General features: G+C 55.0%; 49 protein-coding genes (1 of these 49 running past the window's edge). 28 read left to right on the top strand and 21 right to left on the bottom strand.

Annotation, left to right across the window (positions count from 1 at the left end; all coding sequences use genetic code 11):
* From ilvD to dnaA, 14 genes are all read right to left on the bottom strand, one after another.
* Positions 1-344, bottom strand: the 5' end (the start) of a protein-coding gene (gene ilvD, locus ACN0VL_RS09110; protein ID WP_417616624.1) for a dihydroxy-acid dehydratase. It extends 1333 nt beyond the left edge of the window; only the first 344 of its 1677 coding nucleotides appear in the window; the start codon lies at positions 342-344; its stop codon lies off the left edge, out of view.
* A 90-nt stretch (positions 345-434) separates the two neighbouring features.
* Positions 435-3905 (bottom strand): cellulose synthase complex outer membrane protein BcsC, encoded by a 3471-nt coding sequence (gene bcsC / locus ACN0VL_RS09105; RefSeq protein ID WP_417616622.1) that lies wholly within the window; start codon positions 3903-3905, stop codon positions 435-437.
* Positions 3893-5062: a cellulose synthase complex periplasmic endoglucanase BcsZ gene (bcsZ, locus tag ACN0VL_RS09100; protein ID WP_417616620.1), complete on the bottom strand. Its 1170-nt coding sequence runs from the start codon at positions 5060-5062 to the stop codon at positions 3893-3895. Before bcsZ ends, bcsC begins: the two co-directional genes overlap by 13 nt.
* Positions 5025-7232 (bottom strand): cellulose biosynthesis cyclic di-GMP-binding regulatory protein BcsB, encoded by a 2208-nt coding sequence (bcsB, locus tag ACN0VL_RS09095; protein ID WP_417616618.1) that lies wholly within the window; start codon positions 7230-7232, stop codon positions 5025-5027. Before bcsB ends, bcsZ begins: the two co-directional genes overlap by 38 nt.
* Before the next feature lie 20 nt (positions 7233-7252).
* Entirely contained in the window at positions 7253-9856 is a 2604-nt protein-coding gene (gene bcsA / locus ACN0VL_RS09090) for a UDP-forming cellulose synthase catalytic subunit (protein ID WP_417616616.1), read from the bottom strand.
* On the bottom strand, positions 9853-10590 hold the full coding sequence (gene bcsQ, locus ACN0VL_RS09085) for a cellulose biosynthesis protein BcsQ (protein ID WP_417616614.1): 738 nt from the start codon (positions 10588-10590) through the stop codon (positions 9853-9855). Before bcsQ ends, bcsA begins: the two co-directional genes overlap by 4 nt.
* Positions 10590-10787 carry a cellulose biosynthesis protein BcsR gene (gene bcsR, locus ACN0VL_RS09080; protein ID WP_417616612.1) on the bottom strand — a complete coding sequence of 66 codons (198 nt, stop codon included), beginning with the start codon at positions 10785-10787 and terminating at the stop codon, positions 10590-10592. The genes bcsQ and bcsR overlap by 1 nt, the downstream gene beginning before the upstream one ends.
* 30 nt (positions 10788-10817) lie before the next feature.
* On the bottom strand, positions 10818-12482 hold the full coding sequence (bcsG, locus tag ACN0VL_RS09075) for a cellulose biosynthesis protein BcsG (protein WP_417616610.1): 1665 nt from the start codon (positions 12480-12482) through the stop codon (positions 10818-10820).
* On the bottom strand, positions 12475-12669 hold the full coding sequence (bcsF, locus tag ACN0VL_RS09070; RefSeq protein WP_417616608.1) for a cellulose biosynthesis protein BcsF: 195 nt from the start codon (positions 12667-12669) through the stop codon (positions 12475-12477). Before bcsF ends, bcsG begins: the two co-directional genes overlap by 8 nt.
* A gap of 2 nt (positions 12670-12671) precedes the next feature.
* A complete protein-coding gene (gene bcsE / locus ACN0VL_RS09065) occupies positions 12672-14219 on the bottom strand; it encodes a cellulose biosynthesis protein BcsE (RefSeq protein ID WP_417616606.1) in 1548 nt (515 codons plus the stop codon).
* A gap of 222 nt (positions 14220-14441) precedes the next feature.
* Entirely contained in the window at positions 14442-16859 is a 2418-nt protein-coding gene (gene gyrB / locus ACN0VL_RS09060; RefSeq protein ID WP_417616604.1) for a DNA topoisomerase (ATP-hydrolyzing) subunit B, read from the bottom strand.
* A 4-nt stretch (positions 16860-16863) separates the two neighbouring features.
* Positions 16864-17955 carry a DNA replication/repair protein RecF gene (gene recF, locus ACN0VL_RS09055; RefSeq protein ID WP_417616602.1) on the bottom strand — a complete coding sequence of 364 codons (1092 nt, stop codon included), beginning with the start codon at positions 17953-17955 and terminating at the stop codon, positions 16864-16866.
* A 2-nt stretch (positions 17956-17957) separates the two neighbouring features.
* Positions 17958-19061, bottom strand: a complete 1104-nt coding sequence (dnaN, locus tag ACN0VL_RS09050; RefSeq protein ID WP_417616600.1) for a DNA polymerase III subunit beta — start codon at positions 19059-19061, stop codon at positions 17958-17960.
* Positions 19062-19074: 13 nt separating this feature from the next.
* Positions 19075-20472 (bottom strand): chromosomal replication initiator protein DnaA, encoded by a 1398-nt coding sequence (dnaA, locus tag ACN0VL_RS09045; RefSeq protein ID WP_417616598.1) that lies wholly within the window; start codon positions 20470-20472, stop codon positions 19075-19077.
* 388 nt (positions 20473-20860) lie between these two features.
* On the opposite strand from dnaA, the gene ACN0VL_RS09040 reads away from it, so the two are divergent.
* The 22 genes from ACN0VL_RS09040 (at position 20861) to ACN0VL_RS08935 (ending at position 44419) form a co-directional block, all read left to right on the top strand.
* A complete protein-coding gene (locus ACN0VL_RS09040) occupies positions 20861-22462 on the top strand; it encodes a BCCT family transporter (protein WP_417616597.1) in 1602 nt (533 codons plus the stop codon).
* A complete protein-coding gene (locus tag ACN0VL_RS09035) occupies positions 22446-24455 on the top strand; it encodes a CocE/NonD family hydrolase (protein ID WP_417616595.1) in 2010 nt (669 codons plus the stop codon). Before ACN0VL_RS09040 ends, ACN0VL_RS09035 begins: the two co-directional genes overlap by 17 nt.
* Before the next feature lie 65 nt (positions 24456-24520).
* Positions 24521-25441: a LysR substrate-binding domain-containing protein gene (locus tag ACN0VL_RS09030; RefSeq protein WP_417616593.1), complete on the top strand. Its 921-nt coding sequence runs from the start codon at positions 24521-24523 to the stop codon at positions 25439-25441.
* Between the two features lie 348 nt (positions 25442-25789).
* The gene (azu, locus tag ACN0VL_RS09025) at positions 25790-26245 is read left to right on the top strand and encodes an azurin (protein WP_417616591.1); all 456 of its coding nucleotides are present in this window, start codon (positions 25790-25792) and stop codon (positions 26243-26245) included.
* A 264-nt stretch (positions 26246-26509) separates the two neighbouring features.
* Positions 26510-27268 (top strand): amino acid ABC transporter substrate-binding protein, encoded by a 759-nt coding sequence (locus ACN0VL_RS09020; protein ID WP_417616589.1) that lies wholly within the window; start codon positions 26510-26512, stop codon positions 27266-27268.
* Between the two features lie 2 nt (positions 27269-27270).
* Positions 27271-27936, top strand: a complete 666-nt coding sequence (locus ACN0VL_RS09015) for an amino acid ABC transporter permease (RefSeq protein ID WP_417616587.1) — start codon at positions 27271-27273, stop codon at positions 27934-27936.
* 7 nt (positions 27937-27943) lie between these two features.
* Entirely contained in the window at positions 27944-28684 is a 741-nt protein-coding gene (locus tag ACN0VL_RS09010; RefSeq protein WP_417616585.1) for an amino acid ABC transporter ATP-binding protein, read from the top strand.
* Between the two features lie 339 nt (positions 28685-29023).
* On the top strand, positions 29024-29158 hold the full coding sequence (rpmH, locus tag ACN0VL_RS09005; protein WP_188630650.1) for a 50S ribosomal protein L34: 135 nt from the start codon (positions 29024-29026) through the stop codon (positions 29156-29158).
* Positions 29158-29520 carry a ribonuclease P protein component gene (rnpA, locus tag ACN0VL_RS09000; RefSeq protein ID WP_417616583.1) on the top strand — a complete coding sequence of 121 codons (363 nt, stop codon included), beginning with the start codon at positions 29158-29160 and terminating at the stop codon, positions 29518-29520. Before rpmH ends, rnpA begins: the two co-directional genes overlap by 1 nt.
* Positions 29481-29726 (top strand): membrane protein insertion efficiency factor YidD, encoded by a 246-nt coding sequence (gene yidD, locus ACN0VL_RS08995; RefSeq protein WP_417616581.1) that lies wholly within the window; start codon positions 29481-29483, stop codon positions 29724-29726. The genes rnpA and yidD overlap by 40 nt, the downstream gene beginning before the upstream one ends.
* Before the next feature lie 3 nt (positions 29727-29729).
* A complete protein-coding gene (gene yidC, locus ACN0VL_RS08990; protein WP_417616579.1) occupies positions 29730-31400 on the top strand; it encodes a membrane protein insertase YidC in 1671 nt (556 codons plus the stop codon).
* A 183-nt stretch (positions 31401-31583) separates the two neighbouring features.
* Positions 31584-32945, top strand: a complete 1362-nt coding sequence (gene mnmE, locus ACN0VL_RS08985; RefSeq protein WP_417616577.1) for a tRNA uridine-5-carboxymethylaminomethyl(34) synthesis GTPase MnmE — start codon at positions 31584-31586, stop codon at positions 32943-32945.
* A 135-nt stretch (positions 32946-33080) separates the two neighbouring features.
* The gene (locus ACN0VL_RS08980) at positions 33081-34205 is read left to right on the top strand and encodes a Fic family protein (protein WP_417616575.1); all 1125 of its coding nucleotides are present in this window, start codon (positions 33081-33083) and stop codon (positions 34203-34205) included.
* Between the two features lie 99 nt (positions 34206-34304).
* Entirely contained in the window at positions 34305-36644 is a 2340-nt protein-coding gene (locus tag ACN0VL_RS08975; RefSeq protein WP_417616573.1) for a TOTE conflict system archaeo-eukaryotic primase domain-containing protein, read from the top strand.
* A 140-nt stretch (positions 36645-36784) separates the two neighbouring features.
* Positions 36785-37051 carry a helix-turn-helix domain-containing protein gene (locus ACN0VL_RS08970; RefSeq protein ID WP_417616571.1) on the top strand — a complete coding sequence of 89 codons (267 nt, stop codon included), beginning with the start codon at positions 36785-36787 and terminating at the stop codon, positions 37049-37051.
* Between the two features lie 662 nt (positions 37052-37713).
* Entirely contained in the window at positions 37714-38598 is an 885-nt protein-coding gene (locus ACN0VL_RS08965) for a LysR family transcriptional regulator (RefSeq protein ID WP_417616569.1), read from the top strand.
* Positions 38599-39272: 674 nt separating this feature from the next.
* Positions 39273-40178: a LysR family transcriptional regulator gene (locus ACN0VL_RS08960; protein ID WP_417616567.1), complete on the top strand. Its 906-nt coding sequence runs from the start codon at positions 39273-39275 to the stop codon at positions 40176-40178.
* 129 nt (positions 40179-40307) lie between these two features.
* Positions 40308-41336, top strand: a complete 1029-nt coding sequence (dctP, locus tag ACN0VL_RS08955) for a TRAP transporter substrate-binding protein DctP (protein ID WP_417616565.1) — start codon at positions 40308-40310, stop codon at positions 41334-41336.
* Positions 41337-41380: 44 nt separating this feature from the next.
* A complete protein-coding gene (locus ACN0VL_RS08950) occupies positions 41381-41854 on the top strand; it encodes a TRAP transporter small permease (RefSeq protein ID WP_417616563.1) in 474 nt (157 codons plus the stop codon).
* Positions 41851-43137 carry a TRAP transporter large permease gene (locus ACN0VL_RS08945; RefSeq protein ID WP_417616561.1) on the top strand — a complete coding sequence of 429 codons (1287 nt, stop codon included), beginning with the start codon at positions 41851-41853 and terminating at the stop codon, positions 43135-43137. The genes ACN0VL_RS08950 and ACN0VL_RS08945 overlap by 4 nt, the downstream gene beginning before the upstream one ends.
* Positions 43134-43886, top strand: a complete 753-nt coding sequence (locus ACN0VL_RS08940; RefSeq protein ID WP_417616560.1) for a M15 family metallopeptidase — start codon at positions 43134-43136, stop codon at positions 43884-43886. The genes ACN0VL_RS08945 and ACN0VL_RS08940 overlap by 4 nt, the downstream gene beginning before the upstream one ends.
* A 221-nt stretch (positions 43887-44107) precedes the next feature.
* Positions 44108-44419 carry a DUF6172 family protein gene (locus ACN0VL_RS08935; protein ID WP_417616558.1) on the top strand — a complete coding sequence of 104 codons (312 nt, stop codon included), beginning with the start codon at positions 44108-44110 and terminating at the stop codon, positions 44417-44419.
* Between the two features lie 329 nt (positions 44420-44748).
* On the opposite strand, the gene ACN0VL_RS08930 is transcribed toward ACN0VL_RS08935, so the two are convergent.
* From ACN0VL_RS08930 to ACN0VL_RS08915, 4 genes are all read right to left on the bottom strand, one after another.
* On the bottom strand, positions 44749-45804 hold the full coding sequence (locus ACN0VL_RS08930) for a maleylacetate reductase (protein WP_417616556.1): 1056 nt from the start codon (positions 45802-45804) through the stop codon (positions 44749-44751).
* Between the two features lie 383 nt (positions 45805-46187).
* Positions 46188-47117, bottom strand: a complete 930-nt coding sequence (catA, locus tag ACN0VL_RS08925) for a catechol 1,2-dioxygenase (RefSeq protein ID WP_417616554.1) — start codon at positions 47115-47117, stop codon at positions 46188-46190.
* A gap of 61 nt (positions 47118-47178) precedes the next feature.
* Positions 47179-47469, bottom strand: coding sequence for a muconolactone Delta-isomerase (gene catC / locus ACN0VL_RS08920; protein ID WP_417616552.1), 291 nt, complete (start codon positions 47467-47469; stop codon positions 47179-47181).
* A 52-nt stretch (positions 47470-47521) separates the two neighbouring features.
* Positions 47522-48640, bottom strand: coding sequence for a muconate/chloromuconate family cycloisomerase (locus tag ACN0VL_RS08915; protein WP_417616550.1), 1119 nt, complete (start codon positions 48638-48640; stop codon positions 47522-47524).
* Between the two features lie 107 nt (positions 48641-48747).
* Between ACN0VL_RS08915 and ACN0VL_RS08910 the strand changes: the two genes are divergently transcribed.
* Positions 48748-49650: a LysR family transcriptional regulator gene (locus ACN0VL_RS08910; protein ID WP_417616548.1), complete on the top strand. Its 903-nt coding sequence runs from the start codon at positions 48748-48750 to the stop codon at positions 49648-49650.
* A 6-nt stretch (positions 49651-49656) separates the two neighbouring features.
* On the opposite strand, the gene ACN0VL_RS08905 is transcribed toward ACN0VL_RS08910, so the two are convergent.
* A complete protein-coding gene (locus ACN0VL_RS08905; RefSeq protein ID WP_417616546.1) occupies positions 49657-50439 on the bottom strand; it encodes an IclR family transcriptional regulator domain-containing protein in 783 nt (260 codons plus the stop codon).
* 273 nt (positions 50440-50712) lie between these two features.
* Here ACN0VL_RS08905 and ACN0VL_RS08900 point away from each other — a divergent pair, with 273 nt between their 5' ends.
* The 5 genes from ACN0VL_RS08900 (at position 50713) to yghU (ending at position 55905) form a co-directional block, all read left to right on the top strand.
* Positions 50713-51531, top strand: coding sequence for a CoA transferase subunit A (locus tag ACN0VL_RS08900; protein ID WP_417616545.1), 819 nt, complete (start codon positions 50713-50715; stop codon positions 51529-51531).
* On the top strand, positions 51531-52322 hold the full coding sequence (locus tag ACN0VL_RS08895; protein WP_417616543.1) for a CoA-transferase subunit beta: 792 nt from the start codon (positions 51531-51533) through the stop codon (positions 52320-52322). Before ACN0VL_RS08900 ends, ACN0VL_RS08895 begins: the two co-directional genes overlap by 1 nt.
* A complete protein-coding gene (pcaF, locus tag ACN0VL_RS08890) occupies positions 52322-53527 on the top strand; it encodes a 3-oxoadipyl-CoA thiolase (RefSeq protein WP_417616541.1) in 1206 nt (401 codons plus the stop codon). Before ACN0VL_RS08895 ends, pcaF begins: the two co-directional genes overlap by 1 nt.
* Positions 53528-54074: 547 nt before the next feature.
* Positions 54075-54863: an alpha/beta fold hydrolase gene (locus tag ACN0VL_RS08885; protein WP_417616539.1), complete on the top strand. Its 789-nt coding sequence runs from the start codon at positions 54075-54077 to the stop codon at positions 54861-54863.
* A 184-nt stretch (positions 54864-55047) separates the two neighbouring features.
* Positions 55048-55905 carry a glutathione-dependent disulfide-bond oxidoreductase gene (yghU, locus tag ACN0VL_RS08880; RefSeq protein WP_417616537.1) on the top strand — a complete coding sequence of 286 codons (858 nt, stop codon included), beginning with the start codon at positions 55048-55050 and terminating at the stop codon, positions 55903-55905.
* Between the two features lie 137 nt (positions 55906-56042).
* Here the strand turns inward: yghU and ACN0VL_RS08875 are convergent, their stop codons facing one another.
* Positions 56043-57323 carry an NAD(P)/FAD-dependent oxidoreductase gene (locus ACN0VL_RS08875; RefSeq protein ID WP_417616535.1) on the bottom strand — a complete coding sequence of 427 codons (1281 nt, stop codon included), beginning with the start codon at positions 57321-57323 and terminating at the stop codon, positions 56043-56045.
* Positions 57324-57391: 68 nt separating this feature from the next.
* A complete protein-coding gene (locus ACN0VL_RS08870; protein WP_417616533.1) occupies positions 57392-57595 on the bottom strand; it encodes a hypothetical protein in 204 nt (67 codons plus the stop codon).
* Positions 57596-57671 lie beyond the last annotated feature (76 nt).

Genomic DNA, 57671 nt, shown 5'->3' with positions numbered 1-57671 from the left:
TCACAGCCGGCCACGGTTTCAATGGAGTCGGCGATGACTTCCCGCGACACCAGCGAATACTTCATGCCGATGGTCCCGTTGGCAATACCATCGGAAATGGTAATGGTATTGAAGATGATGCTCTTGCCACCTGCCGCATCGGCACCGCGACCCGCTTCAACGGCCAGCTTGTCGATGTGCATGTTGCAGGGAGTCAGGTTACTCCAGGTAGAAGCAATACCCACCTGGGGCTTGTTGAAGTCTTCGTCCTTAAAGCCCACCGCACGCAACATGGCGCGCGCCGGTGCCTTGGTTGGCCCATCTACGACCTGACTGGAATACTGACGACGTTTATCCTTGCTCATAGATGCTGTCCTTAATATGAATTTTAAATGTAAATATTGCTCTCAGTGTACCAGCCTGGTTATAAACAGATACCGGCAGCCAGTCACTTCTCAAAAATCACCATAAGGAATCAAAGGTCTGGGCGGCATATCCAGATCCCCCTGCCAGCCACCAAACGAATAACGAACATAGAGCAAGCCGTGGCTGGGTGTGTAATCCTTGGCTTGTTGAATATCCATGGCGGCGCCAATAAACCAGTGGGAAGTCAGTCTACGCTCAACGACTGCATTCAGGGTATACCCAAAGCCACTGCTACTGTCGCCGGCTTCAACATCGTTGTTGAAACCATTGCTAAAGTGCTTCGCGTCGAGCAGTCCGGGCAAGGGATAAGGGCGCTGGTCTTGAGTGACGGCTCGCGACCAGGAAGCCGACCCTGATAGGTCCCAGGACCAGTTATCGGTACGTTGGCGATAACTCACAGGCAAGGCAAGTGAAAGGTACCGCTGCGGACTGTAGTAGCCCCCCTGACCTAAAGTGTAGCCACTTAGATCTTTTTGGTATTGCCACCACATGCTGTTCAAGCCCAGGCTGAACCGGCGATGATCTTCATTGATCAGCTTGTAGTAATAGCCCCCCATTAGCCGATAGCGCTGGTTATCCGCGACATTTTTACCGGTCAGTACACCCAGGTCCAGGTTGCCCCACACCCCGTGCGCTTCACCCTGGTCATAACTGCCACTTAACTCCAGCTGGGTCACCCTGACTCCCCCCCACACCTGCTTGGTCACCGGGTCTTCAGTACCGGAAAAAGACAGTAAGGAGCTGGTAATGGGTCTTCGAGACACTCCCAGCTCCCAACCGATATCACGCCAGTCATCATTGTAGCTTAAGCTTCCTACCCAATCCGTGACGGCAAAACCCATGGGAGTGGTCCCGATATCACCCTGCCATTGCTCGTTTTGCCACCCCATACCCAGGCTGATGCCTGCGGCGGTTTGATGATGATCGGCATTACAAACTCCATCCTGACAGGTGGCGAAGGATTCCTCATACACCCCTTGAGAAAAGCGGCCCGCATCCATGTGCACCACATCGGTACGCATGAATGCCTGCCCGTTCCACAGTGGGGTATCCAGCTGCAACATGCTGACATGGGCGGTTAAGTCCGAGTAGCCGCCACTGCCGCTTGAGCGTTGATAATCCTGATTAAAGGTCACGGTTGTATCGTATTGTCGATACAGGTCGGCCGCGTCGCTACGAATGCTTGTGGCCAGCCAGTCATCTGTTAACTCAATACGCGTCAGTCGAGTAAAATCATCGTTACTTTCGGCCGGCGCTTCACTGAGTCCACCAAGCTGCATGGCTTGGCGATAGTCGTCCAGCGCCTGTTGCGGCTGCTGACGCTGCCGGGCAAGCCGTGCCGCATCCCGCCACCACAGGGCGGCGGTGGGCGAAGGCGCCTGCTGTACCATCTGTGATTGCTGTTCGGCAAACAGCTGCTGTGCCAACGCCAGCTCTCCTACTGCCGCCCAGGCATTGGCGATACGGCGTTGGCGATTAAAATCGGGAGTTTGCGAGGGTTCTGTTACAGGCAAGTCACGCAACTTGCGTCGTGCTGCGGCCCATTGTTGAGTGGCAAGCAAGGCTTCGATCTCGCCCAGACGAGCATCGCCGTTGTCCGGATCTTGTTGCAGCACCTGACGATAGCCGGCCAGTGCCACTGCGGGTCGATCATCTTCCAACGCCCAATCCGCCAACACAAGCTCAAGTCTCGTGCCGGGCGGTTGTGCTGCGAGTAAAGCCCGGGCCGCCTCATTATTACCTTGTTCGCGCAAACGCTGCGCCCTGGCCAGTCGCTGATCTTGCTCCAACCGAGCGGCCAGGTCTCTGATATCTTGATCCCACCGCGCTTTCGGCAAGGTCGCCAACTGCGCCAGCGCCGCCGCCCCTCGGTTGGTCGAAGACAAGTACAGTGCATGGGCATAATGTTGCTGTGGATCATCCGGCAATCGAGCCATGAGTTCGGTAAAGACCTGATCGGCGGCGGCTGGCCTGTGAGCCTGGCGCAAAGCGTTGGCCAAACGATAGCTTAGCCACACATCATCAGGCGTAAACCGGCGCGCCTGTTGCAAGTGCTCGACGGCGGCGTGCCATTGCTGCGCCTGCTCTAAGGGAGTCGCTTGCTGTTGCAGCAGCTCGCTGCGCAGCCTGGGCTCATTATCACCCAGTACTCGACGCTGGCCCCGGGATAACTGCGCCAGAAACTGCTCGGCTCGCACCAAAGACTGCTGGCGATAGAGCTCGAACAGTCCGAGCAAGGCGCTGCTATTCAGTGCATCTCGAGTGAGAGCCTGGCGAAAGTGGCGCTCGGCCTGAGCATACTCATGGTGCGCCATGGCCACTTTGCCCAATCCCAGCCAGCCGAAACTGTCCGTGTTATTCAGGTAGGTGGCCTGTTGATAATATTGCTGGGCTTGAGTGAGTTGCAACTGCTGTAAGGCGGTATCACCTTGCTGGATCAACAACCAATAACGGTTGCTCGCCAACAGGTTTTGCCATTTATTACGATTATCATCATCCGGATCCGCCAGTTGCACCGCCTGTTCAAATAGCGAAATGGCTCGGCGCCGCTGATTGGTTTGGCTATAGGCCTCCGCCAAGCCGCCAATAATGGCCACATCATTCGGGTAAGCCTTTCGTGCTTGTCGCAACAAGGGAATCGCCGCCGCCCCCCGCCCCCGGGCAACAAGGTCCAGGCCGCGGCCCCTGGCGCGAAACGCCGGGTTGGCCAATAAGCTTTGCTGTTGCTGCAGCAATGCTTCTACCTGCGGCAGCATGCTGTCATCACCGAGTTTGGCCAACTGCTGCAGCTGAGCCAGGCTTGCATCGCCGATGGGCATTGCCTTAATGTGCGCCAGCCAGCGCTCACTGGCCTGCAGCCGAGTTTCGGGCTCGGCTATCAGCTGTTGTAACAGCTTCATCCCTTCGGCGAACTGCTGATTATCAAATAATAAATCAACCAATACGGCTTGCAGGTTAGCATTGGCTGGGTAACGCTGATTCAGGGCTTGCAACGCGTTGATGGCCTGGGTTTGTTGGTCGGGAAAACGAGCCGCCAGTCGCCAATACTCCACCGCCAGGTCGAGGGTCGGGAAATCCTGACCGAATAATGCCTGATAAGCGTGCTGCGCCGCGGCCAGTCGCCCCGCAGCCGCCAACAGTCGCGCCTGTTGCAGCTGCTGGCGTCCCGCGGAGGAACTTAATAACAGGGCGTTGTTGGCCTGACGATAGGCTGCTGAGTCAGGAGCAATTTGCGCCAGCTTGTCTAGCTGGCGTTGCGCTTGCTGAATGTCGTCTTGTCGCAAGGCCAGCCGGACTTTTGCAGCCAACAGTTGCGGATGATCCGGGGCAATCAGCTCGAGTCGATGCAAAGACTCCTGTACCAGGGTATCGCGATAGCTCGCCTCTCCCAGCCGTACCTGTTCCAGCAAGAATTGCTCCGGCGCTACCGCCGCTTGCGCCACCGGTAACCCGCCCAGGGCCAGCGACCAGCCCAAGGCTCGTAACATTATTTTTTGCATGTCTGATCCCACACCACCAGTTCTCCAGCCCCATTAAAGCGATAACGCCCCTGGTTCCAGCCCTCGCCGAACAATCTCAGCACAGTGTTGTAATACGCCTGACTATCGAGCTCGGCATTTACCAGGCGCTGGCGCAGCAGCGACGCCGTAGCAGTGCCCTGCAAGAAAGGTAACAAGGCGGCAGAAAACCCCACCGGCCCCACCCCCGTACTTTCACCGGTGAGTGCGTTGACCTGTTCGGGCACCCACCCTTGTTTTGCCGTTAAATCGGCCATGGGCTGCAGATGCGCCAGCAAGGCCTCTCGATGAAGGGCGTCAGCGGCCAGCATGCCAAGCCAGAGGTAACTGCGTATCGCATCATAGCTGCCATTACTGCCTGTCTGGGTATCCGGCTGCCAGCCCAAAGAGGCATGCCACACTATCCAGTCCGGCACCAACCCCAGGGGGGCTGCCCCCACCAGCAAGCGCCGATAGCTTTGTTGCATCTCCTGCCAGGGGCCCGTCAATGAAGCAAAGCGGGCTAACAATTGCGGTGGCAAATAGCTGGGGTTGAGCTTCCAGCTCTCCTCTTTGACAAACCCCTGCTTGCCGGGCAACAGCATTACCCCCAAACCCGGTATGTCGACCACTTCTTCCCGGGCTATGCGCTGAAGTAACAAAGTGCCCAGCACCTGATAACGGCGGTTTTTCCACAGCCGCCCCGCTTCCAGCAGGTCGTAAGCCAACCATAAGTCGGAGTCGGCGGCAGAGTTGCTGTCTAGTACGGTCCATTGCTGCTGTGCGTTCTTCCCCCACAGCCAGGCGGGTAAACGAGCCGTCAAGTCCCCCTTGGCCAGATGATCTTGCGTCCACTGCAATAGCCGTTCAAAAGCCGCTTGATCATCGGCCACCAGGGCGAAAAACATGCCATAGCTTTGCCCTTCCGAGGTGGTTATTTGCCGCTCGTCGGCGGGATCTATCACCCGCCCCTGTTCACTGATATAAGCCTGTTTGAAGTGTTGCCAGGCCGGCCAGTCACATTGCGCCAGGGCCTGGCCTGGCCAAAGCCCGACTGCCAATAACCCGACACCCAGCACCCAGTGTTTCAACAGGGCGGCAGCAAAGGGCTGCTTGCGCTGGTTATTCACCGCCTGACAAACGCCTGCGGCCGACGGCACGTAATACTCGCCATAACACCAGTACCATGAACAACACACTCAGGGCGGTAAAAGTGGCCACCCACACCGGATGGGGCGACAAGGTATACCAGATGCGCTCCCACCAGGGTAAATAGCCGACATAGTAAGCATCCCCCACTCGTAGACTCTGCACACCCGACTCACGAATGATAGAGACAGAGCCAGACAAGGCCGCCCGCTGCTCTTCATCGCTTAGCGCCGTATTCAGTAATTGATAGCCCTCGGGGCTATCGGCCAACAGGGCCACAATACTGCGCTGTTCAAAAAACGGCGACTGAAAGCCAACCATGGCCGCCAGAGGGCCATTGGCATCCAGAGTTATTTTGTTTTCCGGCTTGTCGTCTATTGGATCTGGTTTTAACTCCGGCCGTAATAAATCCCGTGCCGGCGTTTGTACCCAGCTTTGGCTGGCTTCAAACAACAGATGAATATTTTTATCATCACGCAGCTCTTCTGGAATGGCACCCAGTAGCAAGATATCCAGGTCTTTGTCTTGTTGCTGCTGCAAGTCAGCACTCAACTGCACGCCCAGCGCCGGATAACCGGTATCTGCACCGATGGAACCCAGCACATTCAGCAAGGTGCTAAGTTGCGCCGGATTGGGGGCTGCTTCCAGCACGATCAGTGTTTGCGATAGATCTGCCAGCCTGCTGAAGGGGAAGCCTGCGTTGGCAAACACCCGCAGGTTAGGCATGGCAATAAAATGGCGATAACCCGAGAAGTCGACGGTCGAGCTGCCATCCATAATCACTTCATTAGGGATCAGGCGATAGGTCTCACAGCTTTCTGGGGTGCCGCCCATGATGGGGTTCGCATAATCAAAGTTAAAGCTGAGGCGGTTGCTCATGCCCAGTTTAAGGCCGGGTACGGTCAGCCGATCATCACCGGAGGCGTTGGGTAATAATTGTAACTGCAGCAAGGCCTCCCCGATTTGTTGTTGAGGCTGCAACCTGTAAGAGCGTAAAAACTGATTGTTCAGATTCACGGTCAAACGCGAGCCATCCTGTGTTTTTGGCGGGGTATAACGATATTTCAACTGCATGGCGATGCCATTATCGCGCGCCATAAACAAATCAGGTGGCAGGTTCAGGGTAAGCGCTATCGGGTTCGGATCTATACCGTTGGCCTGTAACTGACCGGGGTAACTTTGCAACTCGGTAAAAGAGACGGGTCGGTCGGTACGAATCCAGTTAGGTGCGTCATAGGGCTGACGAGGAAGTAACGGCGTAATATCCGTCACCCCCACCGTTTGGCCACGAAACAGAATGTTACCCTGCACGATACCGCGCACCGCTTGCAGCACGTCTTGATTATCACGCCCCAGTACCAGCAGCAACTTCACAAACGGCAGCTCAGGGTGGCTGATCATCTCAATGGTAGGCTCGCTAACGTGCGGGTAGTCTTGTAAAAAATCCGGCCTTTGTTCATTCGTTGCAAACACAATGCCATGGCGATCAGGCAGCTCATTCAACAAGGCAGGGAACTGCTGGCCTCGCCACTGTGCCTGGGCACCAAACCAGGACGCCAGAACCGCCGCCGCCTTTTGCTGGACTAAGCCGGGAGTCGCGGCAAACACCATGGGCAACAACAGTGGCTGGTTATCCCGGCTGTCAAAAAAAGGGGCCGGAAAGTAAGACAGATCATTGGTCAGCGGCAAGGTCTGATACTGTAACGACAAGCCACTGTCACTGGCCACATCCAACCACAGGGCACTGTGGGCCGGGTTTTCACAGCGGCGCTGGTAGTGCCCGATAAAGTCGAGCTTTACCCGGTTGAAGTCTTTAATGTATCGCGAGTCCAGGGGGATTTGTACCTGGCTGCGCCGCCCCAGCTGGTCAGGCGTAATGGACACCACCCCCATCATTTCATCATTAAGATACACCTTCACCTGAGACTCTGTCGGCAACAGTGCCGGGGAAGGTGTAAACGTCAAATTGAGCATGGCGCTGGACACTACTTCGTCACTGCGCACACCAAACTCTATGTAGCCGTGCGGATCGACACCGCGCAATACCAGACTGCCATCTGACGAGGGCAACGATTGCTCAAAGCTCAGCTCGGCGGTTCGACTCGGCGCCGCATGAGTTGCAGCAGGATCCGCCAACACCTCGGCATAAGCGCTGCCTGTCGTACTGATTATCGCCAGCATAATTAAGGCCGTTATGTTTATCATTGTTTCCTCAACAAGTTTGCTTCTGATAAGTACAGGGTTTTGTTTGGCATCCGCGGGGCAAAAGACAACAGCCAGGTACACACACGACCCAGCTCCTTAAACAGCCAGCGCAGCGGCCGTGGTAAATAATGGGGGACTTGGCAAAAGCCACTCCACCCCAACAGCAGCACATCACTTAAACTGGCCATGGGCCTGTCACGACGAAAGTCTTCTTGCCAGCGTGCCCAGGTATCGGCTCGCGCAAAGGTAGCTTGAATAAATTCAATGTGCTGTTCACGAGTTAAATCCATTAATTGCAGACCAGCTCCCGTGTCGGTCAAACGCATCACGGTTGCCGAAAAGCTGCACTCTCTGTTTCCTTGCTTAAGCAATAGGCTGACGGTTTCTCCGGGCTGCAGGCTCACGCCGGTCGGCAGCGAAATTCCCACACCGCCGTCTGAGTAATCGCGTAGAGTACAGGAAAACAGGTGGCCGCCTTGACGCATAATGGCAGCCGGCAACGCGATATCGACCCGGTGCGACTGGCGTACCTGTTTGCTTTCGACCGATACCGCTATCGCCCCACCCAGGATCAGTAAATTAAACAGCACCCACGCCATACTCATGATAACGGTGGGTATTTCGACTGCCTCACCATAAGAGAGTCGCCAGATGCCAGCCGCCAATCCGGCCATATTCAGCAAAATTAAAATCAGGTAAGGCCGACTGATCCCCCAGTCCACATGCGTGCTGTCAACCAAGCCGCCTTTGGCGGTCACGTTAAAGGTCCCCTTGTGGGGATTAAACAGGGCCACAGTGGTGGGCCTGGCGATATACCAGGCCAGGACGCTTTCGTAGATCTCACTCCAAAAGGAGTAGCGATATTTACCCTGAATTCTCGAATTAGTCAGGTTGCCATGCACTATGTGGGGTAACACGTAGAGTGCGATGGCCAGGGCGGGAGCATAAATAATGTAGGCGTGCAGTAACAAAAACGCCAAAGGCGCGGTCAGGAAGATCAGGCGGGGAATGCCGGACAAAAAGTGCAGCATGGCATTGGCATAGCAGAGCCGCTGGGTCAGCTTCAGGCCCTTGCCCAACAAGGGATTGTCGAGCCGGAAAATCTGCACCATGCCCCGCGCCCAGCGAATACGCTGACCGATATGGGCAGACAGGCTCTCGGTTGCCAAGCCCGCCGCCTGGGGAATACGAATATAGGCCGAGGTGTAACCCAGGCGGTGCAAACGCAGCGAGGTATGCGCGTCTTCGGTCACGGTTTCCACCGCAATACCGCCCACTTCATCCAGGGCCGAGCGACGAATAACCGCACAGGAGCCACAAAAGAAGGTGGCATCCCACATATCGTTACCATCTTGCAGCAGACCATAAAACAAGGAGCCTTCGTTGGGAGTATGACCAAAGCGCCCCAGGTTGCGTTCAAACGGATCGGGTGAGAAAAAATGATGCGGCGTTTGCATCATGGCCAGCTTTTTGTCTTTAAAAAACCAGCCCATGGTGAGTTGTAAAAAAGTGCGAGTAGGCACATGGTCACAATCGAAAATCGCGACAAACTCACCACTGGCTTGTTTCAGGGCATGATTAAGATTGCCCGCCTTGGCATGCTCATGAGTGGGTCTGGCAATATAATGCACTCCGGCCTCGGCGGCGAAGTCGCGAAACTCAACCCGATCACCGTCATCCAGCAGGTAAATATTAAGCTTGTCTTGTGGCCAGTCGATGCCCAGGGCCGCATAAATGGTGGGCTTAACCACACTGAGTGGCTCGTTATAGGTGGGCACCATAATATCGATAGTGGGCCACTCGTTGATCGGCATCGTAAGCGGTGTGGGCTGGCGATGCAGCGGCCACAGCGACTGAAAATAACCCAGTACCAGCACCAGCCAGGCATAGGTTTCTGCCGCCAATAGCAGTAAACCAAAAAACAGGCTAAGCCCATCGTCCCAGTGTAGTGTTGAGGTGTAACGCCACCACAGATAACGACAAGATACCAGGAGCGACAGCATGATCAGTAACAGCCCGGCAAAACGTCCGGGCAAACGACGCACCACCATGGCCATGAGCCACAGCACCAGCACAAACACCAACTGCGTCTTCAGTTCAAACGGCTGGGTCACACAAATTAAGGCCAGTATTATGGCCACGACTATCATGAGCCCCCGCACCACAAGGCGCAACCGCTTGGGCGCCCAACTCAACATGCTGCTCGATGCCCGAGAAGATGATGTGGCATGGGGTGCTGCAGACGGCTGCTGCCACTTGATGATCAGGCGCTGGCGTAGTGCCAGCATCCGCCCCAGCCATACCGGCGGCGCCTGTTTTACCGGGAACACCAGCAGCAACCACAGGCTTTGCACCAGATAGCGTAATCCGTCGGCCAGCCTGGGACGTGTTGCTGACACCTGAGGATACCAAACGCTCGCCTGGCGACGCAGCACTTGCCACTGTGGAGACTCAAGACGAAACAACAACCAGGCCAGGCTCACGCCAATGCAGAATACACCGGCAGCCGCAGCCGAGCTGCCATGCCGGCGAGAGCTGCGATAGTGTTGTGACAATATTGCCAGTCCTTGGCTGAGCTGCGGTCCCATGATTCCTTTCACTCGGACTCCTTGCCCACATGGGCCAGGCACCAGCCGGCCAGTACATTGAGCTCATCGGCGACCAGGCTCACCGCGCTGTACTCGCCTACCGGCTGCTTTGCCGCCAACGACTCAGCCATTGCCTCATCACGGTGAATGGACAGTGGCAGCATAGCGGTTAAATGCTCACGCCAATATTGCTGTAAATCTTGTTGCAGACGGCTATTCGGCATCAGCTGATTAAGCAGTAATCGCGCCTTGGGCGCCCGGGCTTGCCGATACAAACGAATGTGGTTATTGGCATCGGGGGTTAATACGGTAAATAGCGCATCCGCCACCGCGCGCCATTCTTTCATGCCCGCAAACTCGGTGTCGGGCAAGTCCAGCAGCAACCAATCATAATCGCCACAATCTCTCAGCTGTTTAAGATAATGCAGCCACGGCTCGGGCGCCGCCTGATGCTGTAGCAACCAGCTGGCATATTCGGCCTCCGTCAGCTGACCAAATGGCAAGAAGTCCAGGCCATCACAATACCGCAGTGCCTCCTGATGCCAAGTGCGGCCCGCCAGCTCGGCCTGGGCCCAGCCTCCCGCCAACGCCTGCGGACGATTAAAGTGCAAACCTAGCTGATTATGAACACAACAGTCGATCACCAGTACCCGCTCACCGAGTTGGTGCAACGCCCAGGCCAGGCCAGCAGTAATGGAGGTAGTGCCCACCCCTCCCCTGATTCCCTGCAAAGCGATAATGGCCATCAGCTTGCGTCACTCCGAGTTAAACAATACTCGGTCAATAGCGGCCAGCGCGCTTCAATATCAGCGAGCTGCTGTTGTTGATTAATGTCCTGATACTGCAACTCGGGCAACGCCACCAGTCGGCTCAAGACACTGATATCGTCTTGCGCCGTCTCAGCCCAGATCTGCTTGCTGTTATCGAGTGCCTGATGTTTCATGTGTTCCTCATTTATAAGGGGCCAGCAGACTTATTCGGGATAAAGTACCCAGTCGCCCTGATTCAGGCGAATATAATGTTTCCCCTGAAACGCCATCACCACCGCATTATCATTTTCCGATACCACAGCAGTTTGCGGTAACCCCTGCACCAACGCCGACCAGTCAACCTGGCTGCTAGTAAAGATATCGCCATCGACCGAGCGGGCAATCAGCTCGGAAATTGCCAGGTAACTGCTGGGTGACGTCACCTCGAGAGCTGGCCCCGGGTGCGAAGCTTGCGTACCAAAGAACTTGATGCCCACGGGAACGTGCGTCATCGCCGGGCTGGGAATATCGCGCAGACCGGACAGCTGCACTTTATCCCCCAGCAGAGCCGCACCGTGCTCGGGAACCACCACTACCATCAACTGGCGACCCGACTGTGCCAGGGTGTCAAAAAAGGCATTCAGCTGGTCAAACAGGGTTTTTGCCCGCTCTTGATACGAGGCGGTATCGTTGCGCCCCGGTATTCGGTTGCCATCATGCAATGGGATCAGGTTAAAGAAAGTGGCGCTGCGCTCGGTACCCTGGCTGGTGCGATTGGTTAGCCAGCGGCTGAAGAGCTGTTGGTCATTGAACACCGGCTCACCATCGAAGGAAACCAGGGACCGAGACAAGCCCTGCTGGGATAATAGCGGCGCCGACAGCTTGCCGTGCTGACGCAGTTCGGTCAGGTAATTGCCAAACTCGCCGCTATGATCCATGGCCAGCTGTGGGCTAAATCCCAGGCTGGCCAGATTATCGAATAAATAGCATTGCTCACCGGTGGGGCGGTACAAGTCTTGCTGAGCGCTTTGACCACAGCTGGCTCTTAACAGACGAATGCCTGCCGGCCCACTATAGGAAGTGGCAGAGTTAAATTGCTGAAAACGAATATCAAAACGCTGCCATAGCGGATGAGTGTCCAGATTAACCGCGGCTAAGTCGGACCAGGACAATGAGCAGATATTAATGACCAGTAAATCGAACGGCGTGGCGTCTGGTGCCAGTGTGCTCGGAAACCGGGTCTGTCGTTGTTGCTCTTGCTGATAAAAGCGCTCCAGGGCGGCATTCAGGTTGGCATTGTTTGCTACCAGTGTTTGCTGCGGGTTCCCACCACCGGCGGCCGCCGCACCAGACGTTGACACCGCCGGAGCCTGGGTGCTTTCAGCCCGGGGCGCAAGCACCCAGGCCGGGCCCGACATGGTTTGTATATTCAACCACACCACCGCCAGTACTACCCACAAGGTAAAACGGATCCATTGCGCCAGAAACAGGTACGCCACCCAGAGCACGAACGCGGCCCCCAGCATTTGCCAATTGATAAATCGCTGTACCAACTCCAGCATATAGACACCACTCAGGTCCGCCAGCTGATGGCCCTGGCTGAGCAAGCTATTGATGCCGGGTAGCCAGGTATCGTGGTACAACAGTGCTATCCCAACCGGTATGGCGATCCCGTGGCGCACCCGGTGCCATTTAGGGCTTGATATCGGCAGCAACAAAAAGGCGACAAACACCAGATTAGCGAAGGGATGAAAATTAAGGTAACCCTGCCAAAGCAAGCCCAGTTTCAGCAAAAAATAATAATTCCAACCGCCCAGGCCACGCCAGTAAGGGAGCAGTAACGGCAAAGCAGTAGGGGTTGGCTGATGGGCGTTCATATTCTTACTCATGGCTATTATCTATCGAAGTCTTGGTGGGGCGACGGCGAACGCCGTGTGCTTGCAAATATCGCGGTGACAAAAAGTGCCGACTGAACCATAGCCGCAGGCGGGGCAAGTAATCACGCAACAGGTAGCCTGCGGGCAGCATGATTAACGCACAAAACAAGAACATGCCGATAATATCGCCGATATACATAGTTACTCTTCCCCAAATAAGGGTAAACAGATGCCATAGGGCTGACGTCGAGCGGGAGCATCTTGAGCCGCTAACAGCTCAGTTTGGCGCCTGGCCACTTTCTGAGGCGCCACCCAATCGCTGGCCTGCTGATGCTGTATTTTCTGTAGCTGGGTAACAATCGGGAGGTCTTGATGCCAGGTTGTGTAATGCTGGAACAAATCTGCCACAGGCAACTGAAAAATGTTAGTGAGTGCCACATCCACATCATTGATGTTGCTAGAGAAAAGAAATAAAAACAGGGTGTCATTTGCAACGGTGGCAAGGTCGCCCATGCGGTTGATCTTGCACAGGGTGAGGGCTTGAGCGGCTTTTATATCCTCTACGGGCTGCAAGGCCACCAAAACACCCTTGGCATTTTCACTCAGCTGGGGATGCGCCATTAACTCCGTCAGCACCGAGCAAAAATGTGGCTGTTTTAGGACTCCCTTCGCCTTCAAAGGCATGAGTGCATCAAATACGGGGGTGATATCAGCCGCTACCTGGCGCACAAAGCGCTGTCCCTGAATACCTTCCAGCTGGATTAAAAAGCGTGATAAGGGAACATGGTGCGAGACCACCAGATTAGCCCCACAGGCCAGCAGCAAGCGCTCATCCGCCTGGCGCAAACTCATGCTCACTTCGCGCACCACGAGTTTAATGTCATTGCCACACTCCAGGCGCAGCCGATGCAGCTTGCGCGCGACCGCCTCTATATCTCGATTGTATCGCAAGGCAAATACCAGGGTGGCTGCTTGAGTGGCCAGCCCCGCCTTGGCTAACGCCGCATTATCGGCAAATAATTGCCAATGCTCCGACAAGGCCACCCCGCCTTGCAACACGCTTTGCTGGCACAAGACCAGATGAGCGTCCTGTTTGAACTGTGCAGACGCCTGCTGGTCTTCACGAATTTGCCACCCTTGTGGCCCTGGCTGCAGATGAATGGTCTGATGTGCGGACACCCCCCGCTGATTGCGCCAGAATGCCAGCTGATAACTATGACAGCCCTGTTGCCAGCATAAACGCGCCAGCCCCAGCAGGCTGCGATGCTCGCCATGTAAACGCGCGTATAGCGCCTCGGCCCCGACACCATGACTGACCACCAGCAAGGTACTTTGCTGATGGTGCAGCCAGGCTGCCATGCTCTCCAGCCAGTGTGCCAACAGGGTATCCTGTTTACTGTCCAGCCAGGTTTGCGCCGCCACCTGCAATATCAGCAGGCGTCCACCTGGTTTCAACACGCGCATGAGATCACTGGGGAGGCGCAACAATGCCTGGTCATGGGCTGGCAAGGAAAACAGTGGCACGCTGACAGGACCGACGTCGACCTGAGGGGGCAAGACCTCGTCCGGGGTGAGCCCCACACAAATCAAGGCCGCCTTGCTTTCTCTTGATTGCTCGCCAATCACCTGCCGACACCATTGTATGGCATCGACCTCCCGGTCAGCATGGATCCAGTACAGGCCAGCGGGCTGCATCTGTTGCAGTTCGTCCCATAACTGCCCTACACCCAAGGGAAAGAATGGCGTCATCAGCATCGCCCTAAAGTATGGTTAAAGATGTTACGCGACCAAGCTATCGCCCTGTTTACCATTAGCTGTTCCTGCTCTACGCACCGGCACCCAGCGCAATAAACCGACAGCAATGAAGAGAATAGCATCTTGGCCACCAAAATGAGTACCTATATGAGTCACAAAATAAAATGCCGCCTAAAATAGGCGGCATCATTTTTATTACATCAAACGGTGACGGTGTTAAATATCCAGGTTGGCTACTTGTAGCGCATTGGTCTCGATAAATTCACGGCGTGGCTCAACGTGATCCCCCATCAGGGTAGAGAACAGCTGATCGGCGGCAATGGCGTCTTCGATTTTCACCTGCAGCATGCGACGAGTGTCGGGATCCATGGTGGTCTCCCACAGCTGATCCGGGTTCATTTCCCCCAGACCCTTATAACGCTGTACATACAGGCCACGCTTGCTTTCCTGCATCAGCCATTCCAGCCCCTCGGCGAAGCTGTCAACCGGCTTGATTTTCTCGCCCCGCTTCACATAGGCGCCTTCTTCCATCAGGTTGGCAATGCCATTGCCCAGCTCGACGATGCTGCGATATTCACCCGAGGCAAAAAAGTCATAGCTGATCGGGAATTCACGCTCAATACCGTGCTGACGCACTCTTACCTTGGGCAGGTAGCAGTTACGCTCTTCAAAAAACTCATAATCCAGCACGTATTCGGCGCCGTGGGTATTGTCGACGATTAAGGACTCGTTGATGTTTTTCACCCAGCTGGCAACGTCCGCTTCATTGGTCAGCGCTTCCAGCGTGAGCTCTGGCTGATAAATGAGTTCGTTCAGTACCAGTTCGGGCGCACGGCGTGACAGGCGCTTGATCAGTATCTCGACCTTGCGGAAGTCATTGACCAGCTTCTCCAGGTGGGTGCCAGCGATGGCCGGAGCCGACTCGTTCACGTGCAGGCTGGCACCGTCCAGTGCCAGACTGGTCTGGTACTGCAGCATGGCATCTTCGTCTTTCAGATACTGCTCATGCTTGCCTTTTTTCACCTTGTACAAGGGCGGCTGGGCAATATAGATATAACCGCGCTCGACGATTTCCGGCATCTGACGATAGAAGAAGGTCAGCAGCAGGGTCCGAATGTGCGCGCCATCCACGTCCGCATCCGTCATGATGATGATGTAGTGATAGCGCATCTTGTCGGGATTGTATTCATCCCGGCCTATACCACAGCCCAGGGCGGTGATCAGGGTGGCCACTTCCTGAGACGACAGCATCTTGTCGAAGCGGGCTTTTTCCACGTTCAGGATCTTGCCTTTCAGCGGCAAGATAGCCTGGTTTTTACGGTTGCGCCCCTGCTTGGCAGACCCGCCTGCCGAGTCACCCTCCACTATGTAGAGTTCGGATAAGGCGGGATCTTTTTCCTGACAGTCGGCCAGCTTGCCCGGCAAACCGGCCAGATCCAGCGCCCCTTTACGGCGGGTCATGTCCCGCGCCTTGCGGGCGGCTTCACGAGCCCGGGCCGCATCGATGATCTTGTTGACCACGATTTTGGCGTCGCCCGGGTTTTCCAGCAAAAATTCGCTCAAGCGCTCATTCATGGCCTGCTCGACGGCGGTTTTTACCTCGGAAGACACCAGCTTGTCTTTGGTCTGGGACGAGAACTTGGGATCCGGTACCTTCACCGAGATCACCGCGGTCAGCCCTTCACGCGCATCGTCGCCGGACGCCGAGGTCTTGGCCTTCTTGCTGTAGCCTTCTTTATCCATGAAGTTGTTGAGGGTACGGGTGAGCGCGGCTCTGAAGCCGGCCAGGTGAGTACCGCCATCACGCTGAGGGATATTGTTGGTAAAGCAGAAGATATTCTCCTGGTAGGAGTCGTTCCACTGCATGGACACCTCCACCGTAATGCCGTCTTCACGTTCGCTGACAAAGTGAAAGGCCTTAGGGTGAATGGGCGTCTTGTTCTGGTTCAGGTATTCAACAAACGCCTGAATGCCCCCTTCGTATTCGAAGTGCACTTCCTTGTCTGACTGTTCATCGAGCAGGCGAATGGACACCCCCGAGTTCAAGAACGACAGCTCGCGCAAGCGCTTGGCCAGAATATCAAAATGAAATTCGGTATTGGTAAAGGTCTCGTGGCTGGGCCAGAAGCGGATCAGGGTGCCCGAGCGCGTGGTGTCGCCAACGGCCTTCAGCGGGGCCTGTGGTTCACCATGACGATAGGTCTGTTCGTGTACCTTGCCATCACGCCAGATAGTCAGCTGCAGCTTTTCCGACAGGGCGTTCACCACGGATACACCCACACCGTGCAAACCACCGGAGACTTTATAGGAGTTATCGTCGAACTTGCCGCCCGCATGCAATACGGTCAGGATCACTTCGGCGGCAGAGCGGCCTTCTTCTTCGTGAATGCCCACTGGAATGCCACGACCATCATCGGAAACAGAGACGGAACCGTCGCCATGAATGATAACGATGATGTCTTTACAATGTCCGGCCAGGGATTCATCTATCGAGTTATCCACCACCTCAAACACCATGTGGTGCAGGCCGGTGCCATCGTCGGTGTCGCCGATATACATACCCGGACGTTTACGGACTGCATCCAGACCTTTTAATACCTTAATACTCGAAGAGTCGTAAGTGTGTTCACTCATTGGCTTACTCGCACTCCTGGGGTTCGGTGATTTCACCCTGTTTCACATGAAACAGCTTGCTGTTATCCCGTGTGATCATCTGACTAAGCTGGGCCACATCAATGGCGGAAACAAACACCTGGGCACCCAATTCGGTTAATCGGTGTGCCAGTAATGCCCGCTTGTGTTCATCCAGCTCAGACGCAAAATCGTCGATTAAAAAAATACAGTCCTGATTGGACTCGGTTTTCAGGTACATGCCCTGGGCCAGCCGCATGGCACAGACCAGCAGCTTAAGCTGGCCCCGTGACAGCAAGTCCTGCACCGGCATGCCTCGCGCCTTGATCCTGATTTCCGCCTTGTGGGGCCCCGAATGGGTATACCCCAGGCTTAAATCACGTTCCAGGCCCTGTTCCAATACTTGAGCCAGGGGGATTTGCCTGTCCCAGCCCCGAAAAAAATCGAACGTAAAATCATACTCAGGCAGAAAGTCTGCCGCAATCAAGCGGATAACCGGCTCTATGGCCTCGGCATATTGCTGCCTGAATAGACTCAACTCTTCGGCTATGGTGACCAGCTGTTGATCCCAGTAGCGCAATTCTGTGTGTGGCCTTTGTTGCCGCAACAACGCATTACGTTGCTTTAACAGCCGACGATACTGCCCCCAGACGGTAAAAAAACGCCCGTGAGAGTAAAACAGCCCCCAATCCAGGTACGCCCGTCGTAATGTGGGCCCACCGGTCAATAGATTATACCCTTCCGGGTGGATCAACTGAATGGGTAGTATGTGCGCCAGGTCGGCTAATCGTTCGGCAAGGCGTCCACCCACCTTGAGTCGGGTAACGCCACCACGGGTTTTGCTCAAGCCAACGGGTAAACTGTCGTCTCCCCTTTGTATGCGTGCAAACAAGGTAAAGGCCGACTCGCCCTGATGAATCACCCGCCCCGTCAGGTGAGTGCGAAAAGAACGACCCACGCCTAAATAATGAATGGCTTCCAGAATACTGGTCTTGCCACTGCCGTTGGCACCAATGAGAACATTGATGCCGGCCGCCGGTATCAACCGGGCATGGGGAATATTGCGAAAATCTTTTAACTGCAGGTTAAGCAATGCCATGCTTACAAACGCATCGGCATGACGACATACAGCGCATCTCCGTCATCTTCGGCCTCAATCAAGCCACTGCTACTGGCATCTTTCAGGCTGACCTTCACCTTATCAGACTTGAGGGTACCGAGCACATCCAGCACGTAAGACACGTTAAAGCCAATTTCCAAATCCGTACCCTGGTAATCCACATCCAGCATTTCTTCCGCTTCTTCCTGCTCTGGATTATTGGCGGTAATTTTCAGCACCTGGGCCTGCATATTCAGGCGCACGCCGCGAAATTTTTCGTTCGACAATATCGCCGCTCGGGAAAATGCCTGGCGCAGCTCTTCACGGCCACAAATCAGGGTTTTATCGCATTCACGGGGCAGGACGCGACGATAATCCGGGAAGCGGCCATCCACCAGCTTGGAGGTAAAAATAAAGCCCGGGGTCACGGCGCGAATATTGCTTTTGCCAATTTGCAGGCGCACATCCTGATCGTCATGCTCCAGCAATTTTACCAGCTCGAGCACGCCTTTGCGTGGCACTATCACTTGCTGTGCCGGCAGCGTCTCGGCCAGCAGCTGCCGCTGACAGGTGGCCAAACGGTGACCATCGGTGGCCACGGTACGCAGTAACTGACCATCGGTTTCAAACAGCATGCCGTTCAGATAATAACGCACATCCTGAATGGCCATGGAAAACTGGGTCGACTCAATCAGCTTCTTCAATGCCAGCTGGTTAATGTCGAACTCCAGCTCCGAGCTCCACTCTTCAATATTGGGGAAGTCTTCGGCGGCCAGCGTGGCCAGATTAAAACGGCTGCGACCCGAGCGTAAAATAAGACGATCGCCTTCCTGAGTAAACCGAAGCTCGGCGCCATCGGGCAGACCGCGGCACAAGTCCAGCATCTTGCGCGCCGGCACTGTGGTGCGTCCGGCGGTCACCTCACCCTGCAGCTCAACCCGCGCTATCATTTCCACTTCGGTGTCGGTGCCCGTCATCGAGAGTGCGTTCTCGCTCACACTCAGCAGGATATTATTCAGGATCGGCAGGTTGGGACGGCCTCCCAAGGCACTGGACACCAGTTGCAGGGGGCGCAATAGGGCTTCGCGGCTGATAGTAAACTGCATGGGGTTCTCCGATTCAGGAAGACAGGGTGCGGATAAGATTGGAATAATCTTCCTTTATATCATGACTCTCTTCGCGCAGCTGGCCGATTTTTCGGCAAGCGTGCAGCACAGTGGTGTGATCCCGACCACCAAAAGCGTCGCCAATTTCCGGTAACGAGTGATTGGTCAGCTCTTTGGCCAACGCCATGGCCAGCTGGCGCGGGCGCGCCACCGAGCGCGAACGGCGCTTGGACAACAGGTCCGCCAGCTTTATTTTATAATATTCCGCCACGGTTTTCTGAATATTATCGATGGTGACCAGCTTTTCTTGCAGCGCCAGCATGTCGCGCAGCGCCTCGCGCACAAAGTCGATGTTAATGGCGCGGCCGGTGAAGTTGGCGTTGGCCATGACCCGGTTCAGTGCACCTTCGAGCTCGCGCACGTTAGAACGCAGTCGTTTGGCGATAAAGAAGGCCACCTCATCGGGCAGACGCATTTTATTCTCATCGGCCTTGCGCATCAGGATCGCGACCCGGGTTTCCAGCTCGGGCGGCTCTATGGCCACCGTTAAACCCCAGCCAAAGCGGGATTTGAGCCTGTCTTCCACGCCGTTGATTTCTTTGGGATAACGGTCCGAGGTTAGAATAATCTGCTGATTGCCTTCCAGCAGGGCGTTAAAGGTATGAAAAAACTCTTCTTGCGAACGCTCTTTGTTGGCAAAAAACTGAATGTCATCGATCAGCAAGGCATCCACACTGCGATAGTAACGCTTGAACTCTTCAATGGCGTTGTTTTGCAGTGCCTTTACCATGTCCTGCACAAAGCGTTCCGAGTGCATATAGATCACCTTGGCATCGGCCTTGCGGGCACGAATGCCATTGCCCACCGCATGCAACAGGTGCGTTTTGCCCAGGCCGGTGCCGCCGTATAAAAACAACGGGTTGTAAGCACCGCCCGGATTGTCCGCCACCTGACGCGCCGCCGCCCGAGCCAACTGGTTCGACTTACCTTCAACGAAGTTGTCGAAGGTATAGTTGGTGTTCATATTACTTTTATAGGTAATTTGCGGTTTGTCGTCGGCGCGCTCAATCCAGGAAGGGGTGGTCTGCACCGGACTCTGGGATCGACCAGCGCTGGCATTGCCGTTGCTCTTACCAGGATCGCTGGTCACCAGATTCACCGGGGTGCGCTTTTTGCCCACCTCGAACTTCATCTGGGGGCAATTGCTGCCGCAGAACTCGGCCAGCAGACCGTTGATCCGCAGCAAATACTTATCCCGAACCCAATCGAGTACAAAGCGATTAGGGGCAAACAGGGTCAGGGTGTTGTCGCCCAGCTCCGCCTGCAGCGGCCGGATCCACATACTGAATTCTGCCGAAGGCAATTCATCTTGTAGCCGGTTAAGACACTGCTGCCAAAGCATAGCGCTCATCAGAACTCCTGAAACAAAGGGATCAATCAAGGGGTGGTTATTCTACTGAGGCAAAGGCCGGATCTCTAGCCGGATCGTCACGATCCTGAAAAATATGATCCTTGACATCTGTGAATAACTTCTGATTCATGCACAGGATCCTTGTCGTTATAAACAAGCTACTCACATCATAACGGATCATCCAGTTCCGTCGCATCGAAGTCGCCGTACGCAAGACCAATGATCAATAGTCATGACCCCATGTCCAGATGTTGATTGAGCGATTCCCAACCTCTTGGCAGACTGAAAAGCCATGTTAATTTAAGGTTACTAAACCGGGGGGCGTTCTATCCTGCCTCCAGAAAAAATAAAAAGGATATGCAGTACCTATCACGGAGTGATTGATAATATGTCATCAACCAACCTCAGGCCCTTAGTATTCTGGCCCACCTTTCTGCTGCTGCTGGCAGCCCTGCTCGCAAGCTACCTGAATCTGGATGCCTTTCTTGCCACCACCAAAACCCTGAACAGCGCCATACTGGACAATTTTTCCTGGTTATTCAGCCTCGGCAGCCTGTATCTGCTCGTGCTGGCCGTAGTGGTCTACTTTTCACCTCTCGGAAAAATCCGCATCGGCGGCGATCGAGCCGAGCCACTGCTAAGCCGTTGGCGCTGGTTTTCCATTACCCTGTGCACCACTCTGGCGGTCGGTGTACTGTTCTGGACCACCGCCGAGCCGCTCTACCACCTGTTCGGCCCCCCAGAAAGTACGGGGTTGGAAGCCGGCTCGCCGGATGCCGCCCGTTTCGCCATGGCCACCATGTTCCTGCACTGGTCCTTTACTCCCTACGCCATCTACACCATTCCCTCGCTGGTGTTTGCCCTTGCTTTCTACAACCAGCGCAAGCGCTTTTCCATTGGCAGTATGTTGGAGCCGGTGCTGGGCACCCGCATCACCCGACGCTTCGGTACCTTTATCGATGCGGTGGCGCTCTATGCCCTGGTGGCCGGCATGGCCTCTTCTCTGGGTACCGGCGCCCTGACTCTGGCTGGCGGCGTCGGCCAGTATCTGGGCGGTGAAACCACCCCGCTACGCCTCGGCATCATCATCGCAGTGATCGTGGCCACCTTCGTGTTGTCCGCCGCCAGCGGCCTGAAAAAAGGCATAGCGCGCATGTCGGCGCTGAATGCCTGGTTGCTGCTGTTTCTCGGTCTGTTCATGTTCTTCTTCGGCCCCAGCATCTTCATGATCGCCCTGGGTACCGAATCTATCGGCCTGTACCTGGATACCTTCTTTACCCGCAGCCTGTTCACCGGCGCCGCCGCCAGCGATCCCTGGCCCCAGTGGTGGAGTATCTTCTACTGGGCAGTGTGGTTTGCCTGGGCTCCGGTTACCGCCCTGTTCCTCGGCAAAATCGCCCGCGGCTACACGGTGCGTGAATTCATCCGTATCAACCTGCTGTTTCCGTCCCTGTTCGCCATCGTCTGGATCTGCATCTTCTCCGGCACCGCCATCTATCTGGATATGCAGCAGGCGGCCGGCCTGAACGATGTACTCAATAACGAAGGCGTAGAACATGTACTGTATCGGATCTTCGATCAGCTGCCGGGCAGCAATATCATGATAGTGCTGCTGCTGTTTATCGCCTTTATTTCCTATGTTACCGCCGCCGACTCCAACACCGATGCCATAGGTGGTCTCTGCACCCGCGGCCTGACCGCCGACAGTGACCTGGACAGCGGCCTGGGCATCAAGGTGCTGTGGGGCTCGGTGATCGGCACCGTGTCCTGGGTCATGGTGTCTTTCGTCGGCCTCGATGGCGTCAAGATGCTATCCAATCTGGGCGGCCTGCCCGCCATGTTCATTATCCTGCTGGCCAGTGGCTCCCTGTGGTACTGGCTATCCAATCCGGCCCTGGTGACCATGTCACCCAGCTCGGCTCCAGCCCCGGCCAGCGACACCCACTCATCATCATTTAAAGGAATACCGACCAATGCAAATCAAGCATGATTTTCCCCGTCAGGTGCGTGAAATAGAGCATTTGCAGATTCCTCTAAAGGACGGTACTCGGCTGGCCGCCCGGATCTGGTTGCCTGCAGACGCAGAGCAACAGCCGGTACCCGCCATCCTGGAATATCTGCCCTACCGCAAGGTCGACGGCACCGCAGTACGCGATGCCCTGACTCACCCTTATCTGGCTGGCCATGGCTACGCCTGTGTACGAGTGGATATTCGCGGCAACGGCGAGTCCGACGGCCTGATGCTGGATGAATATCTGAAGCAAGAGCAGGACGACGCGCTCGAGGTTATCGACTGGATCAGCCGCCAGCCCTGGTGCGACGGCAATCTGGGCATGATGGGTATCTCCTGGGGTGGCTTCAACAGCCTGCAACTGGCCGCACTCAGACCCAAACCGCTGAAGGCCATTATCACCATTTGCTCCACCGACGACCGCTACGCCGACGACGTGCACTACAAGGGTGGCAACCTGCTACTGGAAAACATGGGCTGGGCCGCCACCATGCTGAGCTTTTCCGCCGCCGTGCCGGATCCCCGCCTGGTGGGCGAGGACTGGCAGGCGATGTGGAAACATCGGCTGGAAAACATGCCACTGCTGGCCCAGCCCTGGATTGAGCACAGTACCCGAGATGCCTACTGGACCCACGGATCCATCGGCGAAAACTACCAGGATATAGAGGCGGCAGTATACTGCGTCGGCGGCTGGGGAGATGCTTATCGCAACACCCCGATGCGGATGATGGAACACCTCAAGTGCCCGAAGAAGGCGTTGATCGGCCCCTGGATCCACAAATACCCCCACTTCGCCATTCCGGATCCGGCCATCGGCTTTTTACAGGAAGCGCTGCGCTGGTGGGATCACTGGCTGAAAGGCATAGACACCGGCATCATGGACGAGCCCGAATGCACCTTCTATCTGCAGGATGCTCAACCGCCTTCTGCCATGAACTCTTACCGTCCCGGCAACTGGGTACAGACCGACGGCTGGCCCGCCAGCCAGGTGGAGCAACAACTATTCAGTCTGACCGACAGCGGCTTGCAGCAGGGTGAACATGCACTGATCTCCGCCGCCGGTGTTTGCTCTCCGCTCACTACCGGGGTTCACGGCGGCGAGTACTGCGCCATCTGGTTCGGTCCTGACTTCCCGACCGATCAGCGCCGGGACGATGCCTTGTCCCTGTGTTTCGACAGCGCGCCCCTGAGCGAATCGCTGCCGCTGCTGGGCAACCCAAGCGTGGCACTCAGAGGCTCGGTGGATCAGGACTGCGGTCAGGTTACGGTACGTCTCAGCGATGTAGCGCCGGACGGTCGCGCTACCCTGATAACCTACGGCACTCTCAACCTGGCCCTACGACACGACAAAGCCAAACTGACCCCGCCAGTGCCGGGTGAAGAGATGGAGTTCGAAGTGCAGCTGGACAACATCGGTTACCAGGTACCTGTCGGCCACCGACTGCGTGTCGCCATCGCCACCGCCCACTTTCCTCTGCTCTGGCCCAGCCCCAAGCTGACCACCTTGAGTCTGGTGCCCGGCCGACAGAGCCTGACCCTGCCGGTATACCGAGGCGAGTCCATCGACAATCCCTTCCTGCCGCCGGAATCCGCTCAGCCGGTCAACATGGAGTTTCTACGCGAGGCCAGCCCCAAGCGCACCATCACCGAAGACGTGGCCAGCGGCGAAATCTGTGTGCGGGTCAACGACGACATGGGCACCTATCGCTTCCTCGATCACGGTCTCTGGGTGGAACAGAAAGCCACCGAGGAATATCGTACCCAGCCCTATGTTCCCGACGCGACCCAAGCTGATATTCACTGGCTGTACCGGGCTGGCCGGGATGACTGGGAAGTCAGGGTAGAAAGCGAGTTACACCTGGCCTGCGATGAGCAGCATTTCTACCTGAGCGCCCGCCAGCAGGCCTGGCTGGATGGTGACTTGTTCAACGACAAGAGCTGGGAGTACCGTATTCCACGGCTTGCCCAGTAGCCTTGAGAACCTGCCGGGAGTAAACTAGGGGCTTATTCAGTACAGGACAGCCGCGGGAAGCCAATATGTCCGAACGGATCAAGCCCCTACCTCCCCTTAATTGTCTGCAGGCCTTTGAAGCGGCGGCGCGCAGCCTGAGTTTCACCCAGGCGGCGACCGAACTCAGCCTGACCCAGAGCGCTATCAGTCGGCAAATCAAGCGACTGGAGGAGTGTCTGGGGCGGCCTCTGTTTCATCGAGATGCCTTGGGCGTAGCCCTGACTCCAGCTGGAAAACGTTATTTCAACTTGGTACAGCGGTTGCTGCGAGAGCTGGCCAGCGGTACTGCCGCCCTGACCCGTAGTCAGGGCAGCCTGCAGCTGACACTGGCATCCAGCCCCACCATCGCCTCCATGTGGCTGACCCGCAAATTACCCGAACTACAGCAACTCTATCCACAGCTAGAGATCCGTATCCTGACCACGGCCGATCCGCGACAATTGGATCTAAGCGAATTCGATCTTGCCCTGTATTATCTGGTACCCGGAGAAATGGAGCCGTCTGGAGTACAGATCAGCCGCATCATGGAACAAGAAGAAGTCATTGCCGTGTGTAACGCCGGTTACCTGCAACAGGCCGGGTCTATCACCAGCCCACAACAGATGCTGCGCGAACATACCTTGTTGGAACTGGAGGACTACTACCACGACTGGCTGACCTGGGAAGACTGGTTTGAGGCTATTGCGGAACCCTACCAGGCTCCCGCCCGTACCCTCAAGGCCAACAGCTACCAGCTGCTAATGCAGGCGGCCTTGGCAGGCCAGGGGGTCGCCCTCGGCTGGGCTCGGCTGCTGCAGCCCTACCTGCAGGAAGGCACCCTAATACAGGCCCTGCCCCACAGCATGCCCAGCAAGGGCTATCTGTGCCTGTTGGAGCCCAGTCATCGCCACCCATCAGCCGCTACTCGGATGTTTACCCAGTGGCTGCTACCGGAGAGGGACAACTGAGTATTCTGAGTAATGGCAACAATAGTGGTTACCAGATACTTTCTTCCTATCTCTTTTTTGGTCAAATTATTAAGTTTTTTAAAAGCGAACATGCTGTTTTTGGCTGGCATAAAAAGGCTTTCATTATTTAGGCTGTAGCGATGATAACTGCACCCGTTACCGTCTCGCTGTAACAAAGTCACGATCGTCCCTTGCCGGAGGATCGTCGTCTATACTTTCTTGATCTGCAATTATTGTCGTACTATTTTTCGCCACTGAATATTATTCTCAAAATCTATGCTAGGGTAGCCGCAGCTGGCTCACCGCTAGTGCTGTGACTGGCTCCATAACCACCTTGAGGAGACACGCATGAAAAAGACACATTATTTTGCCGGCCTGGTACTGATGTCCGCCACCTTGCCCGCGTTTGCTGCTGATGAATGTACCCTGGAAATCAACAGCAACGATGCCATGCAATTCGAGCAAAAAGAGCTGAGCGTACCTGCCAGCTGTGAAGAGGTGACCGTTACCTTGCATCACACCGGCACCATGGCCAAAAACGTAATGGGCCATAACTGGGTGTTGAGCACCACGGAAGACATGCAAGCCATTGCCAACGATGGTATGAGCGCAGGTGCCGATCATGATTACCTGAAAGCAGATGATGATCGCGTGATTGCCCACACGGCTCTGATTGGCGGCGGCGAGAGCAGCAGCGTAACCTTCAGCACTGCAGACATGAAAGCTGACGGCAATTATAGCTATTTCTGCTCTTTCCCCGGCCACATCGGCATTATGAAAGGCACATTCAGCATTACCGAATAAGCCTGGTCGAGTGCCTGCACAGCAGGCACTCCATTACTTGCCTTGCTGGCCCCCCGTCGTCTCCTCGCCCTGCATTTTTTCAATCTGCTTGATGTCCCCTCTCTCAGCTGTAATAGTCGGTCTGCTACGTGTTGCGGTTGTATGTTAAAAGCCTGTAAAATATGGCAAACGACCGCTGACCAATCACAAAGCGCTTTTATCGTCATGCCATCCGACCATGGCGACACTTTAATATGGTGCCGATAGGCACAAGGAGAATACATCATGCTCAAGTCCATTACCCTGCTGGGTAGCGCCCTCGCCTTGTCTGCAACCATGCTCACGCCCGCCATGGCCGCCGATACCGTCAAAGTCGGCATGTCCGGTCGTTATTTTCCCTTCACCTTCGTTCAGCAAGACAAGCTACAAGGGTTTGAAGTTGATGTATGGAACGAAATTGGTGAGCGCCTGGATAAAGAAGTGGAGTTTGTCACCACCAACTTCTCCGGCCTGTTCGGCATGCTGGAAACCGGCCGCATCGATACCATCGCCAATCAGATCACCATTACGCCGGAACGCCTGGAGAAATATAATTTTTCTACTCCCTATGTCTATGACGGCGCACAGATAGTCGTGCGTAAAGGCAACGACAGCATTCAGGGATTAGAAGATCTGAAAGGCAAGAAGGTGGCGGTCAACCTGGGCTCCAATTTCGAGCAGCTGATGCGCAAGCAGGACACCAACAACGAAATCAACATCATCACTTACGAAACCAATCTGGAGCAAGACGTTGCCCTGGGCCGTACCGATGCCTTCGTCATGGACAGAGTGGGCTCTGCCCAGTTGATCAAGGAAGCCGGTTTGCCATTGCAGCTGGCCGGAAAGCCTTTCGAGACCATGGAAAATGCCTTTCCCTTCCTGAAGAATCCCGAGCAGGAAGCCCTGCTGGCCGAAGTCAATCAGGCGCTGGACGAGATGAGAGCCGATGGCACCTTGACGAAAATATCGCAGCAGTGGTTGGGCGCGGACATTAGCAGCAAATAATTATGCCATTTGATTTCGAGTATACGCTGGCGCTGTTTCCTATCTTGTTCAGATATCTGGGCACGACCATGGAAATGGCGCTGCTGGGCTTTGTATTCGCCCTGATTATCGCCGGTGGACTGGCGGTGATCCGAACCTTTCAGCTGCCGGGGCTCAACGCCCTGGCCAAGCTGTTCATCTCCTTCTTTCGCGGTACGCCGCTGCTGGTACAGCTGTTTCTGCTGTATTACGGCCTGCCGCAGATCATGCCGATCTTTATCGGCCTCGATGCTTTCAGCGCCGCCGTCATCGGCCTGACGCTGCATTTTGCCGCCTACATGGCCGAGTCGATCCGCGCCGCCATCCTGAGTGTACACAAGAGTCAGATGGAAGCGGCCATGAGTATCGGCATGACGCGCGGTCAGGCGATGAAGCGCATCATACTGCCTCAGGCGGCGCGCATCGCCACGCCTTCGTTGATGAACTACTTCATCGACATGATCAAGAGCACCTCGCTGGCCTTCACCCTGGGGGTGGCCGAAATCATGGCCTCGGCCCAGAAAGAGGCGTCAAGCAGCTTCAAGTTTTTCGAAGCCTTTATTGCGGTCGCCCTGATCTACTGGGCTGTGGTGGTGTTCTTTACCTATTTGCAGACCCGGCTGGAACGCCACCTGAACGCGGCTTACTAGGAGCACCATGATTACCCTACGCAATCTGACCAAAATTTATCATGGCCAAACCGTGCTCAACGACATCAGCCTGGACATTGCAAAAGGAGAGATTGTCGTGATCCTGGGGCCTTCGGGCACCGGAAAATCTACCTTGTTGCGCTGTCTTAACCTGCTGGAAACGCCAGAGGTAGGGACGCTCGACATAGACGGCTTTGCCATCAACCTGGCCAAACACAGCGGCAAAGACGCCATTGCGCTGCGCAAGCGCACTTCTTTTGTTTTCCAGAATTATGCCTTGTTTGCCAACAAGACGGCACGCGACAACATCGCCGAAGGGCTGATCACCGTCTGGAAAAAGCCCAAGGCCGAAGCCAATGCCGAGGCCCTGCGTATTCTGGGTGATATCGGGCTGGAGGATAAAGCCAACGCCTACCCTTCCTCCTTGTCTGGTGGCCAGCAGCAGCGCATTGGCATAGGCCGGGCCATGGCCAGCCATGCCAAGGTGATGCTGTTTGACGAACCCACCTCGGCACTGGATCCGGAGTGGGTCGACGAGGTACTGGGACTGATGAAGAAACTGGCGCTGGCGCATCAGACCATGGTGGTGGTCACCCACGAAATCGGCTTCGCCCGGGATGTGGCCGACCGAGTGATTTTCATGGATGGTGGCCACATAGTGGAACAGGGCCCACCGGACATCTTGCTGACCAACCCCAGCGATCCCCGCACCCGCGCCTTTCTGCGCAAGGTGTTGCCGGCAGCGTAACGATATCGGATCCTGAACGCTCCCCCCTTCTCTGGCGGCCGTCGGGATCCTGATCGTATTCAGCCGTATTTAGTGCTTCGTTAAGCGTGTTGTTTTTGTTGCCAACACCCAAGGGCGCTGTATAATCCCAGCCCCGCGATCATTAAGGATCCCGGGATCGACCGTGACGGGAAAATACTTCTCGTTAATTGGTCGTCAATCAACGCCATGTGGATTGACGTTATATGCAGAACTGTTTAGAATTCGGCCTCTTTGGTGGGGCCGTCTCGGTGATGTTTATGCGTCTGTCGAGTACATGGTCAAACTGTATAACAAACTGACACAGCGGTAATAACTACTATGAAACGCACTTTTCAACCTTCAAATTTGAAGCGCAAACGCAGCCACGGCTTCCGTGCTCGCAAGGCCACTGTAGGTGGTCGCAAAGTACTGGCCGCTCGTCGCGCCAAAGGTCGTGCCCGTCTGAGCGCCTAATGGCCAGGCACACCTTTTCACGGGAGTTACGTTTGTTAACTCCCGCCCATTTTAAAAACGTCTTCGACAACCCTGTCAGAGCCGCCTCCCCGCATCTCACACTTCTTGCCAAACCAAACGATTTAGGTCATCCAAGACTTGGGTTAGCCGTACCTAAAAAAGCACTTAAACGTGCCGTCTGGCGTAACAGGGTCAAACGTGTTGCCCGTGAAGCGTTTCGCTTGAAGCAACATCAGTTACCCAGTGTTGATATTGTGGTGATCGCCAAGAAAGGGGTTGGAGATGTACCCAATGACGAGCTGTTCGAGCTGCTGGATAGGTTATGGCGCACGCTTTCTCGCCGCTGCAACGACTCAGCGTAGGCCTGATACGCCTCTACCAACTGATCATCAGTCCACTGCTTGGACCCAGGTGTCGTTTTACTCCCACCTGTTCGCAATTCGCCATTGAAGCCATCCGGCTCCACGGTTTTTTAAAAGGCGGTTGGTTAACGATCAAACGTCTATTAAAATGCCATCCTTTAGGTCCAAGTGGACACGATCCGGTCCCGACAAAGCGAAGAAAATAAACTATGGAATCTCAACGTAATATATTGATTATCGCTCTGCTGCTGGTGAGTTTCCTCATCTGGCAACAGTGGGATAGCGCTCAAAATCCAGCAGAAGTTCAGCCAACCACGACCCAAACCACGGCCAGCCAGGGAGATAGCGATTTTATCCCTCAAGCCGATCAGGTCAGTGGCGAAGTACCTGGCGAAGCGACCCCCGCCGTTGCCAGCCGCAACCTGATTACCGTGACCTCAGACACGCTGAAACTCACCATCGATACCCAGGGTGGTGATGTTGTTCGTGCCGAGCTGCTGGAACACGACGACAGCCTGGATTCTGACGACAAGTTTGTACTGCTGATGAACGATGCCAACTTCGTCAACGTGGCACAAAGTGGCTTGATTGGCCGTGATGGCCCCGACAGCAGCATTGCCGGTCGTCCCGTTTATCATGCCGAACAGCAGCAATATGTGCTGGCAGCCGATCAGGACAGCCTGACCGTGCCCATGACCTTCATCAACGACAAGGGTGTGGTGTTCACCAAGACCTTTATCCTGGCCCGTAACAGCCACGTGGTGCAGGTGAACTACAACATAGATAACCAGAGCGCCGAGCCAGTTCAGGCCCAGCTTTATGGTCAGCTCAAGCAGAGCATGGAAAGCCCCTATCACGACGGTGGCAGCATGCTGATGGCGTCCGCTTATCGCGGCCCGGCCTATTCGAGCAGCGAGACCCGCTACACCAAGTATGACTTTAAAAAAGTACGAGAAGCCAATCTGAACCAAACCACGGAAGGTGGTTGGGTGAGCATGCTGCAGCACTATTTTGTGTCTGCGTGGATTGCGCCACAGCAAGAACAAAACCAGCTGTATAGCCGTGCGTTGAATAACCAGGGTCAGGCGACCATCGGCTTCAAGGCGCCACTGGTTACCGTGGCACCGGGCACAGAACAAACCCTGTCTGCCGACCTGTGGTTAGGCCCAAAACTGCAGAATGAAATGGCTGCAGCCGCCGAAAACCTCGACTTGACCGTCGACTATGGCTGGTTATGGTTTATTGCCCAACCCCTGTTCAAGCTGCTGCACTTCCTGCAAAGCTTCGTGACCAACTGGGGCCTGGCCATCGTACTGACCACCTTCGTGGTACGCGGTATCATGTATCCGCTGACCAAGGCACAGTACACCTCCATGGCCAAGATGCGCATGCTGCAGCCCAAGCTGGCGGCCCTGCGCGAGCGCCACGGTGATGATCGCCAGAAGATGTCCCAGGGCATGATGGAGCTGTACAAGAAAGAAAAAGTAAACCCGCTGGGCGGCTGTTTACCTATTCTTATCCAGATGCCGATTTTCATCTCCCTGTACTGGGTATTGATGGAATCCGTTGAATTGCGCCATGCGCCTTTCATGCTCTGGATTGACGACTTGTCGGTTCGTGACCCTTACTTTGTGCTGCCTATCTTGATGGGCGCCAGTATGTTCCTGATCCAGAAAATGAGCCCCACCACGGTGACGGATCCCATGCAGCAGAAGGTGATGCAGTTTATGCCGATCATCTTTACCTTCTTCTTCTTGTGGTTCCCTGCGGGCTTAACCCTGTACTGGTTGGTCAGTAACGTAGTGACCATAGCTCAGCAGTGGTATATCTTCCGCCAGCTGGAGAAGAAAGGCCTGCACGGTAGCAAAGCCGCCTCTTAAGGCTGCTTGCTGGCCGCTAACGCCAGAAATCAATACACTAAAGGCGACCCCAGGGTCGCCTTTTTATTAGATACGATAGAAATAAGAGGCAGTAGACGGATGGCTCGGCCGAGCCCCCATGAAGGGGGTTACGGCGAGTCTGTGTACCGTACCCTTTACTGCCGCACGCAGGAGTAAGAACAGATGTCGAACGATACCATAGTGGCTCAAGCCACCGCCCCTGGCCGGGGTGGTGTGGGCATAATACGCGTGTCCGGCCCCCAGGCCGAAACCGTCGCCCAGGCAGTGCTGGGCAAGGTGCCCAAGGTACGTTATGCCGACTATCTACCCTTTAAAGATCAGCAAGGCCAGGTGCTGGACCAGGGCATAGCGCTGCTGTTTAAAGGCCCGAACAGCTTTACCGGTGAAGACGTGCTGGAGCTGCAGGGCCATGGCGGCCCCGTGGTGCTCGACATGCTGGTGCGTCGCATTCTGGCTCTGCCCGGCCTGCGCCCCGCCAATGCCGGCGAGTTCAGTGAACGCGCCTTTTTAAACGACAAGCTGGATCTGGCCCAGGCCGAGGCCATTGCCGACTTGATTGAAGCGTCCAGCGAACAAGCCGCCCGTTCGGCCCTGCAATCGCTGCAGGGCGAATTCTCCCATCATGTACATGAGCTGGTAGAAGCCCTTATCCATCTGCGCATCTATGTGGAAGCGGCCATCGACTTCCCCGAAGAAGAAGTGGATTTTTTATCGGACGGTAAAATCGCCGGCGACCTGTACGCCATTATGGATCGCCTGACCGAAGTACAGCGCCAGGCCCGCCAGGGCGCCATTATGCGTGAAGGCATGAAGGTCGTGATTGCCGGGCGCCCCAACGCCGGCAAATCCAGCCTGCTGAACGCCCTGGCCGGTAAAGAGTCGGCCATCGTTACCGACATCGCCGGGACTACCCGCGATGTCTTGCGCGAGTATATCCATCTGGACGGCATGCCACTGCACATTATCGACACCGCCGGCCTGCGCGATGCCACGGATGCGGTAGAGCGCATCGGCATAGAGCGGGCCTGGAGCGAAATCGAGCAGGCGGATCGCATTCTGTTCATGGTGGACGGCACCACCACAGATGCCCTGCATCCCAAAGACATCTGGCCCGACTTTATCGACCGTCTACCCGCCCATATTGGTCTGACCGTGGTACGCAACAAAGCCGACCTAAGCGGCGAAGCCCTGGTAGTAGTTAGCGATGGCGAACACCCCGTCTACCCGATTTCAGCCAAAACCGGCGAGGGTGTAGAGGCGCTTAAAGAGCACCTGAAAGACTGCATGGGTTTTAAAGGCGGACTGGAAGGCGGCTTTAGTGCCCGCCGTCGCCACCTGGACGCCCTGCACCACGCCGACCAACACCTGATAGTGGCCAAGGAACAACTCGAAGTGTACATGGCCGGCGAGCTGGTGGCCGAAGAGCTGCGCCTGGCCCAGGAGCAGCTCAGCCAGATCACCGGTGAATTCACCTCTGATGACCTGTTAGGCAAAATTTTCTCGAGCTTCTGTATCGGAAAATAAGGCGGATAGAAGTAAAACAGCCACGATACGAGTATCGCTCTCAGCCGTGAGCCGAATAACGCATCTAAACGGCTTGATTGATGAGCCGAATAAACGCTATATTCGGCTCATCTTCTGCTTTAAGAATGAGCGCTTATGTCGTCAACCTGGATCTGGCAGCAGCCAAGCTGGCCTTCATTCACCTGGAATGAAGCTATTGTTGCACCACGTTTGCGTGATGTCCGACTCAAATCTGGCGTACTGATCGGCAAAGCCAGCGTTAGTCAGTGCCAAGATGCGCAGCAAGCACTGGATACCCTGTTACAGAGTATTGTTGCTTCCTCTGCCATCGAAAACGAAACCCTGAATGTACAGTCAGTACGCTCTTCCCTGGCTCGGCGGTTGAAGGTGACGGAGGAACATCCTTATCCGGTTTCTGAGCGCTCCGAAGGGCTGGCTGCCATGATGGTGGATGCGATCCAGGATTATCTGCACCCTCTGACGCTAGAGCGACTATTGCAATGGCATGTTTGGTTATTTCCTGACGAGGCTGGCATGCTGACCAGCCACTCATTGAGAGTTGGACAACTGCGTGGCGATGAACCCATGCAAGTCGTCTCTGGTCGACTGGATAAACCGAAAGTCCATTTTGAGGCCCCTCCCCGAGATCAGTTAGCTGCCGAGCTTGAACAGTTTATCGACTGGTTTAATCACAGCCGTAACGAGCAAACCCTGGACCCCATTTTACGGGCTGCACTCTGCCACTTATGGTTTGTTACCTTGCACCCATTTGAAGACGGTAATGGCCGTATTACCAGAGCCCTCACCGATATGGCATTGGCACAGGCTGACAACCAAAGTATTCGGTTGTACGCCATGTCCGTCGCCATTCTGGAACGACGCAATGACTACTACCACATTCTGGAACAAACCCAACGGGGTGAGCTTGATGTCACGGCTTGGGTAGTATGGTTTATCGATACCTTTGATCAAACGCTTGACCAAGCCATGGCCGCTATCGACGGTACTCTGCAAAAGACACGTTTCTGGCGTGAACATCAGGGTTCAGGGTTGAGCCCTGAACAAACCAAGGTGCTTAACCGACTGCTGGACGGCGGTGAACGAGGGTTTGAGGGGGGGATCAGTGCCGCTCAGTACCAGAAAGTAGCCAAGGTCAGCAAGGCAACCGCCACCAGGCATCTGGCAGATCTGCTACAAAAAGGCTGCATCGAGAAGTTACCGGGCGGAGGCCGCAGCACTCGTTACCAAATCAAACGGTAATCGTTGCTATATTTGCTTAGCACCAGACAAGATTTGTGCGAATCTTTAATCAGGTACCGCGACTGATGGGTAAGTTACCCGTCAAGATATCGGGAGGATGTGGATATCCAAACGAGTGATGAACTCAGCGCGATTGATGCCAGACTGACAGAGCTGGAACGTGAAAAGGCGGCCCTGCTTGCCCGCAAGCAAGTACTGCTTCGGTCAGAAGCCATCATTATGGGTCCACAGCTGACACCGAGCCAAAAGGTTGGGCTGTTTCAACAGCTATTTATAGGCCGTACCGATGTCCATGCTATACGCTGGGAGGGCACCAATGGCCGCTCGGGTTATGCAGTAGCCTGTGAGAACGAGTGGGTTCAAGGAATATGCAAGAAACCCAAAATCAAGTGTGGCGACTGTTCTCATCGCAAGTTCAAACCTCTGGATAATAAAGTGCTGTATGCCCACCTTTCAGGAAAACTGGTGGCCGGTTTATATCCTTTGTTGCCAAACAACCTTTGCCATCTGCTGGCGGTCGACTTTGACAAGGCTGATTGGGCAGCAGACGTAAAAGCGTTAGCTCAAGCATGCCACCAAGAAGAGGTTCCCTATGCTCTGGAGATATCCCGCTCTGGAGCCGGTGCTCATTTATGGGTTTTCTTCTCAGAGCCGGTTCCGGCCTGGTCGGCCAGAGCCTTTGGCTTCAAGCTGATAGACAAGGCCATGGAGTTGCACCCTGGCTTATCATTCGACTCATATGACCGCTTGTTTCCCAACCAGGATATAATGCCACAAGGTGGTTTTGGTAATTTGATCGCCCTACCTTTGCAACATGAAGCTCGCTCCCGTGGATGCAGTGTTTTTGTGGATGATGATCTGCAACCCTATTCAGACCAATGGGCATTTCTGAGCGAGTTAAAGCGAGTTTGTGCTTCCCGTCTTCAAGCCTGGGTCGGCGAGCCACCCCATACCGCACCAACAGACGATACAGTAGCCCCTTGGGAGCAAGGTATTAAGGTAGATTCAGGCCCATTAACAGGATGCCCTGAGCAATTGACGGTGACACTGGCAAACCATATTTACATCAAACTGGCTGCTCTCCCCGGGCCTCTGGCAGTACGAATAAAACGCCTGGCGAGTTTTGCCAATCCGGTATTTTTCAAAACCCAGGCGCTGCGCTTTTCTACCCATGGCATCCCCCGCTACATCTCCTGCGCACGCATCGAGCAAGGTTATCTGTCTGTGCCTCGGGGTTGCCTGGACGAAGTGCGTAAGCTGCTGCTCGAGCAAAATATTCAGGTTGAATTAGCAGATCGCAGAGTATCAGGAACCAGATTAGAAGGGCTCAAACTACGCGTTGATTTACGAGACAGCCAACTCGCTGCCGTCAATGCGCTCATCGAACACGATACCGGCATTCTGCATGCCCCCACTGCTTTCGGTAAAACAGTCACCGCCATCGGAATTATCGCCAGCAGAAAGGTAAATACCCTGATCCTGACTCACAGCCGACAGTTACTGGATCAGTGGCAGGAAAGGCTGGCGTCTTTTCTTGACGGAGCCACCATAGGCGTATTCGGTGGCGGCAAGAAGAAAGCGTCCGGCCAGATTGATGTGGCAACCTACCAAAGCCTGATCAGCAAAAAAGATAACACCATAGCCGAGTTCGTCCGCCATTATGGCCAGATTATTATCGACGAGTGCCATCATATTTCGGCACCACGATACGAGATGCTGCTCAACGAAATCAGCGCCAAGTATATGCTCGGTCTGACGGCCACCCCAGATCGCCAGGATGGTCATCAGAAAATCATGTTTATGGTCGCCGGTCCCGTTCGTCATAAGGTGACGACTGATCACAGTACCCGCTTTACCCAGCGCGTGATTGTACGGGATAGACATGAAATACCGCCCACCGATTTCATCAAGCCGGGAGAACGCCCGCATATCGCGACTGTTTATCAGTGGCTTGCCGAAAATAGGGTTCGAAATGAGGAAATAGTCCGGGATGTCATATCGAGCGTGAAGCAGGGCGCAAACTGTCTGCTACTGACCGAGCGCCGCGAACATGCCGAGATACTCGCTAATCTGCTGTCAGATGCTGACATCAGCACTGTCATCCTTAAAGGAGGCATGGGGGTTAAAGCACGCAGAGAAGTGGAAGCCAGGCTTCACGATGCGCAGGTGGTGGTGGCGACCGGCAAATACATTGGCGAGGGGTTTGATCTACCCCGACTGGATACGCTGTTCCTGGCCTTGCCCATCGCCTGGAAAGGGACGTTAGCGCAATACGCTGGCCGGATACATCGCGAGGCGGATGGCAAGCAGGAAGTAACAGTGTACGACTATGTAGACACTGGCCTGCCCATGTTGCAGCGGATGTTTAGCAAGCGCGAGAAGGGTTATAAGGCGATGGGCTATCAGTTTTCTTCGTCGGAACAAATAGCCCTGCTTTAAATCTACCCGTTATAACAGGTATTAGAAGCCTTAACGGCTTCAGCGTGTAATACTTCCCCTACCTGCTTTAGCGTGTAATGTTTGATATACCTGCTATAGCGTGTAATGTAGAGATATCAATTCAGCCAGGTAACCAAGTCATGAAAGTCACCAATGCCCATCAGCTCAGCACTTACATGAAAGATGTCAGACTTACCCAGAAGCTTTCCCAAGGGAAAGTGGCCGGCAAGGTGAGGATCCGGCAGGACACGGTTTCCAACTTCGAGCTGCACCCTGATACCACCAAGCTGGAGACCTTCTTCAAGCTCTTGTCGGCATTGAACCTGGAGCTGACGGTTCAGCCCAGAAATACCACAACCCCAGACCCAAGTAGCGATGCGTCAGCAGGCTGGAAGGAAGAATGGTAGTGTAGGATTTGAATGTTGGCATGAAAACTTCCCGAATCACATCCGTGACTCAATACTACTGGTAGAGATTGAACAACCGAGCATATCGGCGGGAAACGATTGCAGACGAGGCCGGCATCACACCATGCGCATCTGTGATCAACCTCTCAAATCGCTGACTTGACTCACTTTCCCCCAAGGGGACTCCGGCAAGTCAGTATCTATCTGATATTAAAGAAAACTTCACTTTATGTATCGGCAAGTGATGTGGCAAGACCTTCAACACAGATCAAAGAAAATCAGAGTAATACCAAACTGACTCCATCACCGATTTACTTAGCTGCACAGTAAAGGGCGAACGAAGGGTCTCCTCCAGCGGCACGCTGCAGATGAATGACACTCACCGTTTCAGCCGGACCGAGCATTCACTGGATGCTTGGTCCGGCTGAAACGATTCGTCACGGCAAGACAAGCTCGCCCCCTGTACACCCAGCACATGGCCTCCCTGTCATGTGCTGGGCGGCAGAGCAGAATGATTTTTCTATCTTTTTCATGATCTTACCGCTTAGGATCCTGCCTATGAATGTGCTTTGGTCGCTTTTTAACAATGAAAATAGTGCTATATTCTCAATAATTCATGAATTATATTCATAGTTTTAAGTACTAAAGACCGGAGTTACATTATGTTGGAGCGGTTTCACCTTGAAGTACTGGCAGCAATCAAAGAACAGGGAACCTTAACCCAGGCTGCTGAATCGTTAAATTTATCCCAGTCTGCATTGAGTCACAGCATCAAAAAACTGGAAGGCCAGATCAAAACACCTGTCTGGCAAAAAGAAGGGAGAAACTTGCGCCTGACCAATGCTGGTGAGCAAATATTGACTCTTGCCAATCGGGTCTTGCCGCAATTCAAACACACGGAACATCTATTGCGTCAGATAGCAAAAGGCGAAATGGGCTCGCTTCGCATCGGCATGGAATGTCATCCTTGCTATCAATGGCTGTTAAAAGTGATTGAACCTTATCTCGAAAAGTGGCCAAACGTTGACATTGACGTGAAGCAGGAATTTCAGTTCGGTGGCCTGGGTGCCCTGCATAACTACGAGGTAGATATCCTCGTCACGCCTGATCCCTTGTATAAACCCAATTTGACGTTTATACCGGTATTTGACTACGAACATAGACTCGTCGTTTCGGTATCTCACCGCCTTGCCACGCAAAGCTCGATCACGCCTGAACAGCTAAGTGAAGAAGTGCTATTTAGCTACCCGGTAGAGCCTGAACGGCTGGATATTTACAGCCAGTTTTTAAATCCCGCAAAGTGCACGGTCAAAAAACACAAGACAATAGAAACGACCGAAATCATGTTGCAAATGGTGGCCGCAGGCAGAGGCGTCTGTGCCTTGCCTGGCTGGTTGGTGGATGAATTCGCCAAAACAATGGCCATTAAAAGCCTCCGGTTCGGTAAGCATGGGGTTAGCAAACAGATCTTTTTGGGGGTGCGGAAAGGCGAAGAACAGATTAATTACCTGAGTGATTTCATTGCTCAGGCTCAGAAGGCCAGATAATGATTCAGCCTTGCCTTTGAGCTCCCCCCTCCTGCAATAATAACGCTGCCGATGCTGTCGGGTGGCGTTGCTTCCTATATCAGTGAGCTACCTGTCTCATACCAAACTGAGTAAGTAACTGGTCTATTTAGCTGCTCAGTAAAGGACGAACGAAGGGTCTACTCCACCGACACGCTGCAGATAAATGACACTCATCGTTTCAGCCAGCTGCGAGCATTCACTGGATACTCGGTCAGGCTGAAACAATTCGTCATGGCGAGACAGACTCGCCCCCTGTGGCGCTCAAACACATGACCTCCTTGTCATGTGATGGTCGGTGGAGTAGATCCCTTCATCCGCCCCCAGCTGCGGAGTTGCCTGTAGGTGCTATCTACAGACAACTCGGTGCTTGTGGAGAGGCAACAGAGATCGGCTCCCACGACCGTGAAATGACAGGGATGTCATTTCCCGAGCCCGTATGGGGCAGCTTGATGCCGTGTATCTTTGTTGGGTAATGGACCGAATACCCTGTGAATATTCGCAGCCCTTACCCAGCAAAGATGGCTAGCCCAGTGGCGTGTCGTGGGAGCTGACTCTGTTTCCTCTGGTACTCAGCTTTAAAATAGATCATGTTTTTACTGAGATTGGTATTACTCCTCCGATGAGCTTCGGATATAAAGTCACGGAATCCTGATATGTGGAAACTTAACCCCAGAGCATTGAAATATCTCAGTGAAGTCTCACGCTTTGGCTCATTGCGGAAAGTGGCTGCTCATCTGAATATCGATGTCTCGGCCATCAGCCGCCAGCTGGCACAACTAGAAGAAGAGCTGGCGGCGACTGTGATCCTGCGCAGTGGGCAGGGTGTGGTGCTCACTCAGATAGGTGAAGAGCTGGTGGCGCTTTATCGTCAGCAGAAGGCAAGCGAGGCGGCAGCTCTGTCTCGCATTGCAGCCCTGCAGAGCCTGAAAAAGGGCAGAGTCAGTCTGGCGGTCGGTGAAGGCTTTATTGCCGATTTGATTTCTGCACCCCTGCAGGCTTTTATGACGCGCTACCCGGGTATCCAGATCAGCGTGGAAATGGCAGGAGCCAATGAGGCCACACGGCTGATTAAGGAAGATAAGGTAGATTTGGCGGTCGTCTATGCGCCTTCCCCCGATGCCGAGTTATATTCCCATGTGATCACCCGTCAGCCGCTGGAACTCATCGCTCCCCCGCAGCATGCCCTGACCAGACAGCTTCCCCTGTCCATTCAACAGATTGCAGAATATCCCCTGGCCCTTATCGACCAACAGTTTGGCATGGGTCAGTTGGTCAGTCTGGTCGAGGAGCTGGAACATATCCGCTTTGAGCCGCAATTAAGAACCAATTCTGTCGCCGTTTTAAAGAACTTTGTGCTATCCGGTATGGGGGTGGCCTTCATGCCACGGCTGACGGTGCAAAGTGAAATAGAGCAAGGAGAAATAATCAGTCTTCCCGTCCCTCATCCCTTGCTGACAGGGGCGAGTGCGCATATTGTCAGTCATAAAGGTCGCGAGTTGACGGTGTCATCCGAGGCATTAATTGCGCATCTTCATGATGGTATGTTGTTCTTTAATTAATTGTAGTTATAGTGTTAAATGTGGTGTTGACTTTATTGCAACGGGTTTGACGTTGAAAAGTCAACGCAACAACGCTTAATCTGATGAAGACTTCTTGAAACATACAATCCGGATATGGAGATCACGACTATGCCTACCTGTAAAATCAAGCCGCTGGCAAAATGGATGACGACGGTATGTGGGGCGGGAGCCTTGCTGATTAGTGGTCTGGCCGGGGCGGCAACCACCATTGACCTGTCTTATAACGGTGCCCCGGATGCGGATAAAAATGCGGTACACCTGTTTGCCTCCAACCTGAAAAAACTGGTGGAAGAAAAAACGCAGGGAGAGCTGGAGCTAAAGCTGTACCCCAACAGCATGCTGGGTGAAGAAGAGCAGCGCATGGAGCAGGTGATGAACATGCCCAGCCTGAATATCGCTTCTTTTGCCGGTGTATCGCCGCTTTTCCCTGAAATTTATGTCAGTTCAATTCCATTCCTGTTTAAAGGGTTTGACGACGCGCGTCGCTTCTTTGACCAGGGTGAATACTGGAAAGCCGCGCAGGAAGAGTTCTATCAGCGTACCGGTACCCGCATGCTGGCGGTTGTAGAAGAGGGCGGTTTTCTGGCCTTTACCAATAACAAGCGGCCTATTCAGCAGCCTGATGACTTCAAGGGGTTGCGCTTCAGGGCGATGGACAAGAGCCAGGTGGCCTTGTATGAAGCCTTTGGCGCTTCTGGTACTCCTATTCCCTGGACCGAAGTCTATATGGCGATGAAGACAGGGGTGGCCGATGGTCAGATGAACCCGCCCATGTACATTATCCTGGGGAGTTTACAGGAAGTACAAAAGTACCTGACCCTGGCCAATATTCAGTATTCCGATCAGTTTCTGGTTGCTAACGATCAGCTGCTGTCGTCACTGAGTGAAGAGCAACGGGCGGCCTTGAAAGAGGCAGTAGAAGAAGCCAACCAGCTCAACCGTGAATCGGTCGAGTCCAAGGTAGAAGAGCGTATCCAGTTTCTGGCCGATAAAGGGATGGAAGTCTATCGTCCCACGGCGGAACAGCTGGCCGCATTCCAGGAAAAAGCCAAGCCTTCCTACGTAACCTGGCTGCAGGAGCAAAACATCGACCAGAAATGGATTGATTTGGCACTGCAAGACGTAGCGTCCAATTAATTAGCTCCCGATAAGGTGGCGGTGCCAGGCACCGCCTTGCTGTTATGAATACAAAAATACTCCGCTTGTTAAGTCGCGTGTCAGAAACTCTGGCAGGCCTGCTTATTGCCAGCAATCTTGTGGTGCTGCTCTATGGTGTGGCTGCAAGATATCTGGCTGGTCGCTCACCCATCTGGATGGACGAACTCTCCCGCTTCCTGATTATTGGCACTGTGCTGCTCACCGCCGGTGTGGTGTGGGTGCGTAATGAACACATGCGTATCAATTTATTGGAGCAGAAGCTGCCGCCCAAATGGGCATCGGCCCTGAAACTCTATCAGTGGCTGCTTACCGTGGTGATCAGTGCTGCTTTCGCCTGGTTTTCCTGGCACTACGCGTTTTCCGTTGGTCGTTTTACCACCATGGGGCTGGGAATCAGCCGCACCTGGCCGATGCTGAGTATGCCTCTTGGCTTTTCTATGTTGTTTTTATTCGCCATTTTACGTGGCCCGTTTGAAAGAAAGGATTTGCAGTTATGACCCTGGCGATGTTTGTCACCTTTATCGTGCATATCCTGTTGGGTTTACCCTTGTTTCTGACACTGATCCTCACCGCCGTCGTTGGTTTTTTCTTTATCGATATCAATATGGTCGGACGCATGCTGCCCCAGCAATTCTTTGGTGGCATCAATGTCTTTTCCTTGATGGCGATCCCGCTGTTCATACTGGCGGGCAATCTGATGAACAGCTCTGGTCTGACACAGCGCCTGATGACGCTGGCAAGAACGCTGGTGGGTCATTGGCGTGGGGGCCTGGGCTATGTCAACGTGGTTTCAAGTGTCTTCTTTGCCGGCATTAACGGCTCGGCGGTAGCGGATACCTCCGCGCTCGGTTCCTTGTTGGTGCCGGCGATGAAGAAAGAAGGGTATTCGGCTCCCTATGCGGCAGGTTTGACGGCGGGCAGTTCACTGATAGGGCCCATCATTCCCCCCAGTATTTTCATGATCCTCTATGCCTCCCTGACCAATACCTCGGTCGGCGCCCTGTTTTTGGCGGGAATCATCCCCGGTTTGATTCTGGGGTGTGGCTTCATGATGATGAACTGGGTCTATGCCAGGCGAGCGGGGCTGGCCGCCTCGGGAGAGAAACCGACCCTGGCCAGATTGTGGTCAGCCAGTTGGGGTGCCTTTCCTGCTTTGCTGGCACCCGTGATCATAGTAGGGGGCATTGTACTGGGGGTGGTGACGCCCACTGAATCAGGGGCGCTCACCGTGCTGTACGTGGTGATAGTGGGACTGATGACAGGCCAGTTGTCTCTCGGTCGCTTCTGGTCGGCGCTGGTGGAAACCGCTCGCTTGACCAGTGCCATCTTCCTGATCATGGCGGCGTCGGCCGCCATCAGCTGGCTGCTGTCTTATGCCCAGGTGCCCAAGTCATTTGTGGCCATGCTGGAGCCTTTTATCGATCAGCCTATTCTGGTGCTGCTGATGTTGAGCGGCATTACCTTTGTTACCGGCATGTTTATGGAGGAAGTATCGGCGCTTATGCTGCTGACCCCTATCTTTGTGCCGGTCGCCATGGCTGCGGGCATCGACCCTGTGCATCTGGGCGTGGTCATCACCCTGAACATCACCATTGCCTTGATTACTCCCCCTATGGGGGCCTGTGTGTTCGTGGCCGCCGCCGTCAGCAAGATTGAGATAACCGAGCTGTTTAAAACCATCTGGCCTTTTGTACTGCTTGCTCTGAGCGTGTTGCTGTTATTGATCCTGTTTCCTGGATTGACGTTATGGCTACCGAACATTCTGGGAGGTTACGCATGAAAACTCGGATACCGTTAATGGCTGATCCTGTCTGGTCAGAAGTGATGAAGATAGCCATTGAGGATAATCAGGAACCGCTCGTTCCTGTCAGCCTGGCGCCAGCGCCGCTGCAGGTTTATCCGGCCTACTACAAGATGGGAATACCCTATGCGGTGCCTGAGTGTCACACTCGCACCGGTATTTATCGACGGCTGCTACAGGCTGCCGAGCAGTTGCCCACTGGTATGTCACTGCTGGTGCTGGATAGCTGGCGCCCTTACGGTGTACAACAGTATTTGTATGACACCCTGTACAATGCTCTGGAAACTCGCTTGCCGAACAAATCGGCAGCCGAGCTGGAACAACTGACCCGGGAGTTTGTCTCGTTGCCCTGTACACGGGCAGAAGCGCCAAGCCCTCATCTTACGGGGGGCTCGGTCGATGTTACTTTGCTGGATCAGCAGGGCTTGATGCTGGACATGGGAACCCAGTTCGACGAAGCCAGTGCCTGGTCTCATACTCATGCATTTGAAGAGATTGCCGCTCCGGATGCCAGAGAGACGGAGGTGATCAAAAACCGACGACTGCTCTATGGAATAATGACTGCGGCCGGGTTTACCAACCTGCCCAGCGAATGGTGGCATTTCGATTATGGCAATCAGCTCTGGGCCTGGTATTCCGGTGCCGAGCGGGCCATTTATGGAGCTACCCAGCTCGATAGTCTGGAAAGCCGCTGGCGCAGAGAAGTTGAAAAATATCCGGCAGATTAGGCTCAAAGAGCCGGACTGCCAGTATGGTCGTCCGGCTTCATTATCTTCATCAATACCCTCACTCTCCGGTTAAATCTCGTGAAAGAGGCCAGGCCATTCGGCTGTTTGGTCAGATAAAAAACCGCTGAAATGGGCGGTTATCTTCAGCCTATCCATGTAGAATGCGCTCAACAAGGGTTATTCAGCCTTTTTACTCTTAAGTGCCGATCTGTAGGAAAACCATGAAAAAGACAATCGCTTTAACTCACCCCAAGCTGCAACCTGCTCGCTGGGTGGATTCAATTAAGCATGATATTAAAAAGTACCTTAACAGAGAGCGTCGCAAGACGCTGCCAGAAGGTATGGACTACTGGACCTTCGATTGTCGCTTTGGCGCGTCGGAAGCCGTAGCAGAAGAGATCTATACTTCTGAAATCAATAAACACATTGATGCTGCCGTGGCAGAAGAGCTGCCCGAGTTTTATGTCGAGATCCTCGCCAGAGCCTGCAAGCATGGCCCGCGTCCGACGGCTACAGAAGCCGATGACGAGTAAGTATCAGGGTGCTGGTTGCAGCAGATAAGGGGTGAATAAAAGGGACGCCGCTCCCTTTCATGAACCCGGTCTGTTGACCTTTCGAGGCGAAAGGTCAACAGACTCTCACTCAATACCGGACCGGACTTCGGCAACATAACAACCAAGCCGGGTTATTGCCCCTCACGACTCTGGTTAAGCGGTTGCTCTGCCTTATTACCTCCTCCTTCTTTTTACTCTGTGCTTCTTGCCTTCACCGATGCGAGCAAGGCTGTCGATGGGCTCCTATGTTGCTTGTGCCAGCCAGACTGCCTCGGCGGACCGCTCTGCAGTGAAGTAATTGAAATACATTATTCCGGGCGGGCACCACTCCAGGCTCGTTGCAGTAGTTCGCGCACGGCTTCACGCTCGATCGGCCGTGGGTTCCAGTAGGGGGCTTGTACCGCAAGGTCTGCAGCCATATCCAGGTCGGCTTCGGCAAACCCCAGCTCTTTAAGGGACTGGGGGGCTCCCAGGAGTTTGGCGAAGTCATACAGGCCGCCCCCTGGATTACCACCAAACAGTTCAGCCACAGGTGCCAGAGCGTCCGTCGCCAGGGCGTTATAGGCAGCAGTATGGGGGAGCAGGATGGCGTGGGTCTCGGCGTGAGGAAGGACAAAGCTGCCGCCCAGTGTGTGACAGAGCTTATGGTGAAGAGCCATACCAACCGTGCCCAGCACTGTGCCGCAGAGCCAAGAGCCGTAAAGGGCATTGTTGCGTGCCTCCAGGCTCTTCGGCTGTTTAACGATCACCGGCAAAGCCTCCTTGAGGGCACGAATACCTTCTAGAGCCATCAAGTCGGTGATGGGATTGCGGTCCTTTGCGTAAAGGCCCTCCACGGCGTGAGCCATAGCGTTCAGACCGCTGGTAACGCTCATCGAAATCGATAGCCCCAGAGTCAGATCGGCATCATAGAACACGACTTCGGGGAGTATCGAAGCGTGCTTGCGGGTGGTCTTTTCACCGTTTTCTGTCTGCCCCAGAATGGGGGTCACCTCAGAGCCGGAGTAGGTGGTCGCTACTACCAGTTGGGGGGCCTCGTTGCGATAGGCGATCGCCTTGCCCAGCCCAATGGTTGAGCCACCTCCCAGGGCAACCACACAGTCGGCGCCTGCTTGAGCGTAAGCCTCCATCGCCCGTTCGGTCACCTCTACCGGTGTGTGCATGGCCGCTTCACTAAAGACTCCGGCCCCAAGCCCTCCGAGCTGGTGGTTGAGGCGCTCGGCATCTTCGCGCCGAGATGGCGTCGACAGCACCAAAGCCCGGGAGCAACCCAGATGACGAACTTCGTCGGCAATCTCGGACAAGCAACCAGGGCCAAACACAATGCGAGCCGGGTTGGCTGTATATAGAAAAGAGTGCAACATTAAATCCTTCCGTCATGAGAATGAATCGTGGCATTTTAAATAAAGCACGGTAAGCCCTGACTTCAAACAATCAGAGCAGCAACTAAACCACCTAATTAACAGAAAGCGAGCGGCTTAAAAACAAGTAGTAAACCAGGCTCCAAAGTAGCCAAGGCCTGAATAGGTTGAATTGGGTTCAGGTGAGCAAGAGGCGGGGTTGACTATCGTTAACCAGAGTGAACATCTGTTTGGCAATTGGAGTCGGTTCGCTTGGACTATGTGGCTTTATCGAGGAGATATTTACGGTAATGCTATCGTCGAAGACAAGCCTCGGACGTACTTAACAAGAGCCCACCGATTGGAGGGCTCTTTTGTGGCTAGCTGCCTGCTGAGTTTCCTGGAGTTTAGCTTTCCAGGGCGCGCTGGCGCTCGTGGCGGCTTTGCAAATCGGCCTTGTCGGTCGACACCAGCTGGATGTTGAACTCTACCTGGGTAAACGGCTTGTTCAGGCCGTACTGCTCGGCTGCTGCGGCATCCTCGACACGAACGGCGTCTACTACCAGCTCTTCGCGGGTGGCGAAGGCGAAGTCGTCGTAGGTGTATTCGTCACCGGCCAGGTTGATCTGGGTGGTCAGGTGCTTGTAGCCCGCCTTGGAAACGAAGTAATGGATATGCGCAGGGCGGTTGCCGTGACGACCCAGCAGGTTGAGCAGTGCCTGGGTAGAGCCTTCAGGTGGGCAGCCGTAACCTGACGGAATGATGCTCTGGGCGGCGTAGCGTCCTTCGGCGTCGGTCTTGATGCGACGGCGCAGGTTGTACTCGCTCTGGGACGGATCGAAATAGGAATAGGCGCCTTTGAGATCGGCGTGCCAGATGTCGACGATGGCATCTGCCACTGGCTGACCGTGCTGGTCGGTCACCTGACCGATGATAATCATGGTTTCACCATCCTGGGTGCCGTCGTCCATGCGGGCAAAGCCTTCGCTCAGTGGCGCACCGGCCACGTACAACGGACCTTCGATGGTGCGCGGCGTGCCACCGGCCAGGCCGGCTTGTTCGTCTGCGGCATCCATGCGGATATCCAGGTAATGGTCCATGCCCAGGCCCGGAGCCAGCAGGGCAGCTTCCCCGTTCTTGCCCAGATCGTTGATGTAATACACGGCGCTCCAGAACTCTTCCGGGGTGACATCCAAATCTTCAACGATTTGAAAAATGTCGTGCATTAGGCGATGGATAATGGTTTTAACGCGGTCGTTACCACCGGTCTGGTTCAAACCGGCTACTTTTTCCAGCAGCTCAACGACTTGCTGAGTTTCCATGGTTTTGACTGTCATTGCTTGGCTCCTTGCATCAATTTTAATTTTTTATGTTGTTGCGATTGGGTGCTTCAAAAAATTAACGATCATCCTCATGAATAGAGGACGGGTGTCGGCACAGGGGCGCAACGCTGATGTCCATGTAGGGGAACAGCGGCAGGGCGCTTATCAGGTCCTGTAGTTCGGCGTTGTCGGCCACATCGAAGATGCTGACGTTAGCGTAGCTACCGGCTACCCGCCACAGGTGGCGCCACTTGCCCTGAGTCTGCAGTTCCTGCGCGTAGGCTTTTTCCCGCGCCTTGATATCGGCAATCACGTCGGCCGGGATGTCATGAGGAATATTTACTTTCATCTCAACTTTAAACAGCATGATGCTTGCTCCGTTTGGTAATGGTTGCGACAGGTGTTTAGTGCCGACGGTACTATTTGCGGCGATAGTAGGCCAGCTTGTCTTCGTCTATCTCTATACCGAGGCCCGGGCCGGTGGGCAACTCCACGCCGTTGTTATGGAAGTTCAATCGCTTGACTACGATGTCGTCTTTCATCAACAGTGGGCCAAACATCTCGGTTCCCCAGTGGATCTTGTCGAGGGTAGACCAGGCATGCAGTGCGGCCACAGAGCCGATGGTGCCTTCCAGCAGGGTGCCACCATAGAGGCCGACTCCGGCTGCACTGGCCACGTTGGCTACTTTCAATGCCTGGAGCGGGCCGCCGGCCTTGGCAATCTTTAGAGCCACGGCACCGGCAAAGCCGGCGGAGGCTAGACTGTACATGTCGGTGGCATCGGCCACGGCTTCGTCGGCCAGAATGGGAAGGTGGAATTTTTCGGACAGGCGCACCAGGGCCGACAGATCCTTCATCGGGGTCGGTTGTTCGACCAGGTCGATTCCGGCGGCCTGCAGCTCGGCCATGCCTTTGGCAGCGGTGGCTTCATCCCAGGCCTGGTTGACATCGACCCGTACGCTGGCGCTGTCGCCAACGGCGGCCTTGATGGCGGCCACGTGGCGCACATCGTCCATGAGTGCCCGAGAGCCGATCTTCAGTTTGAAATCACAATGACGTTTTGCGGCAATCAGGCTTTGTGCTTCGTCGATGTCTTTTGCAGTATCGCCGCTGGCCAGGGTCCAGAGTACGGGAATGTGCTGATGCACGGCGCCGCCCAGCAGGTCGGACACGGAGCGATTAAGGCGCTTGCCCTGCAGGTCCAGCAGGGCGGTTTCGATGGCGGATTTGGCCAGATTGTTGCCCCGGGTGCTGGTATTCAGCCTTACCTTAAGGGTATTGATATTGCCAGCCGGCTGGCCTAACAGCAGAGGGGCCAGGTAGGTATCTATGGTCAGCTTGACACTCTCCGGGCTTTCCGGACCGTAGGCCAGGCCGCCTATGGTGGTGGCTTCGCCGAGCCCTTCCAGGCCACTGGAGTCTTTTATGCGCACGATTACCATGGTCTGTACAGCCATGGTAGTCATGGAAAGCTGGTGTGGGCGTATGGTCGGAATGTCGACCAGAATAGCGTCTATGGACTGAATGGATTCTGGCATGTAATCTCCTGATGCCGAATGTGCTCTCTTGTTGCACTAAGGTTACAGCTGTTTTTTGTATGTTAACCAATACTGTTTAAGTTGACAGTAATACCCTGGAGGTATGGATGGAGTTGAGGCATCTGCGATATTTTGTGGTGGTGGCACAGGAGCTGAACTTGACCCGGGCTGCAGAAAAGTTGTTTATCGCCCAGCCTCCGTTAACTCGGCAGATCAAGCAGCTGGAGGAAGAGCTGGAGGTGCAGTTGTTCATTCGCAAGCCCCGGGGGCTGGAGTTGACCCCGGGCGGCCAGTATTTTCTGCAACAGGCGGAGGGCATTCTGGATAAACTCAATACCAGCATAGAAGGCACGCGTCAGGTGGCTCAGCATCGCAAGAGGCTCTTTTCCATCGGTTTTGTGCCGTCGGTATTTTATGGCCAGATGCCCTTGATAGTGCGGCGTCTGCGTCGTAACAAGAATCTGGAAGTCGTGCTGCACGATCTGAAAGCCAGAGAACAGGTAAAAGCGCTCAAAAGCGGTAAAATTGATATCGGATTTGGCCGAATAGAAATAGAGGATCCGGATGTTCAGCAAGAGGTGCTGTTCAATGAGCCCTTGGTTGCCGCCTTGCCTGCGGGACACCCTCTGATCAGGCAGCAGCCGACCATGCAGCAACTGGCGGAAGTACCCTGTGTAACGTTTCCTGCTGGCAGCGGTCCCAATTTTTCCGATATGACCTTGGGGCTGTTTCATCGCCGGGGCCTCAAGGTACAGGTGATTCAACAGGTTAACGACTTGCAAACGGCGCTGTCGCTGGTGGCCTCGGACATGGGGTTTGCCCTGGTACCCGAGCAGGTGAAAAAACTGCGACGCGAAGGGGTGGAGTTCGTGACGGTGGCCGATGAAAACATCACCACGCCGGTAATCGTATCCCGTCGTCGTGGTGAAAGCCCCAATGCGGTGATGCGGTTGGTTAATACCATACTGGCGGAGCTGGTAGAAAACCGGCTCAGCGGACGTTACCCCTGAGTTATCTCAACTCGCCGCCATGCGTATCAGGCTGGCTTTTTCCTGCAACAGTGGCAGAAAGCGACCGAGCAGTGTTTCCATGTCTACTCGCCCCGCATTGGTACTGATGTTGATCGCTCCCAGCAGAAAGCCCTGCTGATCGAACACCGGCACTGCCACCGAACGCAGGCCGGAGTCCAGCTCCTGATCGACGATGGCATAGCCTTGCTGACGCACCTCTTGCAATACCTTACGCAATTCATCGGGCTCGACTATGCTGCGCTCTGTGTAAGCCTGCAGCCGGACCTTGCCCAGAAACGACTCCAGTTGTGCATCGGGCAGCTGAGCCAACAGCACGCGGCCCATCGAGGTGTAGGCGGCGGGCAGCCGGGTGCCGACCGACAGCTGTATGGCCATCAGGCGGTGCTCAGCCGCAGAGCGCGCCATATATACCACTTCGTCACCGTCCAGGGTGCCCAGCGAAGTGGACTCGTGTATTTCCCGGGTAATGTCCTCCAGATAGGGCTGGATCAGGGTTGCATAGCGGTTAATCGTTAACAGGGCATGACCCAGCTGCAGCACCTTGGGGGTCAGTTCAAAGTAACGGTGCTGTTTTTTCAGGTAGCCCAGTGCATGCAGGGTAAGCAGAAAACGACGCGCCTTGGCGCGATTCATTCCGGCTTTAACGGCCACCTCGCTCAGGGTCATACGGGGGTTGTCTTGATCAAACGCCTGTAATACTTCCAACCCACTGGCCAGGGCGGTCACGAAATCCCGGTCGTCCGGGCTGAGTTTGTCATCTTCTATCATGTTGTTTTCCTGTCGCCGTCGGCGGAAGTGCTTGGCAATTCATGATATCAAAAGTTCGCCATGCGAACATCACACATAAGTCATTTATTTTAGTTTTAAAATATACACACAACATAAAAATATTTACATATTTTACAGTTACTTAAAGATGATTGTGAGTTTGAGTGGTAATTTTGGGTTTGCGAGAACAATAAAAGAGTGTAATTATGTTCGCAATGCAAACATATAGTTCGCTATGCGAACTTTGAATTTCACTCAGGGAGGCAAACACTCATGGCCAACTTTATGAGCTTGCACGACGCAGTTGCTCGCTATGTCCAGGATGGCGCTACCATCGCCATGGAAGGCTTTACTCACCTGATCCCCTTTGCGGCGGGTCATGAAGTTATTCGGCAGGAAAAGCGGGATTTGACGCTGATCCGCATGACGCCGGACATTATCTATGATCAGCTGATTGGCGCCGGTTGTGCCAAGCGCCTGATCTTCTCCTGGGGCGGCAACCCCGGCGTGGGTTCCCTGCATCGTCTGCGAGACGCGGTTGAAAAGGGCTATCCCCAGCCGCTCGAAATTTTCGAACACAGTCACGCGGCCATGGCCTGTGCCTATGAAGCGGGCGCCGCGGGTCTGCCCCTGGCGGTACTGCGTGGTTACATCGGCAGTGACCTGCCCAAGGTCAACCCGCAGATCCGCTTTATTGAATGTCCTTTCACCCAGGAGCGACTGGCGGCCGTCCCGTCGGTGCGCCCCGATGTGAGTATTGTGCATGCCCAGCGTGCCGACAGGCAGGGCAACGTGCTGGTATCCGGCATCGTCGGTGTGCAAAAAGAAGCCGTACTGGCGGCGAAACACAGCATAGTGACCGTCGAGGAAATCGTCGACGACCTGCAGGCCGAGCCCAATGCCTGCGTGATCCCGGGCTGGGCCATTGATGCCATTGCCGAGGTGAAGCGAGGCGCCGCGCCTTCTTATGCGCACGGTTACTACCCGCGCGACAACAGTTTTTATAAAGAATGGGATGCGATCGCACGGGATCGCGACAGCTTCAACAACTGGCTGCAAGAAAATGTCTATAACCAGGGAGGGCAAGCCTAATGACACTCGAATATAATGCTTCCGAAATGATGACGGTGACCGCCGCACGCGCACTGCAAAACGGCATGACCTGTTTTGTGGGGATTGGCCTGCCCAGCGAGGCCGCCAACCTGGCCCGGCTGACCCATGCTCCCGAAGTGACGCTGATCTATGAATCCGGCACCCTGCAGACCAAGCCCGAGATACTGCCGTTGTCGATCGGTGATGGCGAACTGTGCGAGTCGGCCCTGACTACTGTGGCGGTACCCGAAATGTTTCGCTACTGGCTGCAGGGCGGACATATCGATGTCGGTTTTCTCGGCACCGCGCAAATAGACAAGTTCGCCAACCTTAACACCACCCTGATTGGTGATTACCAGGCGCCCAAGGTGCGGCTGCCCGGTGGTGGCGGTGCGCCGGAAATTGCCACCAATGCCAAAGAGGTGTTCATTACCCTCAAGCATTCGTCGCGGGCCTTTGTGGAGGCGGTAGACTTTATTACCACCCTGGGCTTCGGTCGCGATGGCAAGGGTCGTGATGACGTACCCAACATTGGCCGTGGCCCCACCAAAGTGATTACCGATTTGTGTGTGCTGCAGCCTGATGCGGACACCAAAGAGTTGGTGGTCACCTCGCTGCATCCCGGTGTGACTCGTGAGCAAGTGAGTGAGGCCACCGGCTGGCCGGTACGCTTTGCCGAGCCGCTGGCACAAACTCCCGAGCCCAACGCCAACGAACTGGAAATCTTGCGGGCACTCAAGGCCAAAACCGCCGCCCACCATGCCAAGTCCATCTCACCGGAGGCCGTGTAATGAAGCCTGTCTATCTTTGTCATCCCCGCCGTTCGGCCATCGGTCGCTTCGGCGGCACCCTGGCATCGGTTCGCCCCGATGATTTGGCCGCTCAGGTATTCAAGGCCGTATTGGCCCAGGCGCCAGATCTGGATCCGGCCGCCATCGACGAAGTCATCATGGGTTGTGGCAACCAGGCCGGTGAAGACAACCGCAACGTGGCGCGCATGTCTGCCTTGCTGGCGGGGCTGCCGGTGAGTGTGCCCGGCACCACGATTAACCGCTTGTGCGGCTCCGGCATGGATGCGGTAGGAACGGCGGTACGCGCCATCAAGGCCGGCGAGCTGGATCTGGTATTGGCCGGCGGCGTGGAGTCCATGTCTCGTGCACCCTATGTGATGGGCAAGGCAGACTCGGCCTTTACTCGCGGTCAGAAAATAGAAGACACCACCATTGGCTGGCGCTTTGTCAACGCGCAGATGAAGGCGCAGTACGGTGTGGACTCCATGCCGGAAACGGCAGAGAACCTCGCCGAACAGTTCGCTATCTCGCGGGAAGATCAGGATGCCTTCGCCGTTCAGTCGCAGCAAAAAGCGGCACGGGCACAAAGCGAGGGGCGCTTTGCCGAAGAAATCGTGGCGATAGAAATTCCCCGCCGCAAGCAAGAGCCACTGCTGTTTGCCGATGACGAACACTTGCGCCCGGGCACCAGCCTCGAGAAACTGGCCAAGCTGCCCACTCCTTTCCGCGATGGCGGCAGCGTTACTGCCGGTAACGCCTCGGGTGTGAATGACGGTGCCGCGGCCATGTTGATCGCCAGCGAAGAAGCGGTGCAGCGTCATGGCCTCAAGCCGATGGCCCGTATTCTGGGCATGGCCACCGCCGGGGTTGAGCCGCGCATTATGGGGATTGGCCCGGTGCCGGCGGTGCAGAAGCTGCTGGAACGCCATCAGTTGTCGATAGATGACATCGACCTGTTCGAGTTCAACGAAGCCTTCGCCGCCCAGGCTCTGGCCTGTATGCGCGAGCTGGGGCTGGACGATAACGACCCACGGGTGAACCCCAACGGTGGCGCCATCGCTCTGGGCCATCCGCTGGGTATGTCCGGCGCGCGTTTATTGCAAACCGCAGCTCACGAGCTGCATCTGCAGAACAAACGACTGGCCCTGTGTACCATGTGTGTGGGCGTCGGCCAGGGTATTGCAACCCTGATTGAACGGGTGTAATGCTAATTTCAGTAAAGATCAGGTCAACTTTGAACCTGAATACCAGAGGCACCAGAGCCGCCTCCCACGACACGCAACTGGGCTAGCCATCTTTGCTGGATAAGGGCTGCGAATATTCACAGGATATTCGGTCCATTACCCAACAAAGATACACGGCAGCAAGCTGCCCCATAAGGGCTCGGGAAATGCCGTCCATGGCATTTCACGGTCGTGGGAGGCCATCTCTGTTACCTCCCCTGGAATACCGAGTTGCTTGTAGATATTGCCAACAGGCGACTCTGCTGCATCAAGGAGAGCAAAGGGATCTGCTCCACCGACCATCACATGACAGGGAGGTCATGTGCTGAGCGTCACAGGGAGGTGCTTGCAGCGGGTCGGTGGAGCGGGCCCTTTGTTCGGGACTGATATGACAATCGAATAGAACAATTGTTTAATGGGGTTGGTATAAGGTGCCGTTTGCCAAATGAGTGGTCTGCCAGTTCAGGAGTATCGGCCTTGTGGTTGGTTTACCTGGGCTGGCTGTTTTTGTTTTAAATTGGGAGGCTGAATGTCGTTTCTGGAAATTGATGGTCGTACGGTCGGTTACCGTTTGCTGGGTAACCCGGAAAACCCTCTGGTGGTGCTGGCTCATCCGCTGGGCATGACTCAGGCGGTGTGGGACGACTTGCTGCCCACGCTGCTGCCCCATTATCGGGTGTTGAGCTGGGATCTGCCCGGTCACGGCAGCAGTGCCGCCTGGGAAAACGGAGATATCAGCCCGGCCAGTCTGGCGGGTGAGGTGCTGGCACTGGTTGCTCAGGCGGACGCAGAGCGCTTTCATTTTGTGGGGACTTCCATTGGTGGCGTTATCGGCCAGCAGTTGCTTGGCCAGGCGCCCGAGCGCCTGTTGTCGGCAACCCTGACCAACACAGGTGCCGTTATTGGTACTCGTGATGCCTGGCAAACCCGTGCCGCCGCCATACGCGAAAAAGGCCTGGCTGCCATGGCGGTAGACATAGTGCCGCGCTGGTTTGGTCCCGCTGTCTGCCAGGCGCAGCCTGCGTTACTCAAGGGCTGGAATACCATAATGGGACGAGGAGATGCCAACAGCTACGCCTTGTTGTGCGAGATGCTGGGCCGTGTCGACTTTAGCGAGCAACTCGGTGGCCACCAGGTGCCCTTGTTGCTGATAGGTGGCAGTGACGATGTCGCCACCCCGCCGGCATCACTGAACACCCTGGCCCAATGCTGCGGTGTGGGTGAACCGGTTATTCTGGAACAAGTAGGCCATGTGCCCTCGGTTGAAGCCCCGGAACGCTTTGGCCACGAGCTGCTGAAGCATATCAGCCGCGCCTGATACCCCCCTGACGATGTCAGCCTGCCTACCAGCGGCAACGCCAGTTGCCGTGGGCTGACATCTCTCGCCAGACCAAACACCCACATCTTGTTTTACGTTCAGAGCTGCAGGCTGGCTGTTTATTGGTTACAGTGGGTGTGTTACTCGCATAAACGTAAAAATCATAGTGTTAACAGGAGCCTGTATGACCAGTGAATATCAAGTTCCCACCGTGTGGACCGTACCGGAAGACGATGGCAGCACCTGGGCGAAAACCAACCGCCCGGTATCGGGTGCCACTCACGATAAAGCGTTGCCCAGGGGCAAGCATCCCTTGCAGCTGTACTCCATGGGGACGCCTAATGGTCAAAAAGTGACGATTATGCTGGAAGAGCTGTTGGCACTGGGGGTAACAGACGCGGAATACGATGCACATTTGATCAGCATTGGCGACGGGGATCAGTTCTCCAGCGGCTTTGTAGAGATAAACCCCAACTCTAAAATTCCGGCACTGCAGGACTGCTCAACCGATGCTCCCATCAGGGTGTTTGAGTCCGGCAATATACTGCTGTATCTGGCCGAAAAGTTCGGTCACTTTTTGCCGACCACTATTGCCGAGCGTACCGAAACCCTGAACTGGCTGTTTTGGCTGCAAGGTTCGGCGCCGTATCTGGGCGGTGGCTTTGGCCATTTTTATGCCTATGCCCCCGTGAAGATAGAATACGCCATTAACCGCTTCACCATGGAAACCAAGCGCCAACTCGATTTGCTGGACAAGCAGCTGGCGGATAACCCCTATATTGCCGGCAACGAATACAGCATTGCCGATATGGCCATCTGGCCCTGGTACGGCAATCTGGTGTTGGGGCGGGCGTACGATGCCGCCGAGTTTATTGATGCCGCCAGTTATACCCATGTGCAACGCTGGGCAAAAGAAATTGCCGCACGACCCGCGGTACAAAGAGGGCGCATTGTGAATCGCACCAGTGACGAGCCGGGAGAGGCTCTGGCCGAGCGTCACTCGGCGGCAGACATCGATGCCGTACTAGCGCAAAAAGCCTGACTAGCCGCTCTTGTCATTCCTGCCTTTGCGAGAGTGGCGGGGGCGGGGTGCTCAGTAATACAGCTCTCCCCAATACAGCCTGGCTGTATTGGGGAGTGGTGTTTAACTGCCAACATAGGCCTGATTTAGCTAATGGCTTATGCCAGCAGGCGCAGGCACTGTCCGGTGTGGTAAAGCGTAAAGCCGCTCTCATAGCCGGCGGTCCACAATGGCTTTGCTTTAATAGGCGAGTGCGCACGTATCGGCATGGGCAGCAGTGTGTCGTCACCAGACGTCAGATACTTGGCAAACCCTTTGCCCACCACGGTGCCGGTCGTTACGCCACGACCGTTATAACCCGTTACCGCCACAATGCCGGGGGCCGGCTCGAATAGGCGCAGGGTATTATCCGGCGTAAAAGCGATGCATCCGGTCCAGGTGTACTGCCAGTCTATTTTACCTAACTGCGGAAAATAGTATTGCTGAACACGTTCGGCCCAACAGCGAATGTAAGACAGGGGCTTACCTTCACCTTTGCCTAAGCTGCCCAGCAATAAGCGGCCATGGGCGTCACGGCGTATGCTGCTGAGTACTTTACGCGTATCCCAGGCGCCCTGTTTTCCGGGCAGGATATCGCCGGCTAACTCATCAGGGAGGGGAGGGGATGCTACCTGAAAATAATGGCCAGCAAAAAAATGTTGGCGCACCTGATTCCAATCATCGTCAGTATAGGCATTGGTCGCCAGCACCACCCGTGGTGCTTTAATGCTGCCTTTGGGGGTCATCACCTGCCAGTCATCGCCCTGGCGGATCACGCCGGTGGCGGGCGTTTGGGTATGCATTTTTACACCCAGGCCGTGGGCGGCTTTGGCCAGGCCTCGGGTGTATGCGGTGGGGTTAATGGTGCCGGCGCGACGATCGAGCAAGGCTTTTTTAATGCGTTTGGTGCCCACGTGCTGATAACACACATCATCTTCCAGTAATTCTACTGGGGCGCCACGGCGCTGAAACTGCTCAACACGGCGAGCCAGCTCTTGTTCACCTTTGCCGTTATGCGCTAAATGCAAGGTGCCGGTGCGGGTCGCGTCACAGTTAATACCAAACCGTTCAATCAGTGAAAACACCTCTGCGGGGGCGCCACCCAACAGGGTATTCACCCGTTCGCCATCGGCTTCGCCTAATCTCTTTACAATATCTTCTGGTGGGATCCATAAGCCCGCATTAACAAAGCCCACGTTGCGGCCAGAACCACCGCTGGGAATATCCCCAGCTTCAATAAGCGTGACGTCAACGCCAGCTTCTGCAAGGTGCAGGGCTGTGCTTAATCCTGTGATGCCGCTACCAATAACGACGACTTCGCTTGTATGATGGCCCTCTAGCGGCGCTAACTGTAATGCCGGCTCGGGTGATGTGTCGTACCACAAGCATCTTTCCTGCATGGTGTCTCCTTATCTTGCCCCCTCACGCTGGCGTGAAGGGGCAAGTTTGCTATTGCGCTTATTAATGCTTAACCGACGTTGGCGTTTTTATGATCTGACCAATCATAGAAATGCTCGGGGTATTTCTGTAAGGATTGCTGTTGCATGGCCAGTAATTCCCGCATTTCTTTAGCGTGTTCATTATTAGGGTTGTGTTCAAGCCATGTTTCAATGTCGCTTTGGGCCGCAGGACAGAAAGGCTCAAACCCCTGCTGCTTTTGTAGTAGCTCCACATAGACAGGATCTTAAGCGGTAATACCATGAAATAAATAGAAAAAAGGCTTCAATTGTGATCTGATGTTAGTCGCC

It is taken from the genome of Oceanisphaera sp., assembly GCF_048268965.1.
Lineage (GTDB): Bacteria > Pseudomonadota > Gammaproteobacteria > Enterobacterales > Aeromonadaceae > Oceanimonas.
This window is presented reverse-complemented; position numbering and strand designations above follow the sequence as displayed.

Excerpts from the sequence above, each read along its gene's own strand:
- recF (WP_417616602.1), bottom strand. The coding sequence starts at position 17,955 with ATGGCATTGCTTAACCTGCAGTTAAAAGATTTTCGCAATATTCCCCAT.
- yghU (WP_417616537.1), top strand. The coding sequence starts at position 55,048 with ATGACCAGTGAATATCAAGTTCCCACCGTGTGGACCGTACCGGAAGAC.
- ACN0VL_RS08895 (WP_417616543.1), top strand. The coding sequence starts at position 51,531 with ATGACACTCGAATATAATGCTTCCGAAATGATGACGGTGACCGCCGCA.
- bcsC (WP_417616622.1), bottom strand. The coding sequence starts at position 3,905 with ATGCAAAAAATAATGTTACGAGCCTTGGGCTGGTCGCTGGCCCTGGGC.
- ACN0VL_RS08940 (WP_417616560.1), top strand. The coding sequence starts at position 43,134 with ATGAAAACTCGGATACCGTTAATGGCTGATCCTGTCTGGTCAGAAGTG.
- ACN0VL_RS08935 (WP_417616558.1), top strand. The coding sequence starts at position 44,108 with ATGAAAAAGACAATCGCTTTAACTCACCCCAAGCTGCAACCTGCTCGC.
- pcaF (WP_417616541.1), top strand. The coding sequence starts at position 52,322 with ATGAAGCCTGTCTATCTTTGTCATCCCCGCCGTTCGGCCATCGGTCGC.
- bcsG (WP_417616610.1), bottom strand. The coding sequence starts at position 12,482 with ATGAGTAAGAATATGAACGCCCATCAGCCAACCCCTACTGCTTTGCCG.
- ACN0VL_RS09020 (WP_417616589.1), top strand. The coding sequence starts at position 26,510 with ATGCTCAAGTCCATTACCCTGCTGGGTAGCGCCCTCGCCTTGTCTGCA.
- ACN0VL_RS09030 (WP_417616593.1), top strand. The coding sequence starts at position 24,521 with ATGTCCGAACGGATCAAGCCCCTACCTCCCCTTAATTGTCTGCAGGCC.
- ACN0VL_RS08970 (WP_417616571.1), top strand. The coding sequence starts at position 36,785 with ATGAAAGTCACCAATGCCCATCAGCTCAGCACTTACATGAAAGATGTC.
- ACN0VL_RS08875 (WP_417616535.1), bottom strand. The coding sequence starts at position 57,323 with ATGCAGGAAAGATGCTTGTGGTACGACACATCACCCGAGCCGGCATTA.
- ACN0VL_RS08910 (WP_417616548.1), top strand. The coding sequence starts at position 48,748 with ATGGAGTTGAGGCATCTGCGATATTTTGTGGTGGTGGCACAGGAGCTG.
- rnpA (WP_417616583.1), top strand. The coding sequence starts at position 29,158 with ATGGCCAGGCACACCTTTTCACGGGAGTTACGTTTGTTAACTCCCGCC.
- ACN0VL_RS08915 (WP_417616550.1), bottom strand. The coding sequence starts at position 48,640 with ATGCCAGAATCCATTCAGTCCATAGACGCTATTCTGGTCGACATTCCG.
- ACN0VL_RS08905 (WP_417616546.1), bottom strand. The coding sequence starts at position 50,439 with ATGATAGAAGATGACAAACTCAGCCCGGACGACCGGGATTTCGTGACC.
- ACN0VL_RS09035 (WP_417616595.1), top strand. The coding sequence starts at position 22,446 with ATGCAAATCAAGCATGATTTTCCCCGTCAGGTGCGTGAAATAGAGCAT.
- rpmH (WP_188630650.1), top strand. The coding sequence starts at position 29,024 with ATGAAACGCACTTTTCAACCTTCAAATTTGAAGCGCAAACGCAGCCAC.
- yidD (WP_417616581.1), top strand. The coding sequence starts at position 29,481 with ATGGCGCACGCTTTCTCGCCGCTGCAACGACTCAGCGTAGGCCTGATA.
- ACN0VL_RS09040 (WP_417616597.1), top strand. The coding sequence starts at position 20,861 with ATGTCATCAACCAACCTCAGGCCCTTAGTATTCTGGCCCACCTTTCTG.
- bcsE (WP_417616606.1), bottom strand. The coding sequence starts at position 14,219 with ATGACGCCATTCTTTCCCTTGGGTGTAGGGCAGTTATGGGACGAACTG.
- ACN0VL_RS08950 (WP_417616563.1), top strand. The coding sequence starts at position 41,381 with ATGAATACAAAAATACTCCGCTTGTTAAGTCGCGTGTCAGAAACTCTG.
- bcsB (WP_417616618.1), bottom strand. The coding sequence starts at position 7,232 with ATGCTGGCGATAATCAGTACGACAGGCAGCGCTTATGCCGAGGTGTTG.
- azu (WP_417616591.1), top strand. The coding sequence starts at position 25,790 with ATGAAAAAGACACATTATTTTGCCGGCCTGGTACTGATGTCCGCCACC.
- ACN0VL_RS08885 (WP_417616539.1), top strand. The coding sequence starts at position 54,075 with ATGTCGTTTCTGGAAATTGATGGTCGTACGGTCGGTTACCGTTTGCTG.
- ACN0VL_RS08980 (WP_417616575.1), top strand. The coding sequence starts at position 33,081 with ATGTCGTCAACCTGGATCTGGCAGCAGCCAAGCTGGCCTTCATTCACC.
- bcsF (WP_417616608.1), bottom strand. The coding sequence starts at position 12,669 with ATGTATATCGGCGATATTATCGGCATGTTCTTGTTTTGTGCGTTAATC.
- ACN0VL_RS08965 (WP_417616569.1), top strand. The coding sequence starts at position 37,714 with ATGTTGGAGCGGTTTCACCTTGAAGTACTGGCAGCAATCAAAGAACAG.
- ACN0VL_RS09010 (WP_417616585.1), top strand. The coding sequence starts at position 27,944 with ATGATTACCCTACGCAATCTGACCAAAATTTATCATGGCCAAACCGTG.
- bcsQ (WP_417616614.1), bottom strand. The coding sequence starts at position 10,590 with ATGGCCATTATCGCTTTGCAGGGAATCAGGGGAGGGGTGGGCACTACC.
- dctP (WP_417616565.1), top strand. The coding sequence starts at position 40,308 with ATGCCTACCTGTAAAATCAAGCCGCTGGCAAAATGGATGACGACGGTA.
- catA (WP_417616554.1), bottom strand. The coding sequence starts at position 47,117 with ATGACAGTCAAAACCATGGAAACTCAGCAAGTCGTTGAGCTGCTGGAA.
- bcsR (WP_417616612.1), bottom strand. The coding sequence starts at position 10,787 with ATGAAACATCAGGCACTCGATAACAGCAAGCAGATCTGGGCTGAGACG.
- catC (WP_417616552.1), bottom strand. The coding sequence starts at position 47,469 with ATGCTGTTTAAAGTTGAGATGAAAGTAAATATTCCTCATGACATCCCG.
- ACN0VL_RS09015 (WP_417616587.1), top strand. The coding sequence starts at position 27,271 with ATGCCATTTGATTTCGAGTATACGCTGGCGCTGTTTCCTATCTTGTTC.
- ACN0VL_RS08900 (WP_417616545.1), top strand. The coding sequence starts at position 50,713 with ATGGCCAACTTTATGAGCTTGCACGACGCAGTTGCTCGCTATGTCCAG.
- mnmE (WP_417616577.1), top strand. The coding sequence starts at position 31,584 with ATGTCGAACGATACCATAGTGGCTCAAGCCACCGCCCCTGGCCGGGGT.
- yidC (WP_417616579.1), top strand. The coding sequence starts at position 29,730 with ATGGAATCTCAACGTAATATATTGATTATCGCTCTGCTGCTGGTGAGT.
- gyrB (WP_417616604.1), bottom strand. The coding sequence starts at position 16,859 with ATGAGTGAACACACTTACGACTCTTCGAGTATTAAGGTATTAAAAGGT.
- dnaA (WP_417616598.1), bottom strand. The coding sequence starts at position 20,472 with ATGAGCGCTATGCTTTGGCAGCAGTGTCTTAACCGGCTACAAGATGAA.
- ACN0VL_RS08930 (WP_417616556.1), bottom strand. The coding sequence starts at position 45,804 with ATGTTGCACTCTTTTCTATATACAGCCAACCCGGCTCGCATTGTGTTT.
- dnaN (WP_417616600.1), bottom strand. The coding sequence starts at position 19,061 with ATGCAGTTTACTATCAGCCGCGAAGCCCTATTGCGCCCCCTGCAACTG.
- ACN0VL_RS08960 (WP_417616567.1), top strand. The coding sequence starts at position 39,273 with ATGTGGAAACTTAACCCCAGAGCATTGAAATATCTCAGTGAAGTCTCA.
- ACN0VL_RS08945 (WP_417616561.1), top strand. The coding sequence starts at position 41,851 with ATGACCCTGGCGATGTTTGTCACCTTTATCGTGCATATCCTGTTGGGT.